Genomic DNA, 42,741 nt, shown 5'->3' with positions numbered 1-42,741 from the left:
CGACATCCGTCGTACATTTTCCCGTTTTTGTTGGGACTGCAAAGGTAGAAATCTTTTTTAATTTAGCAAGCTTTTTATTTTTTATTTTCTCTGAAGTTTCCTTCCTTTAAATAGCAAACAGGCGATCTTTCAATCTCCCCAAGCCGGCCTTCTAAAACCTTCCTTTACATCCTTTCAATTCCTTCTCTTTTTCTCTTGCCTTCTCACATTTCCCTTCCTCCGAAGCGGGTTGCAAAAGTAAGAAAATTATTACTACTGCCAAACAATATTACCGACTTATTTGTATAATCCCGCTAAAACACTGTTGTTCAGCTATAAAATTATCGTGTATAATTTACAACATGTGGCCACCCCAAAAAAACAACTGAAATCTGCCCGATTTAAGCTTAAGCCGTATTTATAATTGCGGTATCGGAAACAGAGCTGGAAACCCGTCATCAACCAAGAATTTAAAATTCGAGACTGCGAGTATATATATGTATGAATATATAATCTAATGCTCAAAAGATTTAAATTAAATAAAACACATCTGTTATCAGGAGAGAAATAAACTACAACTACTCCCAAAAGAACCTCAGTGCAAAGCCACGGGCTAAGAGATGTATTCATATAGTTTGAATTTAGTCCTGTCCCACAGCCAAAAGCTCCAAATAATGCTTACCCGAATAAAGATAACCTCACTCGGGTCAACCATGGGTCAAACATGGGGTTTAATTGGGCCAAGCCATGGTTTAGTCGAACAACACTAACATAAGTATCAACCATGACAAGAACAAAACATGAATAACCCAGGATTGCAAGGCCAAAAAACAACTTCAGACAGCAATCCTGGCTATTAAAACAACCGGACTATTAAAACAACCGGACTATTAAAATAAAAAGCCAGCCCGATAAATGGGGCTGGCTTTGAAAAGATATCATAATTACGATAAGACCTGACTATTTGAATTTATTTTTTAATGCCGCCAATTTAAGCTGCAAATCTCCTTCCGGTTCTGTTTTTTGACGGATATCGGCTGTTTGTTTTGGTCTGGAAGATGCAGATGCTTTTGATCTCTCACCTGTAGATGCCGGTGTACGCTGAGCGCCGGAGTCTGCAGATCGTTTAGGCAAAGGCCTGTCTTCCGTACGCATAGATAAAGAGATTCTCTTACGTTGCACATCAACCTCTTTAACCGTTACCTCAACCTGCTGGCTCACTTTGACCACATCGTTTGGATTCGCCACAAATTTATTCGCCAGTTGACTGGTATGTACCAGACCATCCTGATGCACACCTATATCTACGAATGCGCCGAAGTTGGTAATATTAGTAACGATACCGTTCAACTTCATACCGATACGCAGATCATTAATTTCGTTAACCCCTTCTGTAAAACTAAAAGCCTCAAACTGCTCCCTGGGATCACGACCGGGTTTTGCCAGCTCAGCCATAATATCCGTTAAAGTAGGTAGGCCAACCTCCTCATCTATGTATTGTTTGAGGTTTATATTTTTTTGCAGATTCACATCTTTCAGCAAATCCTCTACGTTTTTACCGAGGTCTTTGGCCATTTTCGCCACTAATTTGTATCGTTCAGGGTGCACACCACTTGCATCCAGCGGATGTACTGCGCCGCGGATACGCAAGAAACCCGCTGCCTGCTCAAAAGCTTTCCCACCAAGTCTGGGCACTTTTTTCAGGCTTTCCCTGTTTTTAAATGCTCCATGTTCATTTCTATAGTTAACAATATTCTGCGCGAGTTGAGGGCCTAATCCCGAAACATAGGCCAGGACTTGTTTAGATGCCGTATTTAATTCAACACCAACTGCGTTTACACAACTCATTACGGTATCATCGAGCGACTGTTGTAATTTGGACTGATCGACATCATGCTGATACTGCCCTACCCCAATTGATTTAGGGTCAATTTTAACCAGCTCCGCTAAAGGATCCATTAATCTCCTGCCGATAGATACAGCGCCCCTGACAGTAATATCCTGTTCCGGGAATTCTTCACGTGCCGCTTCCGACGCCGAATAGATTGACGCACCGCTTTCATTGACCATCACAATTAAAACCCCCGGAATCTGTAAACCTCTTACAAAGACTTCAGTTTCCCGTCCGGCGGTTCCATTGCCAATAGCAATGGCCTCAACCTGATGTTTAGCACATAGTTTAAGTAAAGTCTCTGCCGCAGACTTTTGGTTACCCTGTCCGGTATGCGGATAAATAGCTGTATTCTCCAGTAATTTTCCCTGCTGGTCCAGGCAAACCACTTTACAGCCGGTCCGGAAACCAGGATCAATGGCCAACACATTCTTCTGTCCCATAGGGGCCGCTAGTAAAAGTTGTCTCGCATTTTCTGCGAAAACACGAATAGCTTCTTCATCTGCACGTTGCTTGGTGAGTACGCGCAGCTCTGTTTCCATAGCAGGGCCAAGCAGTCGTTTATATCCATCCTGCATAGCGAGCTCCACTTGTTTCGCCGTTGCATTTCTTCCTTTAATAAACTGACGTTGCAAAATCTCCACAGCGCCGGCCTCATCTGGTTCGGCTTGCAATCGCAAAATCCCTTCATTTTCGCCGCGGCGCATAGCCAGCACACGATGCGAGGGCGCCGACTTTACATTTTCAGACCAGTCGAAATAATCTTTATATTTTATCCCCTCTTCTTCTTTCCCTTTAATTACCGAAGATTTATAAACAGATTTTTGCTGATAATAAATACGCATAGCTGTTCTTGCTTCTGTATGCTCACTGATCATTTCGGCTATAATATCTCTGGCACCTGCTAACACATCAGCAACACTGTTTAAAGCAAACTCTTCACTCAGATATTTTGCAGCAGCATTTTCTGGTTCCAGATTACCCTGTTCAAATAGTAATAAGGCCAGAGGCTCCAGTCCTTTACGGCGGGCCTCAGAAGCACGGGTTTTCCTTTTAGGTTTATAAGGAAGGTAAATATCCTCCAGCACATTTATATTTTCTGCAGCAAGAATAGCTTTCTCCAGCTCCGGAGTCAGCTTATCCAGGCTTACCAATGATTTAAGTATAGCCTCCCTGCGTTTATCGAGTTCACGTAAAGCCTGAAAACGATCGCGGATTGCCGCAACCTGCACTTCATCCAGACTTCCGGTCATTTCTTTTCTATACCTGGAGATAAAAGGTACTGTTGCACCTTCATCCAGCAGTTCAATTGTGGCGAGAACTTGTTTTTCAGTAACTGAAAGTTCCGCAGCAATAGTTTTAGAATGATTACTCATAGTTTTTATCAGTATGTAATTTACTTCTTCGTGGCCAATATAAGTGTGCAAACCCGAAACATGTTTTGAGTAGCAGGCTTATAATGGGTATATTAAAAGGTAAATGGGTATAAAAAGAGCAAAAAAAATCCCGCAGCTTCTCGGCCAGCGGGATTTTTATAGCATTTGCTAATATTTCTTATTTATTTACGTACATAACTTCTTTCACAGCTTTGATCACACGCTCTGCGTTTGGTAAGCTGGCCGCGATTAATGTAGGCGCATATGGAAGCGGTACATCGGCACAAGTAATACGTAATACTGGTGCATCTAAATGATCGAATGCATTCTTTTGTACGTTAAAGGCAATTTCAGAAGAAATTGAAGCCAATGGCCATGCTTCTTCCACAATAACCAGACGATTTGTTTTCTTTACCGACTCAATGATAGTTGCATAATCGATAGGACGTACAGTACGTAAATCGATCACTTCAACACTAACACCTTCTTTTGTCAATTCTTCCACAGCCGGATTAACGACTCTTGTCAGCATTTTACCAAAAGTTACGATAGTAACGTCTGTACCTTCCTTCACAATATTAGCCTTACCGATTGGCAGGTAATATTCTTCTTCAGGAACTTCACCTTTGTCACCATACATTACCTCAGATTCCATGAAAATAACTGGATCCGGATCAATTATAGCTTGTTTTAACAATCCTTTTGCTTCATAAGGCGTAGAAGGAACCACTACTTTTAAACCAGGGCAATTTGCAAACCAGTTTTCAAAGTTTTGTGAGTGTTGTGCACCTAACTGACCTGCATTTCCTGTCGGGCCACGGAAAACGATCGGAATAGAAAACTGACCGCCGCTCATGGATAACATTTTTGCAGCACCATTGATAATCTGATCGATTGCAACTAAAGAGAAGTTGAACGTCATAAATTCTATAATAGGAACCAATCCGTTCATTGCTGCGCCGATACCGATACCGGTAAAACCAAGCTCTGCAATAGGGGTATCAATAACGCGTTTGTCACCAAACTCGTCCAGCATTCCCTGACTTACTTTATATGCACCATTATATTGCGCAACTTCTTCGCCCATTAAGAAAACGTTTTCGTTCTTACGCATTTCTTCGCTTAAAGCTTCACGCAAAGCTTCTCTAAATTGAATCTCTCTCATTGTATATTCAAATGTTAACTTCCGGCAAATATAACTATTGTAGCGTAATAATAAAGTAGTGATTTAATTACATTACAATCCCTTTATATTATTTGAACTTGCAGAACCGATTTTCTATTTGCCGCAAAGAGATAAATAAGGACAGTACTGGCAATTTTCCGGCTGTGTAGTATGTATAAAAGGTGTTTCCGGATTAAAAATCTCTTCCAGTTTATTTTGTAATTTCTCCTGAAAATCTTGTTTCTGAAGCTCTAGTTCTACTGTTTGTAAGTGCAGCCTTTTGCGATTAACCATCTGATAGAACAGTGTTCCATCCTTCTGCATCTTCCTGACCAGATACAAATTCGGCTCTAGCCCTGTGATATTTTTGTTCTTCTCATAGACATAAGTGTAGAAAAGGGTCTGTACAAGAGCTTTATTCTGTTTTGGACTCTCCTGATCAAAAAGATCATCCAAGGAACTGAAATTTAACTCATCGCGTCCCGTTTTATAATCTACAATCCGGGTTATGCCATCTTTCTGGTCAATCCGGTCGACGATACCCAGCAAATTTATGCTTTTCTGCTTTCCAGCAACTTGTAACGGAAAGTTTAGGAGAACCTTATCTTCCAGGGCAAGTAAACTAAACGGAGCATAACGCTCATCATATTCCAGAATAACCCGGGCATATTCCATAACAATCGCCAAAATAACCTGCTGCATCCCTCCCGGCTCGAAAACTGGTGGCGGTGAATCTTTGAAAACAACCGCAGCATATGCTTCTTTTGCAAGCTTCGCCAAGGATTCTTTTTGCACGATGATCCGATCTGCAGTTATATAAGGACCGGACTTTTTCAATTCCGAATAAAAATTCTCCAGTAAATAATGCAGCATAGAGCCAACCTGATTTGCTTCCATCTGTTCTGCAATAGCCTCAGGCTCTTTAATTGCAGCGATATATTTATAAAAGAACTGTACGGGACAATTTAGATAAGTTGTCAGTGCGGTTGCAGAAAGTATTGGCCTGGAATCACGCTCTTCCAGATAGCGGTTTAATACTGCCTGTATTGCGGGAGTCTTTATAATATCCAGGTGTTTCCGGTCCGCGGTTGATACCGGTTGGGATTGTTCGAAATAGGAGAACTTATAACCGCTTTCGAATTCGAGCTGCCTTAAGAATCTTGTCGGCTCTCCTGTTGTACTGTCATCTGCCTGTCCGTTATATACCAGGCTGACCGTTTTGGCACGGTGGAGCAGCCTGTAGAACATATAAGCAGAAATAGCATCCTGGTTTTCAATAACAGGTAAGCCGTAAGCCCTGCGAATGCTGTCGGGGATAAAACTCGGTGAGACACTAACCTGTGGAAGAATCCCCTCGCTTGCCCCCAGAATATAGAGATGCTCGAAATCAAGACTTCTGCTTTCCAGCAAACCCATTACCTGTAACCCTTCAAGCGGTTCACCAGACAAAGGCACAGCAATACCCTGAACTGCTTTCTGCATCAGCGAGAGTACAAAATTCAAGGGCAATGTAGCGGCGTATTCCTTCAGTGAATCGAAAAGTTTATTTAGTTCAGTGATTACTGCGATAAGCAGGTCTGCCTCCGTTTGTCGCAGCAGGCCCGCGTCCAGCTGTACAGAAAGAACATTTCTGAAAATGTCCTGTAACCCTTTAATCGCCATTGCTCCGGATTGCGCAGGCTGAAAAAACATCCCGGCCAGTACTCCAGCCTCTTTCCAGACCTCAGGTCCGATCTCTGTTTGCTGCATCAAGAGCATCTTACTCAGAACATCATTCCGGTGAGTAGCATCCATGCCTACTAAAGGATGAGAAAGGAAAGCTTCCGCATCCCGGTAATTTACGGTCAGTTTTTTTCCGGGTAAATAAGCTGACTGCACAGAAAGCCACAGATCTGCCAGTCCGAACACAGAAGAAGCCAGTAAAGGATAACCCATTGTGACATTCAGCGGCAATTCCTTTTTTACACCTTCATAAATATAATGCGAAGGAACACTTTGTAATACCGGCAATAATAAACTTTCATCGGCCAGCACGATCGCTACTTTACCGGTCGTATCCAGCGCATCTAGCACTGGATAATCGACTTCTAATTCTTGCTGAAGCAATTTTGCCTGCGCTGTATGTCCTTGCGTGCGGAATACTTTAATTTCTTTAACCATACTCCGCATGTGCGGTCTGGATACGCCAAGTGCATTCGGCAGCCCCAAATGATGAATGTTTTTTCGGAGGAAAAGTCCGGCCTCCTGCATCTCATCATCCATATAATAACTGTCTGTATCAAAATAAAACAACGCCAGCCCGGCTTCATTCCAGCGTTTAAATACAACTGCTTCGGCTTTACTTAACGCATTAAATCCGGCAAAGACTAGTTTTCCTTTTATAAAAGGTTTAATAAATTCAGAATTTCCAGCAGAACCTTCTGCCAGGTTACGGTACATCCGGGCCATTGTGCTCATTCCTTTGAGCTCCAGTTCTTCATGGAATGCACGATAGAGCAATGGCATCCGCCGCCACATTTTTATAAACTGCTCCTGATGTTTTTTCTGTTTGCCGGTAGAATAAGAGGTCCAGAATTGTTCCAGAAACAATTGTTGCTCCGGACTCAAGTGCTGAAAATCTTTTTCAATCACAGCGATATCTTCCAGTTCTTCAAACAAACGGTCTGCAGGCACCAGATCATTATCGATCTGTGCAAAGTCACTTAGAATCATTCTGGCGACAGGATAAAAAATATCCGGCGGTATTTCTTTCCCTCCCTCGCCTTTCAATAAAAGGTTATATTGCTGATAAAGAGTAAAAAACTGTGTAAAGCTGTCCGCAACCTTCAGATCGGAAGACATGGCAAAAAATTCCTGTATTGTATAAAATGACGGACTCCAGAATGGCTTGCCGATCACCGCGGCAAGATGATGCTGTAAATAAGCCACCGGCCGTTTATTGTTAAATATAATAGCGGCATGGTGCAGGTCTTTCCCCAGCCGGGCATTCAGATCTTCTGCAACTTCTTTTAAAAATGCTTTCATGAATTCAGCGACTGTTTAAAAATCATTCAATTTATACCAATATTAATTCGCCAATTCTGGCATAAAATAAATACGTGCTGACATCCGGATACCCCATCTGCTGCAAAAGCTCACGGTAACCATGTACCTGAGTAATATGTTTCTTACTTTTCTGAGCGGTAAACTTGTAATCGATTACAATGACCCTGTCACCAGCAAAAAGGACCTTATCGGGGCGATAGCTCTTACCATAGGCATCAATAATACTTTTCTCATTCCTGATGGCTGTACTTTGCTCCAGCAGTGCTGCCAATTGCGTATTGCCCAGCACCTGCAAAGCCTGTAAACGGAAAGCTTCCAGCTCCTGCGCTTTGAACAGCCCTTCTTCCAGCATCTGGTCTAATACCAGCTCAATCTCATCGGCATTTTCTGCCCTGGCCAGCACTTCATGTAATATACTTCCTTCGCGGCCGGCGGTGTCATTTAGCAGCATGTCAAGTTTCTTTCTTTTGAGATCTGCGTCAAACACTGCGCTCAACCGGTCTGAAACAGGGTAAGCGGGGAAATGGACGCCTACGGGACCTTCTTTCGCTACTATCTTTTTAACCGGTACAGGTTCATCTACCAGAAATTGTCCCTCCTCTGAAAGATCATCCTGCAGCATGAAAGCAATAAGATCTCCTATATTAGTGAGTCCGGCAGATTTTTTCCCCAGACAACTGATATAGAGATATTCTTTAGTCCGGGTTGTCGCTACATAAAGCATATTGAGCGCATCCATCTGGTTGTATAGCAATTCTTCATAATAAGCTATGGCAACTGCACTTTGCCCCAGACTTGCAGTATATTTTAAAGGAATCTGTCTGAGTGCCTCATAAGGGGTCCCGGCAGCAGGCACCCAAAATATTGAATTCGTTTTTCCACCTGTATCCCAATTACAAAAAGGAATCAGAATGACCTTAAAGGCGAGGCCTTTTGATTTATGTATTGTGATAACCTGGACTGCATCGGAACTTTCCGAAGAAGGAAGTGTCTTGCGCCCTCCTTCTTCTTCCCAATAGGTCAGAAAAGCACTTAAGCCTCTCTCTCCTTGCCGGGCTATGTTTCCCGCCAGATCCCTTAAAGCAAATAAATAAGGAAGATGACTGGAGTTTTCCGGTTTATCCAGGCCATAAGCCCGTAGCAGTTTCTCCATCAGTTCACCCAGCGGTTGTTGCATCCAGGCTCTCCAGTTCAGACACAAATCTGGCGGGAGCACTGAAGACAGATCTTCCAGATTTTTATCTTTCAGCCTGAACAGATCTGACGGCACATTTTCTACTCCCCTGATCTGCGCATAGAGACTGATACAGTTTGCTTTATATAAGGCTGTATTCGTCGGCGGCCCTGTCATAACCAGAAATGTATTAATGAGTAATTTGACTGCTGTATTATTAGCAAGTAAAAGCGCTTCGCCGGAAATCACATTAATCTGCGCCGCCATTAAAGCATCTACTACCGATACAGCTTCTGAATTGGAACGGACGAGTACGCAGGCGTCGCCAGGTAAATATCTTTTTTCATCCTGTATAAGTCTTTTCAGGGTAGTAACCATCCCATCCAGTGCCGCTGCCCTGAAGGTAGTTTTATTTAATGCTGCACCATCGGCGTCTGTCCTCATTACACGGATATCGATAGTGCCACCCGGAAGTGTTCTCGGATTCATTTGCTGCTCCGCTTCTGCATACACACCCGGCATAATATGATGATACCCTTTTTCGTTCCACCACTCCTGTAAAACCAGATTCTGATCTTGTTCGGCGACGGTCTGGTTAATCTGCTGCTGCATTAAAATAGGTAATGCTTTATACAGCATATTATTGAAGTTGATAATATTTGCCGTGCTCCGGTAATTCTCTTCGAGATTGGCATCAACTACATAACCTGCACCAATATCTTTTTTTGCCTGCTGATGCAGGATATTCCAGTCACCATTTCTCCAGCGATAAATGGACTGCTTCACATCTCCAACGATCAGGTGATCTATCAGAGTCCCATCGGCTTCTGCCATTGCATTTTTTAGAAGCGGCCTGAAATTCGCCCATTGATTGGCCGAAGTATCCTGGAACTCATCAAACAGGAAATGTTTATAACGGCTCCCGGTTTTCTCCCAGATAAAAGCAGGGTTATCGTCGTCCTCTCCGGTAATCCCTTTAAGCAGGTTTTGCGCATCACTGATTAGCAGATTTCCACTTTCCTCCCTGTAGGTTTTAAGCAAAATTGCCATCTCCTGCATTAATCGCAGATAATAAAGGTTTTTCTGAAAGGCCTGCGCCAAAATATAATCGGGCAGTTCCTGTTGATAGAAAGTATAAAGATCCCTGATCCGCGGATTCAGCTGATCATAGAGGCTATCATAACTACTGTCTTTAAACCACTCCTCCGGTTCGTCGATCAGTTTAGCAAGACTGCCAATCTTTTCTGTGTCGCCAACGGCTATTTTGGACAAATTTAATAATGGTGAGCGAGATTTCCCTTTGAGCTGATCGGGAGAAACACCTGAGTTTTCGAAATGTAAAGCCGCTTCTGCGCTTTTACTTTGTACCTGATCTTCGAAATCTCTTAACCGTTTTCGGGTCTGTTTACTGTACTGGCTAAACAAGTCGTTCAGATCGGTTTGCTGCACCAGATCCTGAATCGCCTGGTCAAAAGGAAGATAACGCTCCTTAAATAATTCGCCAGCCAATTCTGTGAGTTCTGCGCGATAGTTCCAGCTGATATTATTACTGATCCTGTCCATGGCAAGTTCGATAATCCAGGTTAGCAGCGCCGGATTAGTATCGAGCTGTTCGTCCAGCTTGTCGGCCAGTTCATTTTTCACTTTCTCAAAATTCATTTCCAGGGCATATCCGGAATCCAGCCCCAGTTCAAAAGCAAAACCACGGATTACTTTCTGCACAAATCCATCTATAGTGCTAATGGAAAAACGACTGTAATCGTGTAAGATTCTTTTATATATTTTCTCGGATTTCTCCTGTAATTGCTGTGTTGTCATCCCGGGATGAGCCTTTAAGACCAGCTCGCGATAATCCTGTACCCCGCTATCTCCGATGGCAAAACCCCTGAGAACCTCCATGATCCGGCCTTTCATTTCTTCTGTAGCCTTATTAGTAAAGGTAACAGCCAGGATCTCGCGGTATTTGGTTTCTGCCGATAGCAGCAGGGTCAGATAATGTGCCGTCAGACTGAAAGTTTTTCCGGAACCAGCTGAAGCCTGTAAAATCTTTAAAGGTAATGGCATGAGGTGAAGTTAGGCATATTTGCATACTTTTACCTCAAATTACAGGATATGAAAACTTATTCAATTATTCTTTGCGCCTTTCTGGCGATCTCCGGTTCTGTCTACGGACAGGACAAAGCAGTACAACAAAAGAAGGAAGCTGTACATATTTATGATCCGAAAGCAAATGCTGATGCCGATTTAAATGCTGCGATTAAAAAGGCCAAAGCAGAAAAAAAGAATGTGTTCGTACAGGTCGGTGGAAACTGGTGTGTATGGTGTATCGCATTCCATAACATGGTGAATGCGAATCCTGAACTCAAAGGTTACCTGGACAGTCACTTTGAAAAAGTACTGGTTAATTATAGCCCCGAAAATAAAAATGAAGCTGTTATGGCACGTTTGAAATATCCGGGAAGATTTGGTTTTCCGGTCTTTGTGATTCTTAACGGAGAAGGCGAAGTTCTGCATATCGAGAATTCTGCTTATCTGGAGGAAGGAAAAGGCCATAGTGTAAAGAAAGTTACAGACTTTCTTAAAAACTGGACTTACGCTGCTGTAGACCCTGCGACCTATAAAAAATAGGAGAACCTCAACAAAATATACTAGAAAAAAGCGCCTTTGTCGATGATAAAGGCGCTTTTTTTATTACATGCCTGCCCCGTAGGGAAAGGAAGGACTAACGGTAACCGGAAGTTTACCGGTCGCAATTACTTTATTCGATAAAACTGCCGCAGCCGCCTGTTGCATAAAATCTTCTTTCTGGTAGGCCACAATCAGTGATTTACTTTTCTCTATCCCTGGAAGCCCGCTCAGATTATAGGGATTGGCGAATAAAGCGAAAATACTCTGGCGTGCCGCCTGGTTTTTAATCAGTGTTTTCAAATCTGCACTCAAAACCATCCCATTGCCCGGACGTGTATGTGTATCGTGAATTCCAATAATTACTTGTTCAAAACGATCCAGTTCCCGGCTTATTTTTGCCACTGCTGCTGCACCGGCATTTTTATCCAGGGTGAAATAAACAGCATTTTTATAGAATGTGCCTAACTCGCGCTGAAACGTAGTGATCCCACTAGTACCGATACTTAAAATAACAGTTCTCTTTTGTGGGGACAGCGCTTTAATCGGACTGCTGCTATTTAAGACAGTTATGGAAGACTCTGCCAGTTTCTTTATTAACATTTTGCTTTCAGGACGGTTAACATCGGCATATACTCCGGTAGTACTTACCGTATCCTGCCTGTTTAGTCCTGCCCAATATTTGGCATAGAGGATCTTTTTCACACTGGAATCAATCTGCTCTATAGGAATTCGTTCTTCGCGGACTGCTTTTCTCACCAACCGTACTGCCCGTTCGCTGTTTTCAGAAAGCTCTATAATATCATTCCCAGCGATAACAGCCAATACGTCTGCTTCCCCATCTTTATAATTTTTGACAACGCCTTTCATTTCCATGGCATCTGTCACAACTAATCCTTTAAATGACATTCCTTGTTTCAGTAAACCGGTCACAATTGGCCGGGATAAAGTTGAGGGTAAATTCGGCGTGGGGTCTAATGCAGGGATATTCATATGTGCCACCATAATTCCCGCGGCCCCCTCCTGAATCAATCTTTCAAATGGAAACAATTCCAGACTATCCAGACGGGCTTTGGAAAACTTAAGCTGTGGGAGATCATAATGCGAATCTACATCTGTATCGCCGTGGCCAGGAAAGTGTTTAAGTGTAATGAGCAGTCCACCATCCTGCATTCCCTTCATATAAGCTCCTGCCTTTTCTGCAACATTATATTTATTCTCACCAAATGACCGGTAATTAATGATCGGATTTTTTGGGTTATTATTAATATCGGCATCGGGGGCAAAATTCATCTGCATCCCAACTCGTTTAAAATCTGCTGCTACCTGCCTACCCATCTGATAAAGGAGCTGATTATCCTGCACCGCACCTAATGTCATTTGATAAGGATAGGATATGGTGCTGTCCAGTCGCATGCCTAGTCCCCACTCTCCGTCGGATGCGACCAATAAGGGCACTCTTGATAATTTTTGGTAACGGTTGCTAAGTTCCGCCTGCCTGCCCGGTCCACCCTGAAAAAAGACAATACCGCCAATTCTTTCTTTACGAATTAATTTGCCAACTGAATCGGCATAGGCAGCACCTTTATTGGTATGTGCCCGGACAAAAAACAATTGTGCAATTTTCTGACGCCTGCTCATTTTATTAAAGACAGAATCTACCCAGGCATTAGGTTCATCCAGACTTTGGATATATGACTTTTGCTGAGCTTCAGCTGTAAGGATAGATGCGATTATACCAATAGAAAGCAACGCAAAACGTTTAAATATCATGTGCAGGGCTGGTTATTTTTTGTTATTGCTCAAAGTTAATTAAATCAGATTGATAAATTTAAAAACCTAAAGGATAGTCAGTGGTTGTATTAATACCTAATTATTAAATAATACAGCTATGAAAAATCAACAGGAAATTAAAAACAAAGGCAGCCATCAGGGAAATCCGATCGCTGACCGCGCGAACAATGACCTTAAGAGTGACAAAAAACAGCAAGGTATCACTAATGCCGGCGGACAACGTTCCGACCAAACCTCTAATAAGGATAACGAACGAAAACGCGGACAATAAGAGTTTTCGTACAAATATTGCTGGGTAGGTCTATAAACCACCAGCTAAAAGACCGGCCCTATGGGTCGGTCTTTTTTATTGAGCTGTACCTCAGACAGCTCTGTGTGTGTTATAAAATATTTTTATCGTTCTTTCTATTAAATATTTCTTACTTTGAGTTCTGTTTAAACCAAATATTTAACCAAATTATGGAAACTAAAAACCGCAGGGGGTTCATCAGGGATCTCTCTTTGCTGTCCGCAGCCGCAGGACTTTCTACTGTTCTTCCACTGGATCTTTTTGCCGGTGAGAAAAAAGAATTCTTTAAGATCTCTCTGGCTCAATGGTCGCTGCATAAAACTTTATTTGCAGGAAAACTTAAAAACATAGATTTTCCAACTAAAGCAAAGAAAGAATTCGGAATCGATATTGTGGAATACGTAAGTCCGTTTTTTGATAAAAAAGAAAGTGATAAGACATACCTTAAAGATTTACTGGACAGAACGAAAAGCGAGGGTGTACAAAATCACCTGATCATGATCGACGGGCAGGGAAACCTAGGAGATTCTGATGAGAACGCCAGAACTAAAGCTGTAGAAAATCATTATAAATGGGTGGAAGCTGCTAAATTCCTCGGATGTAAATCTATCCGTGTAAATGCTGCAGGTAAAGGAACCGAAGAAGAGGTTAAAACTGCAGTGGTTGATGGCCTGGGCAGACTGGCTGCTTTTGGTAAAGACCATAAAATTAATATTATTGTGGAAAATCACGGTGGCTATTCTTCTAACGGAAAATGGCTTTCGTCTGTCATGAAACAAGTGAACAACACCTATTGCGGTACTCTTCCGGATCTGGGTAATTTCAGAATCAGCGCAGACCAGGAGTATGATAAATATCTTGGCGTACAGGAACTAATTCCTTATGCAAAAGGCGTGAGCGCTAAAACGAATAACTTCAATGAGCAGGGTGAAGACACTGGCATTGATTATCATAAAATGTTTAAAATTATTAAAGACGCTAAATGGTCGGGTATTGTGGGTATCGAATATGAAGGCAATGCTATCTCAGAGGATGAGGGCATCAGGAAAACTAAAGCGTTACTGGATAAAATGCTTCAGCAATACGGTTAATCAATTTATAGCTATCAATTATATAACAAATAACAAGGGCGGGTCTTATACAGATCCGCCCTTGTTATTTGATGCTTAATTTAAGGCTATAACTAGTTACACTGTTAGTACGCTCTTTTAGTAAGTTGAATACGGAAGGTCCTTCGCATTTACACCCCATGTGGCTGAAGGTTTTGTACCCATTTCCATAATCAGCTCTCCCCCTGCAGCAATATCTTTATGCAGAATATAAGATTTGGTATAGGGTTTACCGTTCCAGGTAATCTTCTGGATATAAGTGTGATCCGGCGCATTGTTTTTTACTGTCAGCTTAAATAATTTGTCTTTTCCAACCTTAAGGGTGGCATTATCTACGGCCGGACTTCCAAACACATACATCCCCGCTGCCGGGTTAACCGGATAAAAACCAAGCGCGGAGAAGATATACCATGCAGACATTTGCCCTACATCTTCATTTCCACAAATCCCATCGTGCTTATCGGTATACAGATTGCTCATAATATACCTGACTTTCTCTGCTGTTTTCCAGGGCTGTCCGGCAAAAGCATAGAGATAAGGGACGTGGTGGCTGGGTTCATTTCCATGTGCATACTGACCTATTAATCCGCTGATGTCTGGTGAAGCGTCCTTTCCAAGATCTCCTTCTGCGACAAACAGTGAATCCAGTTTATCTGCAAAAGGTTTTTTTCCTCCTAGTAAACTGATCAAGCCTTCTACGTCATGTGGCACCAGCCAAAGGTACTGCCACGCATTACCTTCAGTAAAATCATTCTTCATATGTACCGATTCGAAGGGATTGAAGGGAGTCCGCCATTGGGTTTCGCTAAGTCTGCCTCTTACAAATCGTGTTTCAGGATTAAAATAGTTTTTGTAGTTTTTACTGCGTTTAAAAAAATACTCGTAGTCAGCCGGGTCTTTACGAAGTTTGGCGACCCTGGCCAGGCTACCGTCTGCAATAGCGTATTCCATACCCATTGCCACACTTTCTACGATACTGTCGGCTGGGATATAGCCCAGTTTCTTGACAAAGGACAATCCGCGTTCATCAAGCATTGCAGAATTTTTCATGGCTTCGTAGGCCAGCTGGTAATCAAACCCTTTAAAGCCTTTAAGCATGGCGTCTGATACGACAGAAATAGCAGGATTACCAACCATCGTATTGGTCTCGTTGCCCATCAGATGCCATATCGGTAATTTGCCCTGCTGCTGGTAAATGGCGAGCATCGTATTAACCATATCATTTACTTTTTCCGGCTGAATTAAGGTAAACAGCGGATGTGCGGCTCTATAGGTATCCCAAAGCGAGAAAGTAGTTAAATTATTGAAACCGGGCTTATCATATACTTTTTTATCTGTTCCTCTGTACTGTCCGTTTGCATCGTTAAATAAGGACGGAGCAATCATAGTATGGTATAATGAAGTATAAAACACACGCATAACGGATTCGTCTTTCGATTGAACCGCAATCTTACTCAATTCTTTATTCCAGGAATTATCTGCGCGCTGAACTGCATGCTGAAAGTTCCATCCCGGAATCTCTGCTTTAATATTTGCAGCAGCATTTTGTTCACTTACTGGTGAAATTCCGACTTTAACCAGAATCTGCTCCTGATCTTTTGTATTAAAATGGGCAACACCTTTTACTTTTTCTCCTTTAAGTGTAGTACCGCTCTTTAATCCGTTTTCATCATGCACGGTAAATTGCTTCATCGGTTTGGAAAAGACAGCCGTGAAATAAATACGCTGGTCATTCGCCCAACCTTTAGAATACCGGTAACCTGTCAGCGTTGAGTCGTTAACCTGGGTAATATAAGTCTCTGTAGATTTGTCCCAGCCTATTCCCTCTTTCAAATCGAAAATAATCTTTCCGTCAGCCGCTGCCGGGAAAGTATATTGATGAAATCCAACCCGCTCAGATGCTGTCAGCTCCGCCTTAATCTGGTAACGCTTTAATTTAACGGAATAATAACCTGGTCTGGTTATTTCATCCTGATGTGAAAAAAGCGAATAGTAACCTGATTCTGGTTTATTGAGTACCCCTTTAATAATCTTTACATCTCCAACTGCCGGCATGACCGAGATGTCTCCCAGGTCACCAATTCCGGTGCCGCTTAAATGTGTATGTGAAAACCCGACGATGGTGGAGTCTGAATAGTGATAGCCTGAGCACCAGTCCCAGCCTTCTGAAATATTAACGGGTCCTAATTGAACAGCGCCAAACGGTACATTTGCCCCCAAGAAAACATGTCCGTGGAAACCTGTCCCAATATAGGGGTCTACAAATTTCGTTAAGCTGATCTGAGTTGAATTCTTGCCGGAAACTGTCTGTCCGGTTGCAGTAAAGGTACTTCCCAATATCACCAAACCAACGCAAATTGCATGGATTCGGTAATACAACGGATTTAGATTCATAGAAAAAATCATAATTATATGTGGCTAAAAATTATTTAATGGTTATATCTTTTTGTAAACGTATATCTGTGGAGGATGCACCGACCATCAGGTTAAACTCACCTGGCTCCAGTACCCATTGCAGATCCCGGTTGTATAATTTTAAGTCTTCGGCTTCCAATTCAAAACTGAGGTGCTGTATTTCACCTTCTTTCAACCTTACTTTTTTAAACTTCTTTAACTGAATCGCAGGGCTTACGACTGAACTGATTTTGTCTTTTACATAGAGTTGTACAACTTCTTCTCCTGCCATCTTTCCTGTGTTTTTTAAAGAGAAATGAATTGTGACACGCATTTGCTCACCTGTTCCTGATACTTCTGCTTTTAGTGCATCATACCGGAAGTTTGTATAACTAAGTCCATAACCGAAATTATATAATGGCCGTTCGTCTATTTCAACATAACTGTGGGCGGCAGGTTTTTTAAAGTTGTAATATACAGGTAACTGTCCAACTGACTTCGGAACCGAAATGGGTAATCTGCCCGAGGGATTGTAATCTCCGAATAATATATCTGCTATAGCATTCCCTCCTTCCTGACCGGGATACCATGCATCTAATATGGCATCCACATTTTCGGCAGCCCAGTTGAGATTTAACGGTCTTCCTTTAATTAAAACCAAAATGACTGGCTTGCCAGTTTTGACTACCTGTTTAAGGAGTTCCATCTGGTTACCCAGCAGGTCCAGAGTGGAACGGTCAAATCCTTCACCGCTTTCCATATCACTGATTTCATTTGCCGTTGCCTGCACCTGTGCAGCACCCGTCTGCAAATAGGATGTCTTAAAATCTCTGGCACTTGATCCGCCAAGCACAACTACAGCTACATCTGAGGCTTTGGCTAAAGCGACGGCAGCAGCAATTTCCCGTGTACTGGTATCCCTGATCGCACAACCTTTGCTATAGCTTACTGTTGTTCTGGAACCCGCTCTTGCTTTGATACCCTGTAAAACTGTAATAACTGAATTGCGTTCCTGGGGCGCAGTGTAGTCACCTAGCTGGTTATATATATTATCTGCATTAGGGCCGATTACCGCTATTTTTTTATAATCATTATGCAACGGAAGCAGGTTTTTCTGATTTTTAAGCAGGACAATAGATTCTCTTGCCACCTTTCTTGCCAGTGCAATATGTTCTGGATTTCTTACTGTCTGTTTTGCTCTTTTAGCATCTACATATGGATTCTCAAATAAACCCATCTCAAATTTAAGCCGCAGAACTCTCGACACTGCCTGATTAAGTTGCTGAACTGATACTTTTCCATCGTTAACTGCTTTTACCAGAGATTTGCCGTAACCGTAACCACTCAGATCGGCATCTAACCCCGCATTCATAGCTAGTGCCGCAGCCTCCTCAGCGCTGCCCGCCACCTGATGGTTACTAACCAGACCAGATATACTTCCCAAATCTGAAACGACAAAGCCTTTAAAGCCCCATTGCTCTTTAAGAATTTCTGTAAGTAATTCATGATTAGCTGAGCATGGAATTCCATCTATAGAATTATATGCTGTCATTACGGATAGAGCCCCTGCCTTCACCGCAGCTTTAAAAGGGGGCAGATATGATTGGAGTAACTCTCTTTTTCCAACCGCCACGCTTCCTCCGTTATGTCCTCCTTCTGGAACTCCATAGGCTGTAAAATGTTTTAATGTCGAAATCACATTCACCCCGCTATTGATATTTTTGCCCTGAAAGCCAGTTACCATAGCTTCACCCATCCGGCTGTTCAGTACTGGATCTTCACCATAAGTTTCTTCTACTCTTGACCAACGGGGTTCACGGGCAAGATCAAGGACAGGCCCATAACCGATATGTCCGCCTTGCAAACGGGTCTCCAAAGCTATCGCTGATGCCATTTCTTGGATTAGTTGCGGATTCCAGGTACTTCCCTGCCCGATTGACGTGGGAAAGACCGTTGTTCCTATTGCCATATGCCCGTGCGGGCATTCTTCTGCCAGCAAAAGAGGAATACCTAACCGGCTGTGTGTGATTGCATATTTTTGAATTGCATTGGTTGCTTCTGCCGCCAATTCCGGGTTTAAGCCAGTAAGTAATGTTTTTTGAGTCCAGGGGTCTGCACGAAGTGTCGCCCAAAGCATGCCTGTAAATTCTTTGGAAACAGCTGCTTTAAACTTCTCGCTCACTTTTACCTGTTTGCCTTCTTTAACATACATATCCCAGCCCAGCAGCGTGGATAATTGTCCGGCTTTTTCTTCCACCGTCATCCGGCTGATCAAATCCTTTACGCGTGCGTCTGTATCAAATGCTGCATTCTTATATATAGGATTTTTTTGTGCCTTGGCAGGTTCAGAGAAAGTCACTATCGCTAACAGCACCATTTGCAATGAGTAGATTATCGAAGAATAATCAATATTATTAAAACGTTTTAGTGAAGTAAAGGACATATTCCCGGTCTAATTGCGTTAAAATTGATTTATACTATTGGTTAGGGCCTAAGATATAAATTTATTGTTTTCCTGCAATAACATCCTGATATATGGCGATCCGGTGAGTCCGTAGCCGGTAAGGTAATTTCTCCTTACTATTGCTCAACTGAAACCCAATGTCCTGAGAAGTTTTAACCGGCATATGGCAGTCTATGCAGTTTGCTGCGAGCACAGCCCTGTCTTTTTCTGGCAGTGTCTCATGTTTGGTATCTTGATGACAGCTAATACATTTCTGAGAATACAAACTGAGATTCATAGTTTTCTTTCCATGGATATCATGGCAGGAAAGGCAATCGGCTTTACCAATCTGATAACATTTACTGGCTTCCAGCAAGGGTTTCTGCTTACCATGAACATCTGGGTCTTCACCTTGGTAGGTACGGTACTGAGGTAATGCCTGCAAGGTATCGCCTGGTTTAAACGCAAAATTGGATTTAAGTGTCTGATGCCCCATTCCGGAATGGCAAACACCACACATATCTATCTTTCTGCTATGGCTCAGCGTTTCATACTTAACCATTGCATAGGCTTTCTTCTCTTCCGGATTTTCCTTATGGAAATTGACATGCTCGGCGGCAGGTCCGTGACAGCGTTCGCAGTCTATGCCCGCAATTAATGATCCTTGTATATATTGTTCTTCCTGTGCTTTGAATGTGCCAGCTTTTATAGGGTCTTTTTTGATATAAGAGCTATGACATTCCAGGCATTTCGTAATGATGGGACGCCCAAAGTATATCTGTTCCTCTGGGAAACCCGGGCTATTAACCCATAATTTTTCTGCAGGAAGATAATTAAGCGGCATTTGCATTAACTGATTTCCATACCAGAATGCGAATGTATAGGCATGTGCTCCTGATCCAAAATAAACAGCAGATTTTTCTTCTTTTTTATTCTCCCCATTAATTAGTGCAATCTGATAAAGTCCATCTGCCCTGTTCTCTACTTTAACTTTCGTCTTCTCATTGAAAATAAATTCCCCCGATGGTATTTCCAGACTGTCTGCACTACCGGGATTTAATAATCCGGAACTCCTTAAATGCGCATTATGCACATCGCTATGCTGCAGGTAGCCATGACAGCTTACACAGGTTTCGCTGCCTGCATAGGCTGCACCCCTGATGTCTTTGCTTTCAATCTGCGTACACTGAACGATCAGCATGACCAGCGTACCCAACGTAAAGAATATTAAAAGAATGCGTCTTTTGCCCATTATGGTATCACCAGTCTATATTTGTCATTCCAATGTATGAAAATACATACGATTTACAAAGACGAAAGATCGTGACAGTATTTTTAATGAAAGAATTCAATATGATGTGTCACTGATAATAAGCTATGTACAGCAGGTCTGGGAAATTTCTCAGGATTTTAACTTATTGGACAGCATATTGGGCAGTATATTTGCCATTGAGAGCCTGAATACGTTTAAAAGAATCTTTCAAATTATAACATGAATACATTAGCTACAAAATCATATCTCAAACTTCCTATTTTCAGCCTTCTTATGCTTTGCGTGTTACTGCTAAATTCCTGTGCAGAAACACCTGATAAATTTTTTGGAGTAGCCGTGCTAAATACCAATATAGTCACTGATTTCGCAACACCCAGACTGGCTAAACATATTAGTGACACTACTACTGAATATCCTGATATTCCAAGCTGTAAGAAGAATGGAGACGAAGCTGTCAGTTATCTGGGCAACAAAATACTCTACATGGAAAAAGTGGTTAAAGATATTAAGGGCCTGACTGAAAACAGCTCGACCAAAGAAATCATAAAGGAGTCGCTTGATCTTTATGCTTATGTTCTCCCGGTTTACAAAAATGAATATATGGCCTATGCAAAACTTTGTGATGCTAAAGGATCGAAGGAAGAAAAGGAAGCAATGTCCAGAAAAATCGAAGATAAATATGCTGAAACTTTTGAGACTAAATACATTTCGTTGATGGAAAAGGGAAAAGCATATGCTGACAAGCATAACCTAAATGTGAAATGGGACTAACGTTTCTTTTTCTCCACGGTAAAGCATAACAAGCTCCATTTCGCCGGTATTTTCTTCTAATTTCTGCATAACAGGCAGGAAACCGTTCTTGGTATAAAATGCAATTGCTTTTTTGTTTTTCACATACACGCCAAGATCTAATTCCCGGTATCTGCTTTTCGCGAAATCAAGCAGCACGGTTCCTATTCCCTGCCGATGAAAACCTGGAGAGACGAAAACTGCAGCCACATAATTGTCAATCATAGAAATGAAGCCTAGTATATCAAGCGTTTGCTGGTCTTCATATACATAGGTTTGACTAGAGGGCAAATAAATTGTCCGCATTTCTTCTACATGTTCATCCCAATAGGAGGCTGGTATAAAATGATGTGCGACCTTAGAGGCTTCCAGCCATATGGACACAATTCTGTCTTCATGCTCTGGTCTTGATTTAACAATTCGTCTCATAGGTTAAATAAAATACTACGTTAAATGAGCCGGATACCCAGACTCCTGTACGAATCAAGTAGATCACTGTCGCTAGGCAGGTCAGTAATCAACACATTGACCTGCGCAAGGTCGCAAACTCTAAAAGGTTCAGTCGTACTCAATTTTTCTACATTGCCTAACACAATTATTTTTTTGGCATTACTAATCATTGCACGTTTAATACTGGCTTCTTCATTGAATACTGAAGTAACTCCCAATTCGTGATGCAAGGCACAAGCACCCATGAAATAACAGTCTGCAATATACTCCCTGGCTTCATCAATTGTACGCAGACCCGAATTGGTTTGGGTGTCCCTGTTATATTTCCCACCTAACACAATGACCTCTATATTTTTAAAATTAGATAAAATGGGTATCAGTGCCATATTATTGGTAATTACCCTCAAATTAGAATCCAACGGTAAACTGGCGGCAATTGCACATACCGTGGTACCACCGTCCATAAATATTGTCTGTCCGTTTTTAATGAATTGTCTCGCCTTTAATGCAATTGCTTCTTTTCCTTCCGACAGATGCGAAGACCGGTCCTGAAAACTGAGCGGATTTTTCGCAAGAGTGATTGCCCCTCCACGTACTTTCGACAGCAAGCCATTTTGGTATAAAGCATCAATATCCCTGCGGATAGTATCTTCTGATACATGCAGCTCTCCGGCCAGCTGATCATAACTTACTTTATTTTCTTTCTTTAATAAGTTGATGATATGATCAAAGCGTTCTTCTTTCAGCATTTTATTTAATGACTACCCGTTAAAATTGACATCAGACTGTTTTCTTAAAGGTATACGCCAAAGCTACTATTAAAAATAATGATCCGGTGAAACCGAGTGCAGCAGGCAAAGAGAACCAGTGCGCGATAAAGCCTAATAATGCTGGTCCCGCGAGTTGTCCTGCATAACCTATGGTGGTAATAGCAGGAATAGAGACTGAAGCTGGAATATTCTTTAATCTGCCGGCTTCACTGAAGAATACGGGAACAATATTAGCTGCGCCCAGGCCCAACAGTATAAATCCAAATAAAGATGCTGCCGCCCATGGAGTAAATACTACAATTAAAAGTCCCATAGCAGCAATTAAACTACCGCCAACTACGACAACCCTACCGCTTAACCGGGAAACAATTCCGTCACCAAATAAACGCATGGTAGCCATTGCTACTGAAAAAGCAGCATATCCCATTCCAGCAAGCTCTTCTTCCACACCCCGGTTCTCGTGCAAAAAGACAGCACTCCAGTCCAGCATAGCTCCTTCTGATAAAAAGACGAAAAAGCACATCATACCTAAAAACAAAACACTCTTTTTTAACCAGGGATGTGCATTGTTTTGCGCAGGAACAATATCAGAAGACTGCTCCTGCCCGATCCGCATTTGCGTAGTATGATCCAGAAATGAGGTATAAAAACGGGAGACGATGAGTACGAGCAAAACAGAAATGCTTAAAGCAGTAGCTATGGGTGTAAGCCCCATTTTAATTAAAAAACCCAAACCTAATGCGCCAAATAATCCGCCTGTACTAAAAAGACCATGAAATGAAGACATAATTGGCTTCCCATAGATATGTTCGACTTGTACTGCATGTGAGTTCATCGCGACGTCTACGGTACCGATCGCAGAACCAAAGATAAACAGACAAATAGCCATAGTCCATACGGTATTCATGAATAACAATAATGGCAGCATAACTGCTATCACAAGTGTGGCAATAAGAATTACTATTCTGTTTCCGTATTTATGGCCAAGATAACCGCTAATGGGCATCATTGTAATCGCGCCTCCGCCTAATAGCAGCAGCAGCAGCCCCAGACTGGCATCATTTAACTGGAGCCTCTCTTTCGCAAATGGAACCATAGGCGCCCAGCTGGAGATTCCTAATCCGCAAACCAGGAATATACTTCTGGTCGCATTTTTTGCTTTGGTTATCATTTCCGACATTATTGATTATTTATTTGATAGCGCAAAGTAATACAAAATTGCATAACTTTGCATAAAAGTATTAATATAAGATCAATTACACTGCTAATTTTCAGGAATCTGGTTGATTGAAAACCTATACGTCTAATTTAAAATAAAAAAGCGCCTTAAGTATAAACTTAAGACGCTTTATGGTTTAGGGTAACTGGTACTAGTTTTTGTCGGCCAGACCACGTGTAAGCCATCCGCTTTTTCCTGCTGTTGCAATAGCGTATGGTGTAATCCAGAACAGTGCAAATGCATAGAAAATACTGTAGGGATATGCCCAGAACGATTCGGAGATACCATGCTTTTTGGCATAAAAGAACATTTGTATACTCGAAAAGATAAGGATACTTAACAGAGTTGCACTAATAAACAACACCGGCTGTGTGATTACTAAAAATGCCATCAATAAAGTAAAAGGGAAGGCCATCAGCACGTTCAACCATTGAACCATTAATAATATTCTGGTTCCCGCAGTTGATTCTTTACGAAACTTTGTAAAAGCAAATTTGCTCATCATAATATTCTCGCGAACATTGCTTCGTTCCCATCTGATAAACATTTTATACAAGCTTTTATATTTTTCAGGAATATTAGTTAATACTAATGCATTTCTCTGGAATAAAACATGGTAACCTTGTTTCAGAATCATATTGGTCATTGCACGATCTTCACCAATGTCGGTCGGTTTTCCCATAAATGTCTGATTCATCCACTCTTCTAAACAAGCTAAAACTGCATCTTTTTTATAAGCTGCCAAGGCGCCTGGTGTACAAAAAACACTTCCAATTGCACTTTGCGCGGAGCGTACAAATTCAAAACTGAAAACAAAACTTACATTCAGCATTCTTGGAATCATAGCTGATTTATCATTCAGCACACGAACGTTTCCTGCCACTGCGCCACATCTTTCATTGGTCACAAACGGACTAACCAGATTACGCATAGTATCTTTTTTAACAATCGAATCGCTGTCTACAGTAACAAAAACATCGCCTGCTGCCATTTTAAAGCCACGGTGTAAAGCGTGTCTTTTCCCCATATTCTTAGGTTGTTGGTAAATCGAAAGGCGGTCTCCTAAATGAGCTTTAGCTTTTTTCATCCAGTACCATGTATCGTCCTGGCTACCATCATCTATAGAGATAATTTGAATCTTCTGCTCTGGATAATCACTCGCAGCCAGACTAAGTAGTGTTTCCCAAACTAATTTTCCTTCATTATAAGCCGGCACAATAACAGTAACCGAAGGAAGCTTGTCATCCGTAACAGATTTAACTGGTTTATAACGCAGATAAAGGAAGACCATATAAAGTATAAAGGAAACTTGTACGGAAAGCAACACGATACCGGTAATTATCAGTGCAGTTCCCCACATCGTTTCCATTCTTGCTAAATGGATCTGCTCAAATTGTGGCTGTAACTTATAAACTAAGAAAGCACCCCCCAGTAACATTAAAAATGCACTAATCAGAATCGTATAATTCAAGGGTGTTAAAGTTGCTTTTTTGATTTGACTAATGATACTCTTGTCCCGAACCAATTTTTCCTGTACATTTAATGTAGCTACTGACTCCGATGCATCTATTAATCTCGTTCTGTCGTCTGTTATATTCATCATTTGGAATGGCATATAAATTTTTTTATATTTTGCCATAGTCCAACTATTATGCCGTGCCGTTTTAAGGCCAAAAACAAGCTATTTGGCGAAAAATAGCATAAAAAAGTGTGGAACTTAGCAACAATGTGTTGCGTTAGGGTTCCTACTCAGGCTTGTTTAGCTCATAAAAAAACCTGTGCCTTTAGGTTAAGACACAGGTTCTGATGACCAAATTTAAATTTTATTGGAAAATATATATGGCAGCTCCGGTAATGACGGACGTACCCGCATAATTTTGGGTGGTTACAACTTTACCATCTACCAGGATTTCGGCTTTCACTTCTCCGGAACCTAAAGCATTTATACTGATTGCTAGGTTGTCGGTAAAGTTCACCGTTCTTTTAAATTTCACAGAGTACGGAAGGGTAACTTTATCTACCAGCGTATTTCCTCCTGTTGAATTGTGATAAATTACATCTCCGGAAGTTATTCCACGTACAGAAGTTAGACGATATTCTACCTCCACCTCTTTTGGATAAGAATTGCCACCTTGCGGGTTGTTGTCTTTGTCTTTAGAGCATGAGCTCGACAACACAAGGAGTAACAGACATGGTGCCGCTATAAATTTTAACCACTGGATCTTTTGTTTTAACTTTTTCATAGGTTGGTTTGATTTAAATGAGTTAATACTTAATATAACTAACGGCAAAATTATCGGGAATTACCAGTTGCTGCAATACGTGTATTTGAGATAAAATATATACTGGTTTTCCAGTATTTTTGGGGATTTTTCTCCATTATTCTGATTAATTATTATTTTACCTGGATGATTAGACTGCTAGGGCTTTTAATCTTATTCCCTTTGTTCGCAATCGGGCAAATTCCCATCGAAGAAAACCGGTATTTAGATAGCTTGAGGAAAGTGGCGCAAAACAAGAATATGGGGGATAGCAGCCGGGCACTTGCTAACTATTTCATCTCAGGATTTTTCTCCAAAACTGATGTAAAACAAGCGAGGATCTACTTAAAAGAAGCTAATAAATTGGCAAAGGAACATCCCTTTCTTTTAGCAGGCGTGCCTTTTTACGAAGCCGCATTTCTTCCGGACGACGACGAACGCGGCCTTATCTTATATAAAAAAGCAGATAGTCTGCTCGCTAAGTTTACTACCGATGAAGCCTACTTGTTCAGATCTAAAATCTGGTTGAACTATGCATCGGTACTCCAGCTTAACGACAAACAGACCGAAGCAGTAAATACAATAATTTCCAAATCAATACCCCTGACAAAAAAAGGCAAAGGCGATATTCTCTTATATTTTATGTATGCTGATCTCGCCACACTGTTATCCAATATCGGGCAGAATAATCAATCCAAAGCTTATTTTTCCATGGCAATCGACGGCCTGAAAAAAGCGAAGAGTAACTCCAGCCGGGTAGCGGCAGTATACGTTGACGCATCTTCAACTTTATGCCTGCTTAAAGAGTACAAACAGGCTGCCGCAATGCTTGATGAAGCGCGCAAGCGTCTCGTCCAATTCCCTAAATCACCTATTAATTCGCATTTTTATGCTGCAGAGAGCATGTATCTGAATAAGACTTCTGCTTATAAAAAAGCACTGATAAGCGCCGATAAAGGATTATCTCTAGCTTCAGAACTGCATACCGAATATATGAATCATGGATTGTTATTGGAAAAGCTGGAATCTTTCAGCAAACTGAAGAATTACAGAGCCGCTGAAAAAGTATTCTATGAATTGCAGCAGGATGAAATGTTTCAGTCGCTTTCTAATGTCCGAAGGAATGCCTATAAAACTATAGCCCAGGTCTATGCTGCAGACAAACAATTCCCAAATGCTTATTTCTGGATGGAGCAATACAGCAGGCTGAACGACAGCATCTCAGAAAGTAATATCAAGAAAGAAATTTATGAGATGGAAATCCGATTCCGTAATCAGGAAAACCTTCATAATATCTCAATGCTAAAATCCCAAAAAGCCGAAGCAGAATTTAGTGCGGCAAATAACAGATTAATGAGCTGGCTCCTGGCCGTTGCAGTACTATTTTTTCTACTCCTTTTATTTCTAGTCCTACTTAATTATCAAAAAAACCGTCGCCTGGCAAGACAGGAAAAAATAAGTTATAAGCAGCAGCTCAAAGAGCTGGCCCAGCAGAAACAGCTGCAAGTAGGTTCTGCCCTCATTGAGGGTGAAGAGCGCGAACGCAAACGAATGGCCAGAGATTTACATGATGGGTTAGGTGGCCTGCTTGCCGGAGTCAGACTTCACCTGTCGGCCTTGTTTATGAAAACCGGATCTCAGACTTCAGAAACGGAAATGGCAATAATGGGACAGCTTGACTCTTCATTAAGCGAATTGCGACGCGTCGCAAAAAATATGATGCCGGAAACGCTGATCAAATTCGGTCTGGAGCAAGCGATTCTTGACCTGTGCATGTCATATTCTTCCCCAAAACTAAAGATTGAATTTCAGCCTTTTGGAATAAAAACGGATCTACCGGAAAAAAACCAAATTATGATCTACCGCATTATCCAGGAAATTCTGGCCAACGCGGTACGCCACGCATCGGCCTCGACAATTATGCTCCAGTGCAGTCAGAATGAGAACATCTTCCTGATCACCGCCGAAGATGATGGAAAAGGCTTTGACACTGATCAGAAAATAGCAACTGCGGGAATGGGCCTGGAAAATATCAAAGCCCGCGTGGAGTATTTGAATGGAAAACTCGATCTGAGCTCCAAACCTAATGAAGGAACAATAATAAATATAGAACTGGATGTTTGCAAAACAAGTTAACCTGGTGATCGTAGATGATCATCCTCTGATTATTCAAGGCCTGAAAGCACTGCTAAGCTCTCATGAACAACTAAATGTCCTGGCAAGTTTCACCAAAGGACAGGATGTAATCGCTTTTTTGCTGGGCCAGGAGGTCGATGTCGTCATTCTGGATATCAGCCTGCCGGACTGTAATGGAATGGATATCTGCAGAGAAATAAAAACAATAGCACCAGCTACAAGGGTAATTGCCTTGACGAACCATAACGAGCGTAGCTTGATCATGCAGATGCTGCAGAATGGGGCAAATGGTTACTTGTTGAAAAATGCTTCGTCAGAAGAGCTGATTTCAAGTATTACACAGGTTATGAATGGTCAGCTGAGTTTTAGTACTGGTATTGAAGAAATCATTACTCAACCGGCTGTTTATGAACAAGGGCCTGTGCCAAAGCTGACACGAAGAGAGCTAGAGGTCTTGAAGCTTATTGCTGCCGGGGAGACGTCAACTGTTATCGCCGATAGGCTTTGTGTAAGTCCGTTAACTATTGAAATGCACCGGAGAAACCTGCTTCAAAAGTTTAAAGCCAAAAATGTCGCCGTATTAATCCGGATGTCCTTTCAATTGGGTTTAATCACATAATATATAAATCACCTTTATATTATCTGTCAATCCGCTTCAACTTATAGTTTCCACTTGCCCCGTCCTTCTCTATTGTATAGCCATCAGTCAATTCAAGTATCCAGCCATCACCAAATATTTTTTTATCTTCTGTTCTGGCAGGATTTGAAATTGAAATTTTATCCCAATTTGAGCTCATCAATGCGCCATTTTCAACTGTCAAAATACCCCATAAATCTGTAACCCTGATATTCGGGTAAACCGTTCCTTTATCTTCTATCGGAATAATATTCCTCGGATCGAACGAAACATTCATTTTCTCGAATTTTATCTCAAAATGAGGTTGATCAATAAATTTCAATCGATATTCGGCGATGAGCTGTCTAGTTTTTTCTTCTCTTTCTTTTTCCTGCTCAATTATTACTTCTCCATTATAATTAATGGATATGTTTTCGACCGTTGTTTTTAAGTCTGTCGGGATGTTGACATTAAATGCCCTAATAAGATAGGCAGTTAAATCAGTTTCTGCAGTGATTTTTTTAGCCCTTGCTTTGTTTTTATTATACAGTAGATAAAAATAAACAGGAGTAGTATAATAGGCAAATGAACGAACGAATGTGGGGTTTCTAAAAAACCCATCTATCCCATTCAAAAAAAATGTTGTTGTCTGTGCTTTGTTTCTACCACTAACTATAACTCCAGTAAATTCTGCAATTCCTTCATTTAATTCCAATATATTTTCAGTAGAATCTGATTTACTATAGAGTGCATGCCGGTATTTCCTAAAGGTCAGGGCATTTGTCAGATGCTGCTGTAATTCTTTTTCTGAAGAGGATTCGATTGCTTTCTTCACTGCTTCCAATTCTAAACGCAGATAAACTCTTCCGTCTTTTTGATCAAGGTGATTATTCTCAACGTTACTGAGTGTAAAGCCCAGGGATGGTTGGATACGGTGAAATGACTCATGGGCTAGTAAATTAATCCTGTCTTGCTTGTTTTGAGGAAGGGGGAGCATAATCATAGCCCACCTCTTCCCATTCCAGTTTATAGCTGTATTAGCAATATTGATATTACCAGGCAAAACTCCGGAATAAATATTCCCGTTAAGCTTTAATATACCTGTAGTATCAGATTCGTTTGCAAAAAGTTCCCTGGTCTGGGGGTCAATTAAAATCATAGGTCCGTATAAACCTTTATCCCAAAGTCCGGTGCTCTTCTCTGAAGCTCTTTTAATTTCATCAAAAAAAACGGAAATACTGTCGTGGAGGGTACTCTGCTTTTGCCCCAGTACATTTTGTGCGAATAAAAAAAATACAGTTATTAAAATGGCGTTTCTTATCATTGAATTTTAATCTTAAGAATCTAGATTCCTAATATAATAAATTGCCTAATTAGAGATGGTATTTCATCAACCTAACGTAATCCGATTACTAGAAATCAGCGAAAAGGTCAAAAAAAAACCTTGCAAATCAATGATTGCAAGGTTTTTTTGTTGCGGAGAGAGAGGGATTCGAACCCTCGATACCCTTTTGAGGTATACACACTTTCCAGGCGTGCTCCTTCAACCACTCGGACACCTCTCCTTGGAGGAGTGCAAAAGTAGCATTTTTTTTGACTCTTAAAACAAATTAATCAAGAACTGTTACTTTAACCATATTCGTCTTGCCTTGTTTTTCCATTGGAACAGCAGCAGTATTAATCAATACGTCGCCTTTCTTAACAAGCTTCATCTTGACAAGCAGTTCATTAACATCCAGGATAGTCTCATCTGTACTCTCAAATTTGTCATAATAAAAAGCACGTACGCCCCAAACTAAACTTAAAGTATTTAGTAATTGAAGATTATTTGTGAAAATATAAGTAAGTGCTTCCGGACGGTGACTTGAAATTTCGAAAGCAGTATAACCGCTCACGGTCATCGAAACAATACCGACAGCGCTGGTTTGTTTAGCAAGGAAACAAGCAGAGTCGCAAACAGCATCACTAAGGAATGTAGCCGATTTCGGTTTAAGGAATTTCTCTACGTTGAACGGATAGTTGTTTTGCTCGATATTCTGGATGATCTTCTGCATAGTTTCGATAACAATCAGTGGAAACTCACCAACTGATGTTTCGCCACTTAGCATCACAGCGTCAGCTCCGTCAAGTACCGAGTTAGCCACGTCATTCACTTCTGCACGTGTTGGTCTTGGGGTAGTGATCATGCTTTCCAGCATCTGTGTTGCAATAATTACCGGTTTTGAAGCAGCAATACATTTCTGAACAATCATTTTTTGCAATAAAGGAACTTCTTCCATCGGCATTTCAACACCAAGGTCTCCACGTGCAACCATGATTCCGTCAGAAACTGCTATAATTTCATCAATATTAGCAATAGCCTCTGGTTTCTCGATTTTAGCGATAACCCTTGCTCCTTTACCTCTTGCTTTGATAATATCTTTCAGCTCAGTTATATCTGCAGCATTTCTCACAAATGATAAACCGATCCAGTCAACATCATTTTCTAGAACGAATTCAAGGTTTTTTCTGTCTTCAGGAGTAAGTGAAGGAATAGATACTTTGGTGTTTGGCAGGTTGACTCCTTTTCTTGATGTCAGAATACCACCATGTACCACTTCACAAATAACTTCGTCTTCAAGGTTGGTTTCAATAACCTTCATTTGCAGTTTACCATCATCTAAAAGGATGATTTCGCCTGCTTTAACGTCTTTAGGGAAGCTTGTATAAGTGATGTAGATACGCTCTTCATTACCGATGCATTCTTTCGTAGTAATAACGGTACGGCTACCGTTAACCAGGTGAATACCACCATCTTTTACGATTCCAATACGGATTTTAGGCCCTTGCAAATCGGCAAGAATACCAACGTTATAGTTATATTTTTTATTAATTGAGCGGATCGTATCCAGGACTTCCTGGTGATCTGCCTGAGAACCATGTGAAAAATTTAATCTGCAAACATCTAGTCCTGCATTAAACATGCTGTATAAAACATCTGGTTTTGCCGAAGCAGGGCCTAGCGTGGCTACAATTTTTGTTCTGGAATGAAAGGGTTTCATCTTGAGTTACTTTATTGGTTACTGACAAACTAAATAAGGTTTTTCGCTTTAAAAACCAATGTTTGTCTGGTTAATTTTGTTATTTAACGAATGCTGTCAGAATCAAATATAGTGTATTTAATACACCTTACATATAAAATTTATATGACCAAATTCTCATGAGACTTTAGTTTTAGCGGATCAATCTGCGCAGCAACCTGAATATCAGGCAGTTTATTTAGTCCAGAGAGAATAGAATTCAGATCTTCTTTGTCCATATAGCCTTGAATGACCATGAAATAATCAACCTTATTCATCTCAGGAATTAAAAATCCTTCCCTGTTTCTATTTGCCACGACAAAAAAAGTATTATCACCCTCTTCAATATAAAAATAATATTTCGAGTAGGCCCTGGCAGGTTCATCTACGTTAAAAAAAACCTCATGATCTTCTATTTTTTCAAAATCAAGATGAAGTCTGGTATTGATCTGATGGCATAGCACATAGTCCTTCAGGGACGCTGTAATCGCGATTAAGATGAAATCCAGGTCCAGCGATAATTTTAAATAGGTTTTGTTCAAAGCAGATGGATAAGATTATTTGAGGATACGAAATTATAAAACTAATTTTGCTTTACTGTTTGAAATAAAAACATTAAAATTGATAGAGAAATAAAAACATTTGAAATGTGTTAGAATTTATTTTTCTTTGCACTGAATTATTTAACCCATTAAATTATAACATTATGTCTGATATTGCTTCAAGAGTTAAGGCTATTATCGTTGAAAAATTAGGAGTGGATGAGAGCGAGGTTACACCAGAAGCTTCTTTCACTAATGACCTAGGTGCAGATTCTTTGGATACTGTAGAACTTATCATGGAATTCGAAAAAGAATTCAATGTAGCTATTCCTGATGACCAAGCAGAGACTATCGGTACTGTTGGTCAAGCAATTGCTTACCTTGAGAAAAACGTAAAGTAGACCATACGGTCTCCGTATAATCCGTATAAATGGAATTAAAAAGAGTAGTCGTTACAGGTATTGGTGCGCTCACTCCAATTGGCAATACACTCCCGGAATTCTGGGAGAATTTGTTAAAAGGTGTGAGCGGCGCTGCGCCTATTACAAGTTTTGATACAGAAAAATTCAAGACAAAATTCGCATGTGAGCTTAAAAACTTCCGGGTAGAAGACTTTCTGGAAAAAAAAGAAGCCCGCAAATTAGATCCATTTGTTCAGTATGCTATCGTTTCTACTGATGAAGCCGTCAAAGACGGCGGATTTGATTTCTCAGAACTGGATACAAACCGTATTGGTGTAATCTGGGGCTCCGGAATTGGTGGTATTAAGACCTTTCTGGATGAAATGAGAAATTATTATGCCGGTGACGGCACTCCCCGCATTAATCCTTTCTTTATCCCGAAAATGATCATTGACATTGTCACAGGTCATATTTCTATTAAGTATGGATTGCGCGGTCCGAATTTCGCAACTGTATCTGCCTGTGCATCATCAACTAATGCAATGATTGACGCTTACAATTATATTCGCCTGGATATGGCAGATATTATTATAAGCGGAGGATCCGAAGCAATAATTAATGAGGCCGGAATCGGTGGATTCAATGCGATGCATGCCCTTTCAACCAGAAATGATGACCCATCTACGGCTTCCCGCCCTTTTGATAAGGACAGGGATGGTTTCGTAGCAGGCGAAGGTGCCGGAACAATTATTCTGGAAGAGCTGGAACATGCGAAAGCACGCGGTGCCAAAATCTACGCTGAATTAGTAGGCGGAGGAATGAGCGCCGATGCAAATCATATCACCGCCCCACATCCCCAGGGACTTGGCGCTAAGATGGTTATGACCAATGCGTTGAAAGATGCAGGTATGAAAACCTCTGATATTGATTACATCAATGTCCACGGAACCTCTACTCCATTAGGTGACATCAGTGAAACTAAAGCAATTGTTGACCTTTTTGGTGAAGATGCTTACAAATTGAATATCAGTTCGACCAAATCAATGACCGGTCACCTTTTAGGTGCAGCCGGAGCTGTTGAAGCGATTGCTGCCATTCTAGCTGTAAAATACGACATCATTCCGCCAACAATTAATCACTTCACAGACGATCCTGATTTTGATCCGAAACTGAATTTCACATTCAATACGCCGCAAAAACGCGAAGTTCGTGCGGCGCTGAGTAATACTTTCGGTTTTGGCGGACACAATGCCTCGGTTATTTTTAAAAAATACGAGGAGTAATCATGCCACAATCCAATAGAATTTAATGCCCCTATTCGACCTCTATAAGCTTTATTTATCTCCTGATAAGGATTTTGTAAAGAAGCTGAAAAACATGCTGGGCTTTGTGCCGGGAAATACCACTTTGTATAAAATGGCATTCAGGCACAGGTCTGTAGCTAAAGTTCTAAAGAACGGTAGCCGAAGCAGTAATGAGCGTTTAGAATTCCTTGGTGATGCAATATTAGGCTCGGTGATTGCAGAGCTCCTCTTTAAGCATTATCCGTATAAGGAAGAGGGTTTTCTTACTGAGATGCGCTCTAAAATCGTCAACAGGGCGAACCTTAATCAGCTTGCCAGAAAGATGGGCTTTGATCAACTGATTGTTTTTGACCAGCGCATGGTTAACATGCAGACCAAACATCACTCAATGCTTGGTGATGCTTTTGAGGCACTGATTGGAGCAGTTTACCTGGACAAAGGCTATAATTTCACTAAAGAATTACTGCTTAAAAGAATCGTTAAGCCTTATATTGACATCCATACACTGGAGCAAACTGAGACAAATTTCAAAAGTAAACTGATCGAATGGTGCCAGCGGCATGCAAAGGATATAACTTTTGAAATTGCAGAAAACAGTGAAGGTGAAAGCCCCAAACTATTTACAATACAGGCAATGATTGATGGCGAGAGTTTTGGAATCGGACGAGATTATAATAAGAAAAATGCCGAAAAACAGGCTGCTGAAAAAGCCTGTGCAGCGCTTGATATCTAAACTACTTCTTCTTCAAAGTGTCGGTATATTGCTGATAAGAATCTCTGATATACTTAACCGCGTCATAAGAAGTCCAATGCTTGGATTTTTCATAATCGGGACGGTAGTTCAGCATAAATTTCTCCAGCTCTGCCCCTTCTAAATCAGTATTATTACGGATCAAAGACTCATTAAAAAAACCATCAACCTGGGTCTGCTGCATTTCGGTTGCATAATATTTCCCAAACCTTCTCGCATTTTTAGGCGTTTTACCGAATAGCTCATAAAGTGCTGTCAACGGTTTAAAGAAATAAGACAACACTGGTGGCTTACCCTGATAGAATGAACCTTTATTACGAAATTCCTGTTTAATTTCATCCAACTCCATCTTTTTAGACTTGCCCCTGATGTTCACCTCACTCAAGGTCGTAGACTCCCTGTTAAGAGTAATAACCATATCTTTACTGGATACAACAATTACTTTTCTGTCCCTGAAATCTCTTTTAACTACGACTAGTGTATCACCGTTGAGCGCTTTAATTCTAAAAAGTCCCATATCATTACTTCCAACAGTATAACCAGTCCGCTGATTGGTAATTTCGGCTAGTGCAATCCGCGTAGACGCACCGCTAACCATGACAACTCCGTTTAACGAGAACTCATCTTGTGCTTTCAGTCCGGCTGCCGAGAACAGCAGGATGATCATCAAAAAGTATTTATAAACTCTCGCTCCCATTAGATAATATTTGACGTAAATTTAATGATTGTATAGCAATCTATATGCTAAATTATGTTAAAATGCCCCAGGTCTATGCGGTAAACTGTCAATATTACCCGGACAGAACAAGCATTTTAACAATAAATTATATCTTTGCACATGATAAAATCAATGACAGGCTTCGGTCTGGCCTCTACAGATCAGGATAATACCAAATTTGCCGTAGAGATTAAGTCCCTCAACAGTAAGTTCCTGGAACTCAACTTAAAATTACCAAGGGCATTTGCGGACAAAGAACTTCTGCTTCGTAATATCTGCAGTAAAGACATAGAACGTGGAAAAGTAAATGTTTCGATTAGTATCGAGCGCAGCGAAGAAAACCTGAAAGGTGCAACTATTAATGCTGCCCTGCTAAGTAAATATTATAAGCAGCTAGAGGCTATAAATGTCGATTTAGGAGCAAATTCAAATAATCTGCTACAGGCGGTGTTGAGTTTCCCAGATGTTATCAGCTACACAGAAGAAGTCGTTAATGAAGGAGAATGGGATGTTTTACAAACCACATTTCAGGCTGCTTTAAAGAGTTTCAATCAGTTCCGGGAGACAGAAGGTGCTGTGTTGAAAGAAGATCTGGAACTTCGCATCCAGAACATTTTAAGTTTTTTCAGACAAGTTGAAGAGCTGGCTCCCCTTAGAATTCCTCAGATCCGTGCACGTTTGAACCAGTTTCTTGAAGAGCATGCTGGAAAAATCAATGTGGATCAGAACAGATTAGAACAGGAACTGATCTATTATATCGATAAACTTGATATTACTGAAGAAAAAATCAGATTACAGAGTCACTGCAATTATTTTATTGAAACGCTGAAAAGTAAAGATGCTAATGGCAAGAAACTTGGTTTTATATCACAAGAAATTGGCAGAGAGATCAATACTATGGGTGCCAAAGCAAATGACGCGCAGATACAGCAGTTGGTTGTGGGTATGAAAGAGGAATTGGAAAAGATCAAAGAACAGCTGTTAAACGTTATTTAAGAAACAATAAAATGCATTCTCTGATCAGTTAACCTGAGTTAGAGAATATATCACATATCAAATGATACAAGGCAAACTCATTATATTTTCGGCTCCGTCAGGTGCAGGAAAAACGACTATAGTTAAACATTTACTAAAGAAATTCCCTAACCTGTGTTTCTCCATTTCTGCCACAACACGTGAATCACGCGGTGATGAGCAGCACGAAAAAGATTATTACTTTATTTCTAAAGAGGCCTTTCTACACAAGGTTGCACACCAGGAATTTGTAGAGTTCGAAGAGGTCTATAATGGCACATTCTACGGTACTCTGCGCTCTGAGATAGAAAGAATCTGGAATGATGGTAAACATGTGATTTTTGATATTGACGTAGAAGGTGGACTCCGCTTAAAGCGTAAATATGAAAAAGACGCATTGGCAATTTTTGTTCAGCCGCCATCGCTTGAAGTCCTGAAATCGAGATTAAGCGGACGAGGGACAGACAGCGCTGAAAAACTGCAGGAACGGTTTGTTAAGGCGGAGAAAGAACTGGAATATGCAGATAAATTTGATGTCATTCTTAAAAACTTTGACCTGGAAACTGCCTGCCTCGAAGCAGAAAAATTAATTTCGGCTTTTATTGGCACAAAGTAATAAATATGTCTAAAACGGGTCTGTTCTTCGGTTCTTTCAATCCCATTCATATGGGTCACCTGGTAATTGCCGGACACATGGCCCATTTTACTGACCTTGACGAAGTTTGGCTGGTCGTCTCCCCTCATAATCCGTTAAAGAACAAAAAGGGATTGGGGAACATGTACGATCGTTTGGAAATGGCCAGGCTCGCCACCGAATTTTCAGAAGGTCTTCAGGTAAGTAATATTGAATTTAGTCTCCCTCAGCCGTCCTATACAGTCGATACACTGGCTTACTTACAAGAGAAGCACCCAACCAGGGAATTTGTACTTATTATGGGAGCAGACAACCTATCTTCATTAAGCAAATGGAAGAATTATGAGGTTTTGCTGAAAAATTATAAGATTTACGTTTACCCCAGACCGGGCTCAGTAATTGAAGAATGGAAAGACCATCCGTCAATTACACTGACTGATACCCCGCAGATGGACATCTCCTCTACCTTTATAAGACAAGCTTTAAAGGACAACAAGAATATTGAATTCCTGGTTCCAGACAGTGTAATTGCATTTATGGATAGTAAAAACATGTATCGCTAATCTAGCGGTAGATTAGGAATATCGTCGGTTTTTTATGCAGATCTATTTTTTCCTGACGCCATTGTCCGATGCTCTGTGTTCTAATAAATTCATCTTCACCGGTAATATTACTGGCAACGCACAGCAACGTTTGAGCAGCGGTATTTTTGATAATATCTTCGTATAGGTGATTATTTCGGAATGGGGTTTCAATGAAAAGCTGAGTTTGTTTTTCCTTCTCTGCAGTTTTCTCCAGCTCTTTTATTTTCTTAACCCGTTCTACCTTATCAATTGGGAGATAGCCGTGGAAAACAAAACTCTGCCCATTAAATCCAGAAGCCATCAATGCCATTAATAAAGAATTGGGCCCCACTAGAGGAACGACTTTAATACCTCTTTTATGGGCTTCGGAAACTATTTCAGCACCAGGATCGGCAATACCGGGGCAACCAGCCTCACTCATTAGGCCTACATCTTTGCCGGTCATTAGTTCCTTGAAATATGGAACCATTGAGTCATTCCTTTTATGCTTACCATAATCGTGAATTGTCAACTCACTCTGAGGAATTTTAATTCCCGCTTCTTTCAGAAATTTTCTGGCAGTCTTTTCATTTTCAACGATATATGTTGGAATTGCATTGATAGTATCAACTAGAAATGGAGTAAATGACTTGGCCGATGCGTTTTCAGCCAATGGTACAGGGATAAGATAAAGAGTGCCTTTTTTCATTAGTATTTATTTGTTATAATGTTTACCTGCCCAAATCTTCTACAAAAGAATAATCAATTAAAATTGGTATGTTTTATGTAATGTGTATAGAAAAATCATCATTATGATAACAGACAGGCAATCTGATACAAAGGAAAAGAATTAATCGCCATAAAGAGAAAAAACCGGCATGAAATATTGATTAACGATTGTCTGGAACTGAAAATAAATCCATCTAATGCATACAAATACATTTCGACTTATACGAAAAACAGAAGAAACCCGTCTCGCGCAAAACAAAATTTGCATTTTAAAAGAAAATAAAATATATAATTCGTAAATATGACTTAAACTTTTGAACTATTTACTACTCAAAGAGATAACACATATCAATTAGTTTAGGTTTTAACACACACACAAATGAAACAACTAATCAAATTGCCAGCTATAATACTGGGGCTAGTGCTCCTGTTCAGCGGGCCGCCTCAAAAGGCGATGGCGCAATACGATGATATTTCCATGGATTCGTTTTATGATGAACTTTCACCATACGGAACCTGGATGAATGATCCACAGTACGGTAGAGTCTGGAGACCAGATGTCGACCAGCGTGATTTCAGGCCTTATTACAGTAATGGCCGTTGGGCGATGACTGAATACGGTAACACTTGGGTATCTGACTATGACTGGGGTTGGGCTCCGTTTCACTACGGTCGTTGGGTACTAAATAGTTATAGCCAATGGTTATGGATTCCGGATACAGTCTGGGGCCCAGCCTGGGTAAGTTGGAGAAGTGGTGGCGGATATTACGGCTGGGCACCTTTAGGCCCTGGTATAAATATTAGCATTGGAGGCGGAGGATACAATATGCCTAGCGCATGGTGGGTTTTTATTCCGCAGCGTAATATCTACAGCAATTATTATCCCCGTTATGGCGGTGTGAATATTAATATTTATAACCGTACAAAAATTATAAATTATACTTACGGAAGAGACAGACGTACGTATTACACTGGTCCAAGAGCATCCGAAATCCGTAGGGTTACGAATAGAGATGTCAGAGTTTATCAGGTTTCCAGGTCGAATACGCCAGGCAGAACGAATATTTCAAATAACAGGTTAAACATTTACAATCCAGGAACCAGAGGAAGCAGTTCTGTAGCAGCCGATAATAGAAGAGGTAATGCAAATGATAGGTCCAATCCAAATTCCAGAGGAGATAACAATAATAGAACAGACAGACAAGGTACTGTTAACCGTCAGGGTTCTACAAATAGCAGGAATAGCGGAACCGTTGTAGAAAATAATGCTAGACCCTCCCGTTCTGATGTCAATCCGCGCAATGCCGGGCAAGAGCAAAATCGGCAGTCACAACGTACTGAACAACAACAGCAAGCTATACAGCAGAGAGAACAGAGATCGCAGCAGCAACGTGACGTTCAAAGCCAGCAAAGAGATCAACGGTCTCAGCAGCAACGTGAAGCCCAGGCACAGCAACAGGATCAGCAGAGACAACAACGAGACGCTCAGACACAACAAAGAGAGCAACGTTCTCAGCAGCAGCGTGAAGCTCAGGTGCAGCAACAACGTCAAGCTCAAGACCAACAAAGGCAACAGCAACAACAACAACGTCAAGCTCAGGATCAACAAAGGCAACAGCAACAGCGTCAAGTCCAAGACCAACAAAGGCAACAGCAACAGCAACAACGTCAAGCTCAGGAGCAACAAAGGCAACAGCAACAGCAACAACGTCAAGCTCAGGAGCAAAGTAGAGCCAGAAGTGCCGAAAGCAGTAATCAGAGATCCGAATCTGGCGGCAGATCTGGTAACCGCGGTGGAAGAGGCAACTAAGCATTTAAACATTAACACACCTTTCAGTACACAGAAAACCGGCCTTCCAAAGGGGCCGGTTTTTATTTTATATATTATAATTATCTTTGCAGCTTCATCAAGCTATTTGCTTAATCCCATATGATCCACCCCGAAATAGAAAAACGTAAAACATTTGCCATTATCAGTCACCCCGATGCAGGGAAAACCACTTTAACCGAGAAGTTTCTTCTCTTTGGAGGAGCCATCAACACAGCCGGGGCGGTAAAACGGAATAAAGCCAATCAAAGCAGTACTTCAGATTTTATGGAGATTGAAAAACAACGTGGAATCTCAGTTGCCACGTCTGTTATGGGCTTTGAGTATAAAGGCAAACGCATTAACATTCTGGATACACCAGGTCACAAGGACTTCGCTGAAGACACCTACCGCACCCTGTCTGCTGTAGATAGTGTAATTCTCGTTGTAGACTGCGTGAAAGGTGTCGAAGAGCAGACTGAAAAATTGATGGGCGTCTGCCGTATGCGGAATACCCCGGTAATTATCTTTGTAAATAAGATGGACCGGGAAGGTAAAGATGCATTTGATCTGCTTGATGAGATAGAAAAGAAACTTAATATCAGCCTTTGCCCGCTCTCATGGCCTATTGGACAAGGCCATACATTTAAAGGCGTTTATTCCATTTATAATAAACACCTGAACTTATTTGAGCCGGACAAGACCAAGATTGCAGATCCGGTAATTGAGGTGAATGACCTGGATGATGAAAACCTCCATAATTTCCTGAAACCGAAAGAACTGGATGGCCTTAAAGGCGATCTGGAGCTGGTAGACGGTGTATATGGTACACTTGATCCTCAACTATATACAGACGGGCTGCTTGCACCAGTGTTCTTTGGAAGTGCAATCAATAACTTCGGAATTAAAGAATTACTGGATACATTTATCAATATTGCGCCAAGTCCAAGGAGCCGTGAAGCAGAGCAGCGTGAAGTATTGGTTGAAGAGAAAAACTTCTCTGGATTTGTATTTAAAATTCACGCCAATCTAGACCCTAAACACCGTGACCGAATCGCTTTCCTGAGAGTTTGTTCCGGTAAGTTTGAAAGAAATAAATTCTATTACCACACCCGTCAAGGTAAAAAGCTTAAGTTTTCGAACCCGATGGACTTCATGGCCAACGAGAAGAGTATCGTTGAAGAAGCATGGCCCGGAGACGTAGTTGGCCTATATGACAGTGGAAACTTCAAAATTGGAGATACGTTGACTGAAGGCGAACAATTACAGTTTAAAGGTATTCCAAGCTTCTCTCCTGAAATCTTTAAAGAAGTCGAGAACAAAGATCCTTTACGCACAAAACAACTCGAGAAAGGCATCCAGCAGTTGACAGAAGAAGGCGTTGCACAATTATTTATTGCGCAGCCGGGTAACAGAAAAATAATAGGTGCCGTTGGTGACCTGCAGTTTGAAGTAATCGCTTTCCGTCTGGAACACGAATATGGTGCAAAAGCACACTTCCGTATGCTGAGTTATACGCGCTCTAATTGGGTGACCTCGAAGGACAAAACCAAACTGGAAGAATTTGTTAAACGTAAACAACAACATATTGGACAGGATAAGGACGGTAACCCCGTATACCTGGCAGATAATGATTTTATGATCAATATGACCAAAAGAGATTATCCTGATATTGAATTCCATAAAACGTCAGAATTCAAGTCTTAAGAACAATATAAAGTAACTTATAAAGCAAAAAAGCGGGATTCTTTTAAAAGAATCCCGCTTTTTTATTGCCGGTCCTGCCGAACAGGAAGCATGAACTAACTCAATTGAGCCAGCGCTTTTTTAATTCTTGGGATCATTTCCTGGATACCTTTCAAAGAGCAGCCACCTACTGAAGCACGGAACCATGATTTTGTTTCATCTGTACCAAAAGCAGAGAACGGAACCAAAGCAGCCTGAGCTTCCTTGATCAGATAGAAGTTTACATCGGCGCTATCTTTAAGCACCTGACCCGAAGGTGTAGTTTTTCCAATATAATCAATCTTAAGCGTCAGGTAGATCGCACCCATAGGAACAATAGCATCTACCGCGAAACCTTCGGCCTTCATTTCCTGAAAACCATCATATATTGTATCAAGACTTAAACGGATCTGCGATTTAAATGCAGCAAGGAAAGTATCTACCTGCGCCTTATCACTAAAGTATTTGGCAACCGCCACCTGTTCAGCTTTCGGCGCCCAGGCACCTATATGCGTAAGAAATGCTTTCATCTTCGCGATTACCGCAGCAGGACCAAATCCCCAGCCGACACGTACACCCGTTGCTGCCAGACACTTAGAGGTACCATCAATATAAATTGTATAATCCCTCATTTCAGGACGCAGACTAACCGGATTAATATGTTCCTTATCAAAGGTTAGCAGAGAATAGATCTGG

At 41.1% G+C, this 42,741-nt stretch carries 33 protein-coding genes and 1 tRNA gene (1 of these 34 running past the window's edge); 14 read left to right on the top strand and 20 right to left on the bottom strand.

Annotation, left to right across the window (positions count from 1 at the left end; genetic code table 11):
* Window positions 1-939: 939 nt before the first annotated feature.
* From BLR53_RS15095 to BLR53_RS15080, 4 genes are all read right to left on the bottom strand, one after another.
* Window positions 940-3,246: a Tex family protein gene (locus tag BLR53_RS15095; protein WP_037438989.1), complete on the bottom strand. Its 2,307-nt coding sequence runs from the start codon at window positions 3,244-3,246 to the stop codon at window positions 940-942.
* Between the two features lie 178 nt (window positions 3,247-3,424).
* On the bottom strand, window positions 3,425-4,411 hold the full coding sequence (locus BLR53_RS15090) for a pyruvate dehydrogenase complex E1 component subunit beta (RefSeq protein ID WP_074590860.1): 987 nt from the start codon (window positions 4,409-4,411) through the stop codon (window positions 3,425-3,427).
* A 114-nt stretch (window positions 4,412-4,525) separates the two neighbouring features.
* The gene (locus BLR53_RS15085) at window positions 4,526-7,435 is read right to left on the bottom strand and encodes a PD-(D/E)XK nuclease family protein (RefSeq protein ID WP_037438993.1); all 2,910 of its coding nucleotides are present in this window, start codon (window positions 7,433-7,435) and stop codon (window positions 4,526-4,528) included.
* Window positions 7,436-7,466: 31 nt separating this feature from the next.
* Window positions 7,467-10,694, bottom strand: coding sequence for a UvrD-helicase domain-containing protein (locus tag BLR53_RS15080; protein ID WP_074590858.1), 3,228 nt, complete (start codon window positions 10,692-10,694; stop codon window positions 7,467-7,469).
* A 48-nt stretch (window positions 10,695-10,742) separates the two neighbouring features.
* Here BLR53_RS15080 and BLR53_RS15075 point away from each other — a divergent pair, with 48 nt between their 5' ends.
* Window positions 10,743-11,258, top strand: coding sequence for a thioredoxin family protein (locus BLR53_RS15075; protein ID WP_037438997.1), 516 nt, complete (start codon window positions 10,743-10,745; stop codon window positions 11,256-11,258).
* A 63-nt stretch (window positions 11,259-11,321) separates the two neighbouring features.
* Here BLR53_RS15075 and BLR53_RS15070 read toward each other — a convergent pair whose 3' ends face one another.
* A complete protein-coding gene (locus BLR53_RS15070; protein ID WP_074590856.1) occupies window positions 11,322-13,028 on the bottom strand; it encodes a glycoside hydrolase family 3 protein in 1,707 nt (568 codons plus the stop codon).
* A 118-nt stretch (window positions 13,029-13,146) separates the two neighbouring features.
* On the opposite strand from BLR53_RS15070, the gene BLR53_RS19980 reads away from it, so the two are divergent.
* Both BLR53_RS19980 and BLR53_RS15065 read left to right on the top strand, forming a co-directional pair.
* Complete coding sequence (locus BLR53_RS19980; RefSeq protein WP_169741365.1) at window positions 13,147-13,320, top strand: hypothetical protein; 174 nt, start codon at window positions 13,147-13,149, stop codon at window positions 13,318-13,320.
* 188 nt (window positions 13,321-13,508) lie between these two features.
* Window positions 13,509-14,429, top strand: a complete 921-nt coding sequence (locus BLR53_RS15065; protein ID WP_037439001.1) for a sugar phosphate isomerase/epimerase family protein — start codon at window positions 13,509-13,511, stop codon at window positions 14,427-14,429.
* A 117-nt stretch (window positions 14,430-14,546) separates the two neighbouring features.
* Here BLR53_RS15065 and BLR53_RS15060 read toward each other — a convergent pair whose 3' ends face one another.
* The 3 genes from BLR53_RS15060 to BLR53_RS15050 form a co-directional block, all read right to left on the bottom strand.
* A complete protein-coding gene (locus BLR53_RS15060; protein WP_074590882.1) occupies window positions 14,547-16,841 on the bottom strand; it encodes a GH92 family glycosyl hydrolase in 2,295 nt (764 codons plus the stop codon).
* Between the two features lie 31 nt (window positions 16,842-16,872).
* On the bottom strand, window positions 16,873-19,284 hold the full coding sequence (locus BLR53_RS15055) for a glycoside hydrolase family 3 N-terminal domain-containing protein (RefSeq protein ID WP_074590854.1): 2,412 nt from the start codon (window positions 19,282-19,284) through the stop codon (window positions 16,873-16,875).
* 61 nt (window positions 19,285-19,345) lie between these two features.
* On the bottom strand, window positions 19,346-20,536 hold the full coding sequence (locus BLR53_RS15050) for a hypothetical protein (protein WP_143007888.1): 1,191 nt from the start codon (window positions 20,534-20,536) through the stop codon (window positions 19,346-19,348).
* A gap of 240 nt (window positions 20,537-20,776) precedes the next feature.
* Here BLR53_RS15050 and BLR53_RS15045 point away from each other — a divergent pair, with 240 nt between their 5' ends.
* Complete coding sequence (locus BLR53_RS15045) at window positions 20,777-21,328, top strand: hypothetical protein (protein WP_074590849.1); 552 nt, start codon at window positions 20,777-20,779, stop codon at window positions 21,326-21,328.
* On the opposite strand, the gene BLR53_RS15040 is transcribed toward BLR53_RS15045, so the two are convergent.
* From BLR53_RS15040 to BLR53_RS15020, 5 genes are all read right to left on the bottom strand, one after another.
* The gene (locus BLR53_RS15040; protein ID WP_088775982.1) at window positions 21,308-21,775 is read right to left on the bottom strand and encodes an N-acetyltransferase; all 468 of its coding nucleotides are present in this window, start codon (window positions 21,773-21,775) and stop codon (window positions 21,308-21,310) included. The two genes, BLR53_RS15045 and BLR53_RS15040, sit on opposite strands and share 21 nt — an antisense overlap.
* Before the next feature lie 20 nt (window positions 21,776-21,795).
* On the bottom strand, window positions 21,796-22,545 hold the full coding sequence (locus BLR53_RS15035) for a DeoR/GlpR family DNA-binding transcription regulator (protein WP_074590847.1): 750 nt from the start codon (window positions 22,543-22,545) through the stop codon (window positions 21,796-21,798).
* Between the two features lie 31 nt (window positions 22,546-22,576).
* The gene (locus BLR53_RS15030) at window positions 22,577-23,737 is read right to left on the bottom strand and encodes an MFS transporter (RefSeq protein ID WP_244889532.1); all 1,161 of its coding nucleotides are present in this window, start codon (window positions 23,735-23,737) and stop codon (window positions 22,577-22,579) included.
* A gap of 199 nt (window positions 23,738-23,936) precedes the next feature.
* The gene (locus BLR53_RS15025; RefSeq protein ID WP_201771383.1) at window positions 23,937-25,424 is read right to left on the bottom strand and encodes a glycosyltransferase family 2 protein; all 1,488 of its coding nucleotides are present in this window, start codon (window positions 25,422-25,424) and stop codon (window positions 23,937-23,939) included.
* Between the two features lie 184 nt (window positions 25,425-25,608).
* The gene (locus BLR53_RS15020) at window positions 25,609-26,028 is read right to left on the bottom strand and encodes a hypothetical protein (RefSeq protein ID WP_037441390.1); all 420 of its coding nucleotides are present in this window, start codon (window positions 26,026-26,028) and stop codon (window positions 25,609-25,611) included.
* A gap of 165 nt (window positions 26,029-26,193) precedes the next feature.
* Here BLR53_RS15020 and BLR53_RS15015 point away from each other — a divergent pair, with 165 nt between their 5' ends.
* The gene (locus BLR53_RS15015) at window positions 26,194-28,182 is read left to right on the top strand and encodes a sensor histidine kinase (protein ID WP_074590843.1); all 1,989 of its coding nucleotides are present in this window, start codon (window positions 26,194-26,196) and stop codon (window positions 28,180-28,182) included.
* Window positions 28,163-28,801, top strand: coding sequence for a response regulator (locus BLR53_RS15010; RefSeq protein ID WP_074590841.1), 639 nt, complete (start codon window positions 28,163-28,165; stop codon window positions 28,799-28,801). The genes BLR53_RS15015 and BLR53_RS15010 overlap by 20 nt, the downstream gene beginning before the upstream one ends.
* Before the next feature lie 19 nt (window positions 28,802-28,820).
* Here the strand turns inward: BLR53_RS15010 and BLR53_RS15005 are convergent, their stop codons facing one another.
* The 4 genes from BLR53_RS15005 to BLR53_RS14990 all read right to left on the bottom strand — a co-directional run bounded on the left by BLR53_RS15005 (window position 28,821) and on the right by BLR53_RS14990 (window position 32,399).
* Window positions 28,821-30,122, bottom strand: coding sequence for a hypothetical protein (locus BLR53_RS15005; RefSeq protein ID WP_083332091.1), 1,302 nt, complete (start codon window positions 30,120-30,122; stop codon window positions 28,821-28,823).
* Window positions 30,123-30,275: 153 nt separating this feature from the next.
* Window positions 30,276-30,363: transfer RNA gene (locus BLR53_RS15000), tRNA-Ser, on the bottom strand.
* Between the two features lie 45 nt (window positions 30,364-30,408).
* Window positions 30,409-31,839 (bottom strand): pyruvate kinase, encoded by a 1,431-nt coding sequence (gene pyk, locus BLR53_RS14995; protein WP_037441384.1) that lies wholly within the window; start codon window positions 31,837-31,839, stop codon window positions 30,409-30,411.
* Between the two features lie 140 nt (window positions 31,840-31,979).
* Window positions 31,980-32,399 (bottom strand): IPExxxVDY family protein, encoded by a 420-nt coding sequence (locus BLR53_RS14990; protein ID WP_037441381.1) that lies wholly within the window; start codon window positions 32,397-32,399, stop codon window positions 31,980-31,982.
* Between the two features lie 164 nt (window positions 32,400-32,563).
* Between BLR53_RS14990 and BLR53_RS14985 the strand changes: the two genes are divergently transcribed.
* Genes BLR53_RS14985 through rnc form a run of 3 tightly spaced genes read left to right on the top strand, consistent with a single transcriptional unit; the run spans window position 32,564 to window position 34,837 of the window.
* Window positions 32,564-32,800 (top strand): acyl carrier protein, encoded by a 237-nt coding sequence (locus tag BLR53_RS14985; RefSeq protein ID WP_008508386.1) that lies wholly within the window; start codon window positions 32,564-32,566, stop codon window positions 32,798-32,800.
* A 29-nt stretch (window positions 32,801-32,829) separates the two neighbouring features.
* Window positions 32,830-34,083 (top strand): beta-ketoacyl-ACP synthase II, encoded by a 1,254-nt coding sequence (gene fabF / locus BLR53_RS14980; protein ID WP_074590839.1) that lies wholly within the window; start codon window positions 32,830-32,832, stop codon window positions 34,081-34,083.
* Between the two features lie 25 nt (window positions 34,084-34,108).
* Window positions 34,109-34,837 (top strand): ribonuclease III, encoded by a 729-nt coding sequence (rnc, locus tag BLR53_RS14975; RefSeq protein ID WP_051759916.1) that lies wholly within the window; start codon window positions 34,109-34,111, stop codon window positions 34,835-34,837.
* A 1-nt stretch (window position 34,838) separates the two neighbouring features.
* Here the strand turns inward: rnc and BLR53_RS14970 are convergent, their stop codons facing one another.
* Entirely contained in the window at window positions 34,839-35,552 is a 714-nt protein-coding gene (locus BLR53_RS14970) for a hypothetical protein (RefSeq protein ID WP_074590837.1), read from the bottom strand.
* A 153-nt stretch (window positions 35,553-35,705) separates the two neighbouring features.
* Between BLR53_RS14970 and BLR53_RS14965 the strand changes: the two genes are divergently transcribed.
* From BLR53_RS14965 to nadD, 3 genes are all read left to right on the top strand, one after another.
* On the top strand, window positions 35,706-36,569 hold the full coding sequence (locus BLR53_RS14965) for a YicC/YloC family endoribonuclease (RefSeq protein WP_037441367.1): 864 nt from the start codon (window positions 35,706-35,708) through the stop codon (window positions 36,567-36,569).
* A 61-nt stretch (window positions 36,570-36,630) separates the two neighbouring features.
* Entirely contained in the window at window positions 36,631-37,203 is a 573-nt protein-coding gene (gene gmk / locus BLR53_RS14960) for a guanylate kinase (protein WP_037441364.1), read from the top strand.
* Between the two features lie 5 nt (window positions 37,204-37,208).
* Entirely contained in the window at window positions 37,209-37,784 is a 576-nt protein-coding gene (nadD, locus tag BLR53_RS14955; RefSeq protein WP_074590834.1) for a nicotinate (nicotinamide) nucleotide adenylyltransferase, read from the top strand.
* Window position 37,785: 1 nt separating this feature from the next.
* On the opposite strand, the gene BLR53_RS14950 is transcribed toward nadD, so the two are convergent.
* Window positions 37,786-38,493, bottom strand: coding sequence for an SAM-dependent methyltransferase (locus tag BLR53_RS14950; RefSeq protein ID WP_037441359.1), 708 nt, complete (start codon window positions 38,491-38,493; stop codon window positions 37,786-37,788).
* A gap of 399 nt (window positions 38,494-38,892) precedes the next feature.
* On the opposite strand from BLR53_RS14950, the gene BLR53_RS19815 reads away from it, so the two are divergent.
* Both BLR53_RS19815 and BLR53_RS14940 read left to right on the top strand, forming a co-directional pair.
* Window positions 38,893-40,323 carry a DUF6600 domain-containing protein gene (locus tag BLR53_RS19815; protein ID WP_143007887.1) on the top strand — a complete coding sequence of 477 codons (1,431 nt, stop codon included), beginning with the start codon at window positions 38,893-38,895 and terminating at the stop codon, window positions 40,321-40,323.
* Window positions 40,324-40,443: 120 nt separating this feature from the next.
* Window positions 40,444-42,027, top strand: coding sequence for a peptide chain release factor 3 (locus BLR53_RS14940; RefSeq protein WP_037441354.1), 1,584 nt, complete (start codon window positions 40,444-40,446; stop codon window positions 42,025-42,027).
* Between the two features lie 95 nt (window positions 42,028-42,122).
* Here BLR53_RS14940 and BLR53_RS14935 read toward each other — a convergent pair whose 3' ends face one another.
* On the bottom strand, window positions 42,123-42,741 hold the 3' portion of the coding sequence (locus BLR53_RS14935) for a pyridoxal phosphate-dependent aminotransferase (protein WP_074590832.1). Its footprint extends 635 nt past the window's final position; 619 of the gene's 1,254 nt are visible here — the last part of the coding sequence; its start codon lies off the right edge, out of view — the gene reads right to left on this strand; the stop codon is at window positions 42,123-42,125.

The sequence above is a fragment of the Pedobacter antarcticus genome, from assembly GCF_900103515.1.
GTDB lineage: Bacteria > Bacteroidota > Bacteroidia > Sphingobacteriales > Sphingobacteriaceae > Pedobacter > Pedobacter antarcticus.
Note: the sequence above shows the minus strand (reverse complement) of the source record. Positions and strands in the feature narration are given on the sequence as shown.

What these genes read in the sequence shown, in the direction of transcription:
- BLR53_RS15040 (WP_088775982.1), bottom strand. Translation starts at nt 21,775, where the DNA reads ATGAGACGAATTGTTAAATCAAGACCAGAGCATGAAGACAGAATTGTG.
- BLR53_RS15015 (WP_074590843.1), top strand. Translation starts at nt 26,194, where the DNA reads ATGATTAGACTGCTAGGGCTTTTAATCTTATTCCCTTTGTTCGCAATC.
- BLR53_RS19980 (WP_169741365.1), top strand. Translation starts at nt 13,147, where the DNA reads ATGAAAAATCAACAGGAAATTAAAAACAAAGGCAGCCATCAGGGAAAT.
- BLR53_RS15085 (WP_037438993.1), bottom strand. Translation starts at nt 7,435, where the DNA reads ATGAAAGCATTTTTAAAAGAAGTTGCAGAAGATCTGAATGCCCGGCTG.
- BLR53_RS15065 (WP_037439001.1), top strand. Translation starts at nt 13,509, where the DNA reads ATGGAAACTAAAAACCGCAGGGGGTTCATCAGGGATCTCTCTTTGCTG.
- pyk (WP_037441384.1), bottom strand. Translation starts at nt 31,839, where the DNA reads ATGAAACCCTTTCATTCCAGAACAAAAATTGTAGCCACGCTAGGCCCT.
- BLR53_RS15075 (WP_037438997.1), top strand. Translation starts at nt 10,743, where the DNA reads ATGAAAACTTATTCAATTATTCTTTGCGCCTTTCTGGCGATCTCCGGT.
- gmk (WP_037441364.1), top strand. Translation starts at nt 36,631, where the DNA reads ATGATACAAGGCAAACTCATTATATTTTCGGCTCCGTCAGGTGCAGGA.
- nadD (WP_074590834.1), top strand. Translation starts at nt 37,209, where the DNA reads ATGTCTAAAACGGGTCTGTTCTTCGGTTCTTTCAATCCCATTCATATG.
- BLR53_RS14985 (WP_008508386.1), top strand. Translation starts at nt 32,564, where the DNA reads ATGTCTGATATTGCTTCAAGAGTTAAGGCTATTATCGTTGAAAAATTA.
- BLR53_RS15055 (WP_074590854.1), bottom strand. Translation starts at nt 19,284, where the DNA reads ATGTCCTTTACTTCACTAAAACGTTTTAATAATATTGATTATTCTTCG.
- BLR53_RS15080 (WP_074590858.1), bottom strand. Translation starts at nt 10,694, where the DNA reads ATGCCATTACCTTTAAAGATTTTACAGGCTTCAGCTGGTTCCGGAAAA.
- BLR53_RS15020 (WP_037441390.1), bottom strand. Translation starts at nt 26,028, where the DNA reads ATGAAAAAGTTAAAACAAAAGATCCAGTGGTTAAAATTTATAGCGGCA.
- BLR53_RS14950 (WP_037441359.1), bottom strand. Translation starts at nt 38,493, where the DNA reads ATGAAAAAAGGCACTCTTTATCTTATCCCTGTACCATTGGCTGAAAAC.
- BLR53_RS15090 (WP_074590860.1), bottom strand. Translation starts at nt 4,411, where the DNA reads ATGAGAGAGATTCAATTTAGAGAAGCTTTGCGTGAAGCTTTAAGCGAA.
- fabF (WP_074590839.1), top strand. Translation starts at nt 32,830, where the DNA reads ATGGAATTAAAAAGAGTAGTCGTTACAGGTATTGGTGCGCTCACTCCA.
- BLR53_RS15035 (WP_074590847.1), bottom strand. Translation starts at nt 22,545, where the DNA reads ATGCTGAAAGAAGAACGCTTTGATCATATCATCAACTTATTAAAGAAA.
- BLR53_RS15030 (WP_244889532.1), bottom strand. Translation starts at nt 23,737, where the DNA reads ATGATAACCAAAGCAAAAAATGCGACCAGAAGTATATTCCTGGTTTGC.
- BLR53_RS15005 (WP_083332091.1), bottom strand. Translation starts at nt 30,122, where the DNA reads ATGATAAGAAACGCCATTTTAATAACTGTATTTTTTTTATTCGCACAA.
- BLR53_RS15050 (WP_143007888.1), bottom strand. Translation starts at nt 20,536, where the DNA reads ATGGGCAAAAGACGCATTCTTTTAATATTCTTTACGTTGGGTACGCTG.
- BLR53_RS15060 (WP_074590882.1), bottom strand. Translation starts at nt 16,841, where the DNA reads ATGAATCTAAATCCGTTGTATTACCGAATCCATGCAATTTGCGTTGGT.
- BLR53_RS15045 (WP_074590849.1), top strand. Translation starts at nt 20,777, where the DNA reads ATGAATACATTAGCTACAAAATCATATCTCAAACTTCCTATTTTCAGC.
- BLR53_RS15025 (WP_201771383.1), bottom strand. Translation starts at nt 25,424, where the DNA reads ATGGCAAAATATAAAAAAATTTATATGCCATTCCAAATGATGAATATA.
- BLR53_RS14970 (WP_074590837.1), bottom strand. Translation starts at nt 35,552, where the DNA reads ATGGGAGCGAGAGTTTATAAATACTTTTTGATGATCATCCTGCTGTTC.
- BLR53_RS14965 (WP_037441367.1), top strand. Translation starts at nt 35,706, where the DNA reads ATGACAGGCTTCGGTCTGGCCTCTACAGATCAGGATAATACCAAATTT.
- BLR53_RS15010 (WP_074590841.1), top strand. Translation starts at nt 28,163, where the DNA reads ATGTTTGCAAAACAAGTTAACCTGGTGATCGTAGATGATCATCCTCTG.
- BLR53_RS15095 (WP_037438989.1), bottom strand. Translation starts at nt 3,246, where the DNA reads ATGAGTAATCATTCTAAAACTATTGCTGCGGAACTTTCAGTTACTGAA.
- BLR53_RS19815 (WP_143007887.1), top strand. Translation starts at nt 38,893, where the DNA reads ATGAAACAACTAATCAAATTGCCAGCTATAATACTGGGGCTAGTGCTC.
- rnc (WP_051759916.1), top strand. Translation starts at nt 34,109, where the DNA reads ATGCCCCTATTCGACCTCTATAAGCTTTATTTATCTCCTGATAAGGAT.
- BLR53_RS15070 (WP_074590856.1), bottom strand. Translation starts at nt 13,028, where the DNA reads ATGATATTTAAACGTTTTGCGTTGCTTTCTATTGGTATAATCGCATCT.
- BLR53_RS14940 (WP_037441354.1), top strand. Translation starts at nt 40,444, where the DNA reads ATGATCCACCCCGAAATAGAAAAACGTAAAACATTTGCCATTATCAGT.